This is a genomic window from Streptomyces sp. NPDC006450 (assembly GCF_040612195.1).
Lineage (GTDB): Bacteria > Actinomycetota > Actinomycetes > Streptomycetales > Streptomycetaceae > Streptomyces.
Genome location: NZ_JBEXPT010000050.1, coordinates 1 through 42,310, shown reverse-complemented (window position 1 = coordinate 42,310; position 42,310 = coordinate 1). Strand labels below are relative to the sequence as shown.

Genomic DNA, 42,310 nt, shown 5'->3' with positions numbered 1-42,310 from the left:
CCGGCCAGCGCCCAGGCGGCCGCTCCGGCGCACAGCACCCCGGCGAACACCGGCAGCGGCGCCACCGCCCCGGCGCTCACCGGGCACCCGCGAGCAGCGGGCGCAGCCGCTCCCAGCCCCGGTCCCGTACGAACCCGCGGGCTCCCCAGCGCAGCGCCGGCACGGTGACCACGAGCCCGGCCGGGTCCCGCTCCAGGACGTGCACCTCGGCGACCCGGCGCCGGCCGGCCCGGTCCCGTACGAGGTGGACCACCAGGGTCAGGGCGGCCGCCAACTGGCTGTGCAGAGCGGCCCGGTCCAGCCCGGCGGCCGTCCCGAGGGCCTCCAGCCGGGCGGGCACATGGGCGGCGGCATTCGCGTGGACCGTGCCACACCCGCCTTCGTGACCCGTATTGAGGGCGGCCAGCAGGTCCGCGACCTCGGCGCCCCGGACCTCGCCGACGACGAGGCGGTCCGGCCTCATCCGCAGCGCCTGGCGGACCAGGTCGGCGAGGGTGACCTGGCCCGCGCCCTCCTGGTTGGCCGGCCGGGTCTCCAGCCGCACCACGTGCGGATGGTCGGGCCGCAGCTCGGCCGAGTCCTCGGCGAGCACGATCCGCTCCCCGGGGCCGACCAGCCCGAGCAGGGCGCTGAGCAGGGTGGTCTTGCCGGTGCCCGTCCCGCCCGAGACCAGGAACGACAGCCGGGCCCGCACCATGTCCCGCAGCAGGCGCTGTCCGCCGGGCGGCAGTGTCCCCGCCGCGACCAGTTCCTCCAAGGTGAAGGCGCGGGGTCGCACCACCCGCAGGGACAGGCACGCCGAGCCGACGGCCACCGGGGGCAGTACGGCGTGCAACCGGGTGCCGTCGGGCATCCGGGCGTCCACCCAGGGCCGGGCGTCGTCGAGCCGGCGCCCGGCGACGGCGGCGAGCCGCTGGGCGAGCCTGCGCACGGCGGCTGCGTCGGCGAAGGTCACCCCGGTCAGCTCCAGCCCGCCGCCTCGGTCCACCCAGACCCGGTCGGGGGCCGCCACCAGGACGTCGGTGACCTCGGGGTCGGCGAGGAGCGCCTCCAGCGGGCCCGCGCCGACCAGTTCGGACCTCAGTTCCGCGGCGACACCGAGCACTTCCGCGTCGCCCAGCAGCCGGCCCTGGGCCCGCAGGGCCGCCGCCACCCGCGCCGGGGTGGGCTCCGCCCCGCTCTCGGCGAGGCGCTGGCGCACCGCGTCGAGGAGTACGGCGCTCATGCCGACACCCCTTGGGCGGAGCCGAGCGCGCGCTGCCAGAAGCCGTCGCAGAAACGGGCGAGGGCGCCCCGCCCGTGCGCTCCCGGGGGCTCGCCCTCGGCCACCCTGCCCGGGAGCCCCACCTCGACGGGCACTTCGCCGGCCAGCGGCACCCCCAGTAGTCCGGCGACGGCCTCCGCGTCGAGTCCGCCGGGCGCGGGGCCCCGTACGACCACGCGGACGTCGCGGGCCACCATCCGGACTCCGGCGGACACCCGGCCGGCGGCGGCCACCGCCCGCAGCTCGCCCCGTACCACCATCAGCACCAGGTCCAGCTGCGCCAGCACCTCGGCCACGGCTTCGTCGATCCGGCGCGGCAGGTCGACCACGACGACCCCGCCCCGGCGGCGCGCGGCGGCCACCACCGAGCGCATCGCTGCGGGCGGCACCACCACCCGGTCCCCGCGGTCCCAGCTGAGCACCCGCAGGGCGTGCAGTTCGGGCAGGGATTCGGCCAGGGCTCCGGCGCCGACCCGGCCGCGCGAGGCGGCGAAGTCGGGCCAGCGCAGTCCTTCGGCGGCTTCGCCTCCGAGGAGGACGTCCATACCGCCGCCGAGGGGGTCGCCGTCGATGAGGATGGTCCGCTCGCCGGCCCGGGCGGCCCGCAGGGCCAGGGCGCAGGCGAGGGTGGAGGCTCCGGCTCCGCCGCTGCCCCCGATCACCCCGACCGTGAGGGCGGGCCGCCCGGCCCCTTCCACGACATCGGCGATCCGGTCGACGAGCCGGCTCTCGGCGTCGGGGAGGGTCAGCACCTCCTCGGCACCGATCTCGACCGCACGCTGCCATACGTGGGGGTCGTCCAGATCCCTGCCGACGAGGAAGACTCCGTCCCGCCGGGGTGCGCCGCGCACCCGCCGGGCGGCGTCGTCGCCGACCAGGACGAGCGGCGCCGATTCCCAGCCGACCCCCGCGATCCCCGCACCCCCCGTGCCACCCGGGCCGCCCCCGCCACTCCCGTCGCTGCTCTCACGGTCGGCTCCGCTTTGCTCGGGCACCGCGTGGTGCACATGCGGCTCGGCGCCCGCGGCGGCGCACAGCCGCAGCAGGTCGTCGAGCAGCAGGGGGTCCTCGGTGATGATCAGCGGCCGTCCACCGGCGGCCACAGGCCCGCCGGCCCCGGGATTCAGCCTGTCCCCGCCCGCCACCACGAGATCCCGGACTTCACACGACTTCGATCCAGCCACGATCTCCGCCTCCTTCTCACCGCAAATCCAGCGCCGCGGACTTCGCGGCCGGAATCACCGTGACGGGATCGGGAAAAAGAAGTGGATCTTGCTGTAAAACCGTGGACAGCCGCCTCATTGTGAATAACCCACTCACCCCAACAGGTGAGTTCCGGAGCGCGCCGGAACGACTACGCACCGCGATGACTTCGAGGGGGTGAGGGCCTTCGACGCGCAGGCCCCGCGAGGACGAGGAGGCCTGAGGAATGATCACTTGGGGTCGAAAGCAGGGACGCGAACCGCGTCCGGACATGCGACGACCCCCGCCGGGGGGGAGAGCGGGGGTCGTCCCCACGGTCCGACTCGGGGGGGGAGGAGCCAGACCGGGTTAGCACGGTCGCGAACGATCCGTGACTTCCATGGTGTACCCGAGAGGCTTCTCAGGCAAACCCACGCGCCGCACTTTACGCCGAATGGTGGGCGCATATGCTCGGGTCGTGGAAAATCAGCCCTTGCCGCACTCCTTGCCTCGCACCGCAGCCTTCTTCGACCTGGACAAGACGGTCATTGCGAAGTCGAGCACTCTGACGTTCAGCAAGTCCTTCTACCAGGGCGGCCTGATCAACCGAAGGGCCGTGCTGCGCACCGCCTACACGCAGTTCATCTATCTGGCCGGCGGAGCCGACCACGATCAGATGGAACGGATGCGGGAGTACCTGTCCGCCCTCTGCAAGGGGTGGAACGTGCAGCAGGTCCGGGAGATCGTCGCCGAGACCCTGCACGACCTCATCGACCCGCTGATCTACGACGAGGCCGCCTCCCTCATCGAGGCCCACCACACCGCGGGCCGGGACGTGGTGATCGTGTCCACCTCCGGAGCCGAGGTCGTCGAGCCCATCGGCGAGATGCTCGGCGCCGACCGGGTCGTCGCCACGCGGATGGTCGTGGGCGAGGACGGCTGCTTCACCGGCGAGATCGAGTACTACGCCTACGGCCCCACCAAGGCGGAGGCCGTACGGGAGCTCGCGGAGTCCGAGGGGTACGACCTCGCGCGCTGCTACGCGTACAGCGACTCGGCCACCGACATCCCGATGCTGGAGGCGGTCGGGCACCCGCACGCGGTCAATCCCGACCGGGCACTGCGGCGGGAGGCGCTGGCGCGCGAGTGGCCGGTGCTGGTGTTCAACCGGCCGGTACGGCTGAAGCAGCGGCTGCCGGGGCTGTCGATGCCCGCACGGCCGGCGCTCGTCGCGGCCGCCGCGGTGGGCGCGGCCGCGGCCACCGCCGGGCTGGTCTGGTACGCGAGCCGACGGCGCGCCCTGGCTGCCTCGGCCTCCCGCTGACCTGCGAGAACCCCGGGTGTCCGATACGCCCGGAATCGCACCGGAAAGCAAAGAAATGTGGACAGGGGTTTCGCTCCACCGCGAAGCGGAGTACAAATGAAGCAACGGCCCGCGAGACCAAAGAACATCCGAGAGGATCATCTTTAAAACGCAGTAAGGCCCACGGACCGAAGCATGAACGCCGAGCACCCACGCGACGTCGACCCGTCGATTACGGGCCAGCCGCACCAGGTGACGGGCAAAGCTCCCGACCTGATGGGCAATCATTCGAGGACGCTTGGTAACTGGGCGTGAATGCCAGCGGCGACACCAGAGCAGTACGGTGTCGCCGCAACCCATGTCCGGGCCCGTCAGGCCGCGCCGCGCTGGAGCGCCTCGCAGACCGCCGTCGACTCGCGGACGCCGAGCTCGATCGCACGGCCGCAGTGCGCGATCCAGGCAGACATCCCCTCCGCCGTCCCCGAGACATAGCCCTTGAAGGCCTCTACGTAGGCCTCCCGGCCCTGTTCCGCGTGGCCGACCTCCGCCGGACAGATCGCCTTCGGGTCCAGGCCGCTGTTGATCAGCACGATCCGTTCCGCCGTCCGCGCCACCAGGCCGTTGTACGAGCCGAACGGACGCAGCGCGAGCAGTTCGCCGTGCACCACCGCCGCCGTGATCAGGGCCGGAGCGGAGCCGCCCGCGATGATCAGGCGGGAGAGCCCGTCCAGCCGGCCCGCCACCTCCTGCGCGTCGGGCAGGGGCAGGTCGATCAGCGGCTCGTCCACCGGCTCGCCGGCCAGGCGGGGTCGGCCGACCACGTCGCCGTCGGCCGTGGAGCCCGAGGCCACCAGGTGGAGCCGCGCCAGGACCCGCAGCGGCGACTGGCGCCAGATGCTCAGCAGCTGGCCCGCCTCCGCCGTCAGGCGCAGGGCGGCGCCCACGGTGCGCGCCTGGGGCTCCGAGCCGAAGTCGGTCCGGCGGCGGACCTCCTCCAGCGCCCAGTCGGCCCCGGACAGCGCCGCGCTCCCGCGGGCCCCGCGCAGCGCGGCCTCCGAGGTGATCTCCCCGGCGCGGCGGCGCATGACGCGGTGGCCGTAGACCCGGTCCACGGCCTTGCGTACGGAATCCACGGACTCGGCGACGCCCGGCAGACCGGCCAGCGGGGCGAGCGGGTCGGCGGCGGCGGCTCCGGACGAGGCCGAAGAAGCGGAAGAGGCGGCGGAAGCAGAGGCGCTACTCATAAGTAAGGAGCCTACGCACTGCTCCCCCATAGCACCGACCCCTCCTTGGAGTGGTCTTCTTCACTCAGGCACGCAACGCAAAGCCACCGAGCCACTACCCTTGGTGAACATGAAGATCGCTTTCGTGGGGAAGGGCGGCAGCGGCAAGACCACGCTGTCCTCCCTTTTCATCCGCCACCTCGCCTCCAATGAAGCCCGTGTCGTCGCGGTGGACGCCGACATCAACCAGCACCTGGGCACCGCGCTCGGACTCAGTGAGGACGACGCGGCCTCGCTGCCGGCGCTGGGCGCGCACCTTCCGCTCATCAAGGACTACTTGCGGGGCTCCAACCCGCGCATCGCCTCCGCCGACACCATGATCAAGACGACGCCGCCGGGCACCGGCTCCCGGCTGCTGCGGGTCGACGAGGACAACCCCGTCTACGACGCGTGCGCGCGCACCCTCACCCTCGACGGCGAGCCCGTACGGCTGATGGCGACCGGGCCGTTCACCGAGTCCGACCTGGGCGTGGCCTGCTACCACTCCAAGGTCGGCGCGGTCGAGCTCTGCCTCAACCACCTCGCCGACGGCCCGGACGAGTACGTCGTCGTCGACATGACGGCCGGTTCGGACTCCTTCGCCTCCGGCATGTTCACCCGCTTCGACGTGACCTTCCTGGTCGCCGAGCCGACCCGCAAGGGCATCTCCGTCTACCGTCAGTACAAGGAGTACGCGCGGGACTTCGGGATCACGCTCAAGGTCGTCGGCAACAAGGTGCAGGGGCCGGAGGACATCGAGTTCCTGCAGGACGAGGCCGGTGAGGACCTGCTGGTCACCGTCGGGCAGTCGGACTGGGTGCGGGCGATGGAGAAGGGCCGCCCGGCCGCCTTCGAGCTGCTGGAGGCCACCAACCGGCTGGCCCTGCAGGCGCTCCAGGACGCCGCGGACGACTCCTACGCGCACCGCGACTGGGAGCGGTACACGGAGCAGATGGTCCACTTCCACCTGCGCAACGCGGAGAGCTGGGGCAACGCGAAGACCGGGGTGGACCTGGCGGAGCAGGTCGACCCCGGTTTCGTCCTACGGGAGCTGCTCACTCCTCGTTCTGACTCGCTTCTGCCGGCTCCTCAGCCGGCTTGACCGCCGCGGGGGCGGCCGGCTTGGCCGGCGGCCCCGCCGTCAGGAAGGTGTTCCAGCCCGCCTTCGGCGCCTCGCCGACGTCGAGGGTGCGCATCCACTCCACGATCTTCGGGTCCTGGGCGTCCAGCCAGTCCACCAGCTCGCGGAAGGGCACGCAGCGGACCTCCTTCTGCGTGCACATGGTCTTGATGGAGTCCTCGACGGCACGCATGTAGGTGCCGCCGTTCCAGGACTCGAAGTGGTTGCCGATGATCAGCGGCGCGCGGTTGCCCCGGTAGGTCCGCTCGAACGCCTGGACCAGGCCGTCGCGCATCTGCTGGCCCCAGTAGGCGTGCTGGGAGGGGTCGCCCTGCGTGGTCGTGCCGGACTGGTTGACCAGGTAGTTGTAGTCCATGCTGAGCGTTTCGAAGGCGCGGCCCGGCATCGGGACCAGCTGGAGCGGGATGTCCCAGAGGCCGTCCGTCTTCTTCGGCCAGATCTGCTTGCTGATGCCGCTGGAGTCGTAGCGGAAGCCGCCCATCTCCTTCGCCGCCAGCATGAAGTTCTTCTGGCCTTCGAGGCAGGGGGTGCGGGCCCCGATCATCTCCTTGTCGTAGTCGAACGGGAGCGCCTCCATGCCCTTGAGGGCCGGAGAGTTCGTCTTCCAGTTCTTGACGAACGACTTCGCCTGGTTGATCTCGCTCTTCCACTCCTCCACGGACCAGGTCCCGACGCCGCCCTCGGGTCCGCAGAAGTGGCCGTTGAAGTGGGTGCCGATCTCATTGCCCTCCAGCCAGGCCTCGCGCACCTGGAGAGCGGTGTCCTTGATGCCCTGGGGGTCGCCGAAGCCGATGTCCGAGCGACCCGGGGAGTGCTGGGGCGCCGTGTAGAGGGAACGCTTCTCCTCCGGGAGCATGTACACGCCGCTGAGGAAGTACGTCATGCGGGCGTTGTACTTCTTGCCCACCTCGCGGAAATGCGAGAACAGCTTCTGGCTGTCCTCTCCCGCCCCGTCCCACGAATAGACGACGAACTGCGGCGGCTTCTCGCCGGGCTTCAGCTTCTCCGCCCTCTGTACGTTCGGCTGCAGGCCCGTGTACGAGGTCGAGCCGTCCCCGATCAGCCGCTTGACGCTGCCCGGCGCCGGGCCTTCCGGCGCGGGGGCGCCCTTCTTGGCCGCCTGGGCTCCGGGGGCCGGACGGCCGGCGGGCTCCGAGGTGCTGCACCCGGCCACCGCCAGCACCAGCGCCGTGACGACCAGACCGCCGCCGATCCTCTTCGACGCGGCCCTCTTCGTGGCGCCCCTCTTCGTGGTGGCAGTCATCCGCCGCACCTCTTCCCTCGCAGTTCCGTCGCAGGACTTCCGCGCCGCAACGTCCCATGCGGTCCGTTTTAAGGAAGGTGTGACAAGCCGGACAAAATGCCTATTCACTCGTGCGCGCTAATTCCTAGGCCATTTGCCCGTATTACTCACCACGGAGCTTTACTCTCCATTACCGTTCGTTTACCGAGTGTTGAGAATCCCGCCGCTTCACCCCTCCCCCCGAGGAGACGGGACCTATGACCGCCACCCCCTCCCCCACTTCCCCTCCCCCCACCAAAGGCCTCCCGGCCGGCCTCCAGGCCGACCTCTCCGCCTCCGTCGCCGTCTTCCTGATCGCCCTGCCGCTCTCCCTCGGCATCGCCCTGGCCACCGGCGCCCCGCTTCAGGCGGGGCTCGTCGCCGCGGCGGCCGGCGGGATCGTGGCCGCACGGCTCGGCGGAACACCGCTCCAGGTGAGCGGTCCCGCGACCGGACTCACCGTCGTCACCGCCGAGTTGATCCAGCACTACGGCTGGCGCACCACCTGTGCCATCACGGTGCTCGCCGGGCTGTGCCAGCTCGGGCTGGCCGCCCTGCGGACCGCCCGGTCCGCGCTGATGGTGAGCCCGGCGATCGTCCACGGGATGCTGGCCGGTGTCGGCGTGACGATCGCGCTGGCACAGCTGCACATCGTGCTCGGCGGCACCCCGCAGAGCTCCGCCCTGGCCAATGTCCGGGGACTTCCCGACCAGTTGGCCGATCTGCATCCCGCCGCGCTCGGCGTCAGCCTGCTCACCCTGGCCGTCCTGCTCTGCTGGCCGCGACTGCCCGGGCGCACCGGGCGGAACCTGCGCAAGGTGCCCGCCGCGCTGGCCGCCGTCGCCGTCGCCACGGCCTGCGCCGCCCTCGCCGGGCTCACCCTGCCGCGCGTGGACCTGCCGTCCTGGCGCAGCCACGCGCTGCCCGAACTGCCCGAGGGCCCGGTCCTCGGCATCATCGCCGCCGTCCTGACCATCACTCTGGTCGGCAGTGTGGAATCCCTGCTCTCGGCGGTGGCCACCGACAAGCTGATCGCCGCCCGGCGGGGCACGCAAGGGCGTCCCGCACGGGCCGATCTGAACCGCGAACTGCGCGGCCAGGGCGCGGCGAACATCGTCTCCGGGGCGCTGGGCGGACTGCCCGTCGCGGGGGGCGCCGTCCGCAGCATGGCGAACGTCAAGGCCGGTGCCGTCAGCCGCCGTTCGGTCATGCTGCACGGGCTGTGGATCCTGCTCGCCGCCGGACTGCTCGTCCCCGCCCTCGACCTGATCCCGCTCGCCTCGCTCGCCGCGCTGGTGATGGCGGTGGGCGTGCAGATGGTGAGCGCCACGCACCTGCGCACCGTCACCCGGCACGGCGAGATCCTCGTCTACGCCACGACCATCGTGGCCGTGGTGCTCGGCGGAGTCCTGGAGGGCGTCGCCGTCGGCATCGCGATGGCGGTGGCCCTGGCCCTGCACCGCCTGGCCCGGACCCGGATCACCGTCGAGCGGCTCGACAGCGGGGTCCACCGGGTCTGGGCGCGCGGGCAGTTGACCTTCCTCGCGGTGCCGCGGCTGAGCCGGGTGCTGAACCAGATCCCGGGGAACGCCCACGCCGTCATCGAACTGGACGGCTCCTTCATGGACCACGCCGCCTACGAGACCCTCAAGGACTGGCGGGACTCCCATGTGGCACACGGGGGCTCACTGGAGGTCACCGGCAGGTCGGGGGCCAGAATCTCCGGATCCGAGCAGCCGGAGCAGGATGAGCAGCCGGGGCGGGCCGAGTGGGCCCCGCTCGCGGAGCGGGCCCACCGGGGTGCGCAGCGCGGGGGCCACCAGTGCTGCCGGCCCTGGACGCCGTGGCAGAACCACTGCGACCACCGCGCCACGGATTCCCGTACCGCCCCGGAGGCCGCCGCGGGCGCGGCCCCGCCCTCCTTGCCGCTCGCGCCCGCCGCACCGGTGGCGGCCCGCGGCCGCGGCGCCGGTCAACTGGCCAACGGGATCAGCGCCTTCCAGCGGGACACGGCTCCGCACGTCCGCGAGGAGCTGGCCCGGCTGGCCCGGGAGGGGCAGCGGCCCTCGCAGCTCTTCCTCACCTGCGCGGACTCCCGCCTGGTGACCAGCATGATCACGGCCAGTGGCCCCGGGGACCTGTTCACGGTGCGCAACGTCGGCAATCTCGTCCCGCTCCCGGGGGCCGAGTCCACGGACGATTCGGTGGCGGCGGCCATCGAGTACGCCGTGGACGTCCTGAAGGTCGACAGCATCACCGTGTGCGGGCATTCGGGGTGCGGGGCCATGCAGGCGCTGCTCAGCTCCGCTCCCGGGGTGCCGATGACCCCGCTGCGGCGGTGGCTGAGGCACGGGCTGCCGAGCCTGGAGCGGATGGCCAGCCGCCACCACGCCTGGGCGCGGATCTCCGGGAGGCTGCCGGCGGACGCCGTGGAGCAGCTGTGCCTGACCAATGTGGTGCAGCAGCTGGAGCACCTGAGGGCGCACGAATCGGTGGCCCGGCGGCTCGCCGAGGGCACGCTGGAGCTGCACGGGATGTACTTCCACGTCGGCGAGGCTCAGGCGTATCTGCTGTCGGAGGGGGAGGACTTCTTCGACTGCCGGGTCTTCGACACTGTCGGCGCGGGCGCGCTGCGCGGCTGAACGACCGAACGGCCGAACGGCTGAACGGGTCACACCCGTCCGAGCGGGAGCTTTGAACCGATACCCTCCCGTATCCGTGCCACTCAGTGGCCCCTTCCCGCACCCTGCAGCGGGAAGGGGCCACTCGCGCGTGGGCACGGCCGGGTAATAGGTCTACACCAATTCCCGGCAACCTCTTGTCACCCGCGCCATTGACTGATGAGCTATGCCCGGGGACACAACCGGGGACACAACGGACACCCTGGGAAAGGGAGATGCGTCGTGAGCAATGAAAGCCTGGCCAATCTGCTCAAGGAGGAGCGGCGGTTCGCACCGCCTGCCGATCTGGCCGCCGCCGCCAATGTGACTCGGGCTGCGTACGCACAGGCCGACGCGGACCGGCTGGGCTTCTGGGCCGAGCAGGCGCGGCGGCTGAGCTGGGACACCGAGCCGACGGAGACGCTCGACTGGAGCAACCCACCCTTCGCGAAGTGGTTCGCGGACGGCAAGCTGAACGTCGCGTACAACTGCGTGGACCGCCACGTCGAGGCCGGCAACGGCGACCGCGTGGCCATCCACTTCGAGGGCGAGCCCGGCGACAGCCGTTCGATCACCTACGCCGAGCTCAAGGACGAGGTCTCCAAGGCCGCGAACGCCCTGACCGAGCTGGGCGTGGAGGCCGGCGACCGGGTCGCCGTCTACCTGCCGATGATCCCCGAGGCCGTCGTCGCGATGCTCGCGTGCGCCCGCGTCGGCGCCGCGCACTCCGTGGTCTTCGGCGGTTTCTCCGCCGACGCCGTCGCCTCCCGCATCCAGGACGCCGACGCGAAGCTGGTCATCACCTCCGACGGCGGCTACCGCCGGGGCAAGCCCTCCGCCCTGAAGCCCGCCATCGACGAGGCCGTCGCCAAGTGCCCGCAGGTCCGCAACGTCCTCGTGGTGCGCCGGACCGGCCAGGACACCGCCTTCACCGAGGGCCGCGACGTCTGGTGGCACGAGATCGTCGAGCGGCAGAGCACCGAGCACGCGCCGCAGGCCTTCGACGCCGAGCACCCGCTCTTCATCCTCTACACCTCGGGGACCACGGGTAAGCCCAAGGGCATCCTGCACACCTCCGGCGGCTACCTCACCCAGGCCTCGTACACCCACCACGCGGTGTTCGACCTGAAGCCGGAGAGCGACGTCTACTGGTGCACCGCCGACATCGGCTGGGTGACCGGGCACTCCTACATCGTCTACGGGCCGCTCGCCAACGGCGCCACCCAGGTGATGTACGAGGGCACGCCCGACACCCCGCACCAGGGCCGGTTCTGGGAGGTCGTGCAGAAGTACGGCGTCACCATCCTCTACACCGCGCCGACCGCGATCCGTACGTTCATGAAGTGGGGCGACGACATCCCCGCGAAGTTCGACCTGTCGAGCCTGCGCGTCCTGGGCTCGGTCGGCGAGCCGATCAACCCCGAGGCCTGGATCTGGTACCGCAAGCACATCGGCGGCGACCGCTGCCCGATCGTGGACACGTGGTGGCAGACCGAGACCGGCGCGATGATGATCTCCCCGCTGCCCGGCGTCACCGAGACCAAGCCCGGTTCGGCGCAGCGCGCGCTGCCCGGAATCGCCGCCACCGTCGTGGACGACGAGGCGAACGAGGTCCCGAACGGCGGGGGCGGCTACCTGGTCCTCACCGAGCCGTGGCCGTCGATGCTGCGCACCATCTGGGGCGACGACCAGCGGTACATCGACACCTACTGGTCGCGTTTCGAGGGCAAGTACTTCGCGGGCGACGGCGCCAAGAAGGACGAGGACGGCGACATCTGGCTGCTCGGCCGGGTGGACGACGTGATGCTGGTCTCCGGCCACAACATCTCGACCACCGAGGTGGAGTCGGCGCTCGTCTCGCACCCCTCGGTCGCCGAGGCGGCGGTCGTCGGTGCGAACGACGAGACGACCGGCCAGGCCATCGTGGCCTTCGTCATCCTGCGCGGCAGCGCTTCCGAGACGGACACGCTGGTCGCCGAGTTGCGCAACCACGTGGGTGCCACGCTCGGCCCGATCGCCAAGCCGAAGCGGATCCTGCCGGTGCAGGAGCTGCCGAAGACCCGCTCGGGCAAGATCATGCGCCGCCTGCTGCGCGACGTGGCCGAGAACCGCGCGGTCGGTGACGTCACCACCCTGGCGGACTCCTCGGTCATGGACCTGATCCAGAGCAAGCTGCCGGCGTCCGGCAGCGAGGACTGAGGCGGGCCCGGCCGTACCCGTACGACACGGTGAGAGGGGCATCCGGCGCGCCGCGCCGGATGCCCCTTTCGCACATAAAGTGACGATCACCGGATACGCCCACGCGTACACCCTGTAAAGTATTAGATGGTTAAAGAATTGCTCCACAGGGTGCGCCGGGAAGTCTGGTCGGCAACGTGCTTCGCCATGCCGTCCAACCCACCCCGGAGGTGCCTCCCGTGGCCGCGCCCCACCCCACCGACCACCACAGCCGCAAGCTCCTCGGCCGCCTCTCGCTGCCCGAGCGCCGCTTCGTGGCCGACGCCCTGCGCGCCGAGACGGTCGGTGGCGTCCTCCTCCTCGTGGCCGCGATCGCCGCCCTCATCTGGGCGAACGTGCCCGCCATCTCGGCGAGCTACGACAGCGTCCGCTCCTTCCACATCGGGCCCGCCTCCCTCGGCCTGGACCTCTCGCTCCAGCACTGGGCGGCCGACGGCCTGCTCGCCATCTTCTTCTTCGTCGCGGGCATCGAGCTCAAGCGCGAGCTCGTCGCGGGTGACCTGCGCGACGCGAAGGCGGCCGCGCTCCCGGTGATCGCCGCGCTCTGCGGCATGGCCGTGCCCGCGCTGGTCTACGTACTGACCAACGTCCTCGGCAACGGCTCCACGGACGGCTGGGCGGTTCCGACCGCCACCGACATCGCCTTCGCCCTGGCCGTCCTCGCCGTCATCGGCACCTCGCTGCCGTCCGCCCTGCGCGCCTTCCTGCTGACCCTGGCCGTCGTCGACGACCTGTTCGCCATCCTGATCATCGCGGTGTTCTTCACCAGCGAGATCAACTTCCTGGCGCTCGGCGGAGCGGTCGCGGGCCTGGTCCTCTTCTGGTTCCTGCTCCGCGTGAACGTGCGCGGCTGGTACGTCTACATCCCGCTCGCCCTGGTCATCTGGGGTCTGATGTACAACAGCGGCGTCCACGCCACGATCGCCGGTGTCGCCATGGGCCTGATGCTGCGCTGCCACCGTAAGGAGGGCGAGCAGCACTCCCCCGGCGAGCACATCGAGCACCTGGTCAGGCCCGTCTCGGCCGGTCTGGCCGTCCCGCTCTTCGCCCTGTTCTCGGCCGGCGTCTCCCTCTCCGACGAGTCCATCGGCCAGGTCTTCACCCGGCCCGAGCCCCTCGGCGTGGTGCTCGGCCTCGTCATCGGCAAGACGCTCGGCATCTTCGGCGGCACCTGGCTCGCGGCACGCTTCACCAAGGCGGAGCTCAATGACGACCTCGCCTGGCCGGACGTCCTCGCCGTCGCCTCGCTCGCCGGCATCGGCTTCACCGTCTCGCTCCTGATCGGCGAGCTCGCCTTCACCGACGACCCCGTCCTCACCGACGAGATCAAGGCCTCCGTCCTGATCGGCTCGCTCATCGCCGCGATCTTCGCGTGCATCCTGCTGAAGCTGCGCGACCGGAAGTACAGGGCGCTCACCGAGGAAGAGGAGCGCGACGAGGACCTCGACGGCATCCCCGACATCTACGAGCAGGACAAGCCGGACTACCACCTGCGGATGGCGAAGATCTACGAGGCCAAGGCCGCGGAGCACCTGCGCAGGGCCGTAGAGACCGCGGGCGGCGCCCAGGACGCCGCGGCCGAAGCCGCGGGCGGGTCCAGCACGGGCGGCGACCGTCCGGCATGATCTGACCTGACGACAGGACAGCCGTCGCCATCGGACGACAGAGGGAGAGAGCGATGAGCGCAGTGGACCAAGGGGCCCCAGGAGCCGAGCGCACACTCGGCCAGCTGGTCGCCTCGGCCACCGCCGAGATGTCCGCCCTGGTGCACGACGAGATCGCCCTCGCCAAGGTGGAGATCAAGCAGGACGTCAAGCGCGCGGGCATCGGCAGCGGCGCCGCCATCGTCGCGGGCGTGCTCCTCCTCTTCTCGCTGCCGGTGCTGAGCTTCGCCGCGGCGTACGGGATCCACAACCTCGGGCTCGGGCTGGCCTGGTCCTTCCTGATCGTCGGCGTGGTGTTCTGGCTGCTCGCGGGCGTGATCGGTCTGATCGCCATGGCGAAGTTCAAGAAGATCAAGCCGCCGGTGAAGACCATCGCCTCGGTCAAGGAGACGGCGGCTCTGGTCGGCACCGTCAAGCCCCACGCCCGGTCGGTCAGTGACAGCGCCGTGGGTGTGGCACGCTCGTCCTCATGACAGCCCCCTCGTCCGGTTCCGGCACGTTCGGTACGCCCCCCACCGCCGCCACGGCGGTCCGGATCGCCATCCCCGGCGGGCGGGAAGTGACGCACCGGGACGTCGCGGCCAATGGGGCGCGGTTCCACGTCGCCGAGCTGGGTGACGGACCACTGGTGCTACTCCTGCACGGGTTCCCGCAGTTCTGGTGGACGTGGCGGCACCAGATGACCGCGCTGGCCGACGCGGGCTACCGGGCGGTCGCGATGGACCTGCGCGGCGTGGGCGGCAGCGACCGCACCCCGCGCGGCTACGACCCCGCCAACCTGGCGCTCGACATCACCGGGGTCGTACGGTCCCTCGGCGAGCCCGACGCCGCGCTCGTCGGGCACGACCTGGGCGGCTACCTCGCCTGGACGGCGGCGGTGATGCGGCCGAAGCTGGTGCGCCGGCTGGTGGTGTCCTCGATGCCGCACCCGCGCCGGTGGCGCTCCGCCATGCTGTCCGACTTCGGCCAGACCCGTGCCAGTTCGCACATCTGGGGCTTCCAGCGGCCGTTCGTGCCCGAGCGTCAGCTCGTCGCCGACGACGGGGCGCTCGTCGGCGAACTGATCCGGGACTGGTCGGGCCCCCGGCTCCCCGAGGAGGAGGACGTCGCGGTCTACCAGCGCGCGATGTGCATCCCCTCCACCGCGCACTGTTCGGTCGAGCCGTACCGCTGGATGATGCGGTCCATGGCCCGGCCCGACGGCCTGCAGTTCAACCGGCGCATGAAGCGGCCGGTGCGGGTGCCGACGCTGCACCTGCACGGTTCGCTCGACCCGGTGATGCGCACGCGGAGTGCGGCGGGGTCCGGGCAGTACGTCGAAGCCCCGTACCGCTGGCGGCTCTTCGACGGGCTCGGGCACTTCCCGCACGAGGAGGACCCGGCGGCGTTCTCGACCGAGCTGGTCAACTGGCTGAAGGATCCCGAGCCTGACCGCTGAGCGGGCAGTCACTTATATGACAAGCATTCAATTGCCTGGCGCATAGACCAATTGGCCGCCCCGAACGCGATTACCGACCTTGGGGCCCGGGCACAGCTCGGAGTATGGGCTGGACGCACGACTACGGTGACACCGCACACGAACGCCGCTCGACGGTCACGCCGGGCACGCACAGGGGGCAGGGCCGCGAGGGCCACGACGACCCCCGACTCGGGATTCCGCGCATCCTGCGCCGGCGGGCCCGCTGGGTATCCGCCCGGCTCAGGCACCAGCGCACGTAGGCAAGGGCCCGGCAGGGGTTCCGGGACCCGAGAGGGCCCCGGGGCCCCTCAGGGCTCCCGTAGGGCTCAGAGGGCGCATCCCTGGCTGCCGACCCGCCGGTCCGCCGTCTCCCCGATCCGGATGTCGTCGCGGATCTCGTCCGTGGTCAGGGCGTAACCGGTGTTGGGGTCATCGAGGGACTTCGCGAAGACGACCCCGTACACCTTGCCCTCGGGCGTCAGCAGCGGACCGCCGGAGTTGCCCTGGCGGACCGTCGCGTACAGGGAGTAGACGTCCCGTCGCACGGTTCCGCGGTGGTAGATGTCCGGGCCGTTGGCGTTGATCCGGCCGCGGACGCGCGCCGAGCGGACGTCGTACGCGCCGTTCTCCGGGAAGCCCGCGACGATGGCGTCGCTGCCGCTCGCAGCGGCCTTGTCGGTGAACTCCAGCGCCGGCGCCTTCAGCTTGGGCACGTCCAGGACGGCGATGTCGCGCTCCCAGTCGTAGAGCACGACCTTGCCGTCGTAGAGCTTGCCCTCGCCGCCGACCTGCACGGTCGGTTCGCCGACTCCGCCGACCACGTGCGCGTTGGTCATCACCTTGCCCGGCGCGAAGACGAAGCCGGTGCCCTCCAGCACCTTGCTGCACGCGGGCGCAGTGCCGACGACCTTCACGATCGACTGCTTGGCCCGCTCGGCCACGGGGCTGCGCGCCAGGAGCGGGTCCGGCGGCTGGACCTCGGTGATCGGCTCGTTGGAGAAGGGGCTGAAGACCTGGGGGAAGCCGCTGCGGGCCAGGGTGGAGCTGAAGTCCGAGAACCAGGTGTTCGCCTGCTCCGGGAGCACCCGGGCGACACCGAGGAGCACCTTGGAGTTGCGGACTTCCTTGCCGAGCGTGGGAAGGGACGTACCGGCGAGCGCGGACCCGATCAGCCAGGCCACCAGCAGCATCGCGACGACGTTCACCAGGGCGCCGCCCGTCGCGTCGAGCACCCGGGCCGGGGACCACGTGATGTGGCGCCGGAGCTTGTTGCCCAGATGGGTGGTCAGCGCCTGGCCGATCGAGGCACAGATGATGATCACGACCACGGCGATGACGACGACCGTGGTGGACACCTGGGTGCCGTTGTCGGTGACCCGGTCCCAGATCAGGGGCAGCAGGGACACGGCGACGAGACCACCGCCGAGGAAGCCGATCACCGACAGGATGCCGACGACGAACCCCTGGCGGTAGCCGACGATCGCGAACCACACGGCGGCGAGCAGCAACAGGATGTCCAGCACGTTCACAGGGGCCACCGTCTCATGCGCGCCAGTCGAGCGGGACTTCCCGGGACCGGTCCCAGGGACGCTCCCAGCCGGCGAAGTGCAGGATCCGGTCGATCACGCCGGCGGTGAAACCCCAGACCAGAGCCGATTCCACGGTGAAGGCCGGGCCGTGGAAGCCGCTGGGGTGGACGACGGTCACCCGGTGCTCGGGGTCCGTGAGATCGGCCACGGGCACCGTGAAGACACGGGCGGTCTCGGCCGGGTCCACCACGCCGACCGGGCTGGGGGCGCGCCACCAGCCGAGCACCGGGGTCACGACGAACCCGCTGACCGGGATGTAGAGCCGGGGCAGCACCCCGAAGAGCTGCACGCCGGCCGGGTCCAGCCCCGTCTCCTCCTCGGCCTCGCGCAGCGCGGCGCGCAGCGGGCCGCCGGTCTGCGGGTCGCCGTCCTCGGGGTCGAGGGCGCCGCCGGGGAAGGAGGGCTGGCCGGGGTGCGAGCGCAGGGTCCCGGCACGCTCCATCAGCAGCAGCTCGGGGCCGCGGGGGCCCTCGCCGAACAGGATCAGTACGGCGGACTGGCGGCCGCGGCCGTCCTCCGGGGGCAGGAAGCGGCTGAGCTGGGTGGGCCGGACCGTCCGGGCCGCCTCGACGACGGGGTCCAGCCAGTCGGGCAGGCCGCGGGTGTGCAGCTCGGTGCTCCCGCGCCGGCCGTCGTACGAGGTCGCGTGCGCGGTGGCTGCCTCCGCCCGGCGGTTCTGCGTGGCCTCACTCATAGGCACCCCTGTCCGTGTTCCCCACACGGCCAAACGCGGTGCGGGTAGCGATTCGTTCCTTGCGGGTGCGGCTCCGCTGCGGGGGCTGCGCTGCCGGGGCTCCGCCCCGGCCCCGCGCCTCACACGCCGGCGGGGCCGGACTTCGCCGGCGCCGGCAGGCCCGGGTAGTCCGGGGGCGGGCTCAGGCGCTGGCCGGGCTGGCCGCCCTTCTCGTACTTCAGGAGCTTCGCCGCCTTCTCCGGGTCGGTCTCGCCCTCCCCGTAGGCCGGGCAGAGCGGTGCGATCGGGCAGGCCCCGCAGGCGGGCTTGCGGGAATGGCAGATCCGGCGGCCGTGGAAGACGACGCGGTGCGAGAGCATCGTCCACTCGCTCTTCGGGAAGATCGCGCAGATCTCCGCCTCGACCTTCTCCGGATCCTCCTGCTCGGTCCACTTCCAGCGCCGCACCAGCCGGCCGAAGTGGGTGTCGACCGTGATGCCGGGGACGCCGAAGGCGTTGCCGAGGACCACGTTCGCCGTTTTGCGGCCCACCCCGGGGAGCGTCACCAGGTCCTCGATCCGGCCCGGCACCTCACCGCCGAAGTTGTCGCGCAGCGCCTGCGAGAGCCCGAGGAGGGACTTGGCCTTCGCCCGGAAGAACCCGGTCGGCCGGATGAGCTCCTCCAGCGCCTGCGGATCGGCTCCGGCCATGTCCTCGGGGGTCGGGTACGCGGCGAAGAGGGCCGGGGTGGTCTGGTTCACGCGCAGATCGGTGGTCTGCGCGGACAGGACGGTGGCGACCAGCAGTTCGAAGGGGTTGCGGAAGTCGAGCTCCGGGTGCGCGTACGGGTAGACCTCCGCCAGCTCGCGGTTGATCCTGCGTGCCCGCCGCACCATCGCCAGACGGCTCTCCGGCTTCGCCCCGGCCTTCTTGACCTTGCTCTCTGCCATCCCCGAAGGCTACGCCGCACAGCCCCGCGCCCGTGGCCGGACGTGACCTCCGCCCGGCCGGGGTTTCTTGGCCGAAGTTTTGCCCTGAAGCGGGGGTGACTGCTCCGGGAGGCCCCCACCAGGCCGTGTTCGCCCACGGCTGAATTCATCGTGCCCGTCACTCCCCCCGACCCCTTGGCCTGTGCTCTCACCGGCCTGTTGGACACCCTGCGGGTCCGGGACACGGCGGCGACGACCACCCCGGACCTCAGGTAACACCACCCCGATCGGCCTCTCGCCGCACAGCACACCCGTACGTCCGGCATCCTTGTGATGAACGTGATTGATCGCACTGTTTGAGCCGTCCGGCAAAATGGGGGAGCGATCCCCTGGCTGGTCGACATAGGAGAGAGACTCGTGGACGACGTACTGCGGCGTGCCCCGCTCTTCGCGGCGCTCGATGACGAGCAGGCCGCGGAGCTCCGCGCCTCCATGGGCGAGGTGACCCTCGCACGTGGTGACGCCCTGTTCCACGAGGGCGACCCCGGTGACCGGCTCTACGTCGTCACCGAGGGCAAGGTGAAGCTTCACCGCACCTCCCCCGACGGCCGCGAGAACATGCTGGCCGTCCTCGGCCCCGGAGAGCTGATCGGCGAGCTGTCGCTGTTCGACCCGGGCCCGCGCACCGCCACCGCCACCGCGCTGACCGAGGTCAAGCTGCTCGGTCTGGGTCACGGAGACCTCCAGCCCTGGCTGAACGCCCGGCCCGAGGTGGCGACCGCGCTGCTGCGCGCCGTCGCGCGGCGCCTGCGCAAGACCAACGACCAGATGTCCGACCTGGTCTTCTCCGACGTTCCGGGCCGTGTGGCCCGTGCGCTCCTCGACCTGTCGCGCCGCTTCGGCGTGCAGTCGGAGGAGGGCATCCACGTCGTGCACGACCTCACGCAGGAGGAGCTGGCCCAGCTCGTCGGCGCGTCGCGCGAGACCGTGAACAAGGCGCTGGCCGACTTCGCGGGACGTGGGTGGCTCCGCCTGGAGGCGCGTGCGGTGATCCTTCTGGACGTGGAGCGGCTCGCGAAGCGCTCCCGCTGACTTTCACAGCTCCGTCGAGGGGTCCTGCCCAGCCGGGCGGGGCCCCTTTTCGTGTGCCTGCGGCGCCGTTGCGAGAGCGCGGCCCCCGCTCCCCCGCGCCTCGAACGCCGGCGGGGCCGGATTGTGCACAGTGGACCCATGGAGCACAGAGGCCTCGACGCGTACGGGTACTTCGAGCGCGAAGGCTCGCTCGGGCAGGTGCAGGCCGAATTCCGGGGGCTCGTCGCCGCGGTGCGGGAGCGGATCGCGGAGGCGTACGGGCGGCGGCTGCACAGCGCCTACCTGTACGGGTCCGTGCCGCGCGGGACCGCCCGGCCCGGGCGGTCCGACCTCGACCTGCTGGTCGCCCTGCACCACGCGCCCGGCGAGGAGGACCGCGACACCACCGAGGCACTGGCGCGCGGCATCGACGAGGAGTTCGCGGAGATCGAGGGCGTCGGGATCCTGCTGTACGGCAAGGACCGGCTGCTGAGCGAGCAGGAACGTTACGACCTGGGCTGGTTCCTCGCCTGCCTGTGCACCCCGCTGCTCGGCGCGGACCTGGCCGAGCACCTGCCCCGCTACCGGCCCGACGGCCTGCTCGCCCGCGAGACCAACGGCGACCTCGCCGAGCTGCTGCCCAGGGTCCGCGAGCGGATCCGGGAGGCGGCCACGCCGGAGGAGTACCGCAAGCTGTGCCGGGGCGTCTCGCGGCACCTCGTACGGACCGGATTCACCCTCGTCATGCCGCGGTGGGGCGGCTGGACCAGCGACCTCACCGAGTCGGCGGAGGTGTTCGGGCAGTACTACCCCGAGCGCGCCGAGCAGATGCGCGCCGCGGCGGCCGCCGCCCTGGACCCGGTCGCGGACCCGGCCGTGCTGCGCGCCTACGTCGAGGACCTCGGGCCGTGGCTCGCGGACGAGTACACGACCCGGTACGGGGCGAAGTCGCCCCGTACCGGGAGCTAGGGCGCCGCCGGCCCGCTCACTCGGGGGCCCCGGGGATCAGCCCGTGCTCCGTCAGGTACTCCAGCTGCGCCCGTACGGACCACTCCGCGGCCGGCCACAGCGACCGGTCCACGTCCGCGTAGACGTGGGCGACCACCGCCTCGGGGGTGGTCAGGCCGTTCTCCACCGCCGTCTCGATCTGCGCGAGGCGGTGGGCGCGGTGGGCGAGGTAGAACTCCACCGCGCCCTGCGCGTCGTCCAGGACCGGCCCGTGCCCCGGGAGGACCGTGTGGACCCCGTCGTCGACCGTCAGCGAGCGCAGCCGGCGCAGGGAGTCCAGGTAGTCCCCGAGCCGCCCGTCGGGGTGCGCGACGACGGTGGTGCCCCGCCCCAGGATCGTGTCACCGGTCAGGACCGCCCGGTCGGCCGGCAGGTGGAAGCAGAGCGAGTCCGCGGTGTGGCCGGGCGTCGGAACCACGCGCAGCTCCAGACCGCCCGTGCGGATGACGTCCCCGGCCCCCAGGCCCTCGTCGCCCAGCCGCAGGGCCGGGTCCAGGGCCCGGACCTTCGTCCGGGTCAGCTCGGCGAAGCGGGCCGCGCCCTCCGCGTGGTCGGGGTGTCCGTGGGTGAGGAGGGTGAGCGCGACCCGCTTGCCCGCCTCCTCGGCGGCGTCGACGACCGCGCGCAGGTGTACGTCGTCCAGCGGACCGGGGTCGATCACCACGGCCAGGTCGGAGCCGGGCTCGGATACGAGCCAGGTGTTGGTGCCGTCGAGGGTCATCGGGGAGGCGTTCGGGGCCAGGACGTTCACCGCGCGGGCGGTGGCGGGTCCGGAGACGACCATTCCGCGGGGCTGGCCGGGCAGGGCGGCGGCATCGGTCATGCGGGGGCTCCTCCGGGGTGCTCGGGGCCGGGACGCTCGGTGCCCCGGCTCGCGGCGCCACGGTCCGCGAGGCGGACGCGCTTGGTGAACTCGTCGTGGCCCGGCCAGCTGAGCACGAGCTCCCCGTCCACGAGGGTGGCCTGGGCGAGGACCGGGGTCAGGTCCTGGGCACCGGCCGCGGCGAGGGCCTCGGCGGGGCTCCCGTACGGCTCCAGGGAGCGCAGGGTGGTGATGGTGGGCGGCATCATCAGCAGCTCGCCCTTGTCGTAGCCGGCGGCGGCGTCGGCGGGGCGGATCCAGACCGTGCGGTCGGCCTCGGTGGAGGCGTTGCGGGTGCGCTGGCCCTCGGGGAGGGCCGCGACGAAGAACCACGTGTCGTACCGGCGCGGCTCGAACTCCGGGGTGATCCAGCGGGCCCACGCGCCGAGCAGGTCGGAGCGCAGGACGAGGCCCCGGCGGTCGAGGAACTCGGCGAAGGACAGCTCACGGGCGACCAGGGCCGCGCGGGCGGCCTCCCAGTCCTCGCCGGTGGTGTCTCCGACGACCGTGTCCGCCGACTCGCCCGCGAGCAGGACCCCGGCCTCCTCGAACGTCTCGCGGACGGCTCCGCAGACGATCGCCTGCGCGCTGGCGGGGTCGGTGCCCATCCGCTGCGCCCACTCGGCGCGGCTCGGGCCGGCCCAGCCGATGAGGTGGTCCTCGTCGCGCGGGTCCACACCGCCGCCGGGGTACGCGTAGGCGCCTCCGGCGAAGGCCATCTCGGCGCGGCGGCGCAGCATGTGCACGGCGGGGCCGTCGGGGGTGTCGCGCAGCAGCATCACCGTGGCGGCGCGCCTCGGTTCCACCGGGGTGAGGGCGCCGTCCGCGAGGGCGCGGATCCGGTCGGGCCACTCCGGCGGGTACCACTGACCTCCGGCGGAGGTCTCTTGCTGACCGTACTGACCATTCGGCATGGCGGGATGCTACGGGCATCCGGGCCGATGTTCGAGGGTTGACCTCGGAGCACCGCTGCACGAGGGCCGGGTCCGGCTGCGGATGTGCCGCTGCGCGGGGCACGTCCCCGACCGTCCTTCGCCCGGTTCCCGGGACTCCGTCCCGGACCCCGTGCCTCAAGACGCCGGAGGGGCCGAACCTGCCCTGCGGGCGGGAATCAGCCCCTCCGGGCGGGAGCCGGGATCAGGCTCCCGGAACGAGCTCGACCTGGATCTCGATCTCGACCGGGGCGTCCAGCGGGAGGACCGCCACGCCGACCGCGCTGCGGGCGTGGACGCCCTTGTCGCCGAGGACGGCGCCCAGCAGCTCGCTCGCGCCGTTCAACACGCCCGGCTGGGCCGTGAAGTCGGGGGCGGAGGCGATGAAGCCCACCACCTTCACGACACGCGCGATCTTGTCGAGGTCGCCGACGACGGACTTCACCGCGGCCAGCGCGTTCAGCGCGCAGGTCGCGGCCAGCTCCTTGGCCTGCTCCGCCGAGACCTCGGCGCCGACCTTGCCGGTGACCGGCAGGTTGCCCTTGACCATCGGGAGCTGGCCCGCGGTGTACACGTAGGCACCCGACCGCACGGCCGGCTGGTAGGTGGCCAGCGGCGGGACGACCTCGGGGAGGGTCAGGCCGAGTTCGGCCAGCTTCGCCTCGACGACTCCGCTCATGCCGCCTTCTCCCGCTTCAGGTAGGCCACGAGCTGCTCGGGGTTGTTCGGGCCGGGGACGACCTGGACGAGCTCCCAGCCGTCCTCGCCCCAGGTGTCCAGGATCTGCTTGGTGGCGTGGACCAGCAGCGGGACGGTCGCGTATTCGAACTTCTTGGTCATGGGAGCGAGCGTAGTGCCTGCGGTGCGGGGCCCCGGCACCACCGCCGCCGCCCGGGAGGAATTAGGCTCGGGCCCTGTGAGCAGGCTCCAGGTGGTCAGCGGCAAGGGCGGCACCGGCAAGACCACGGTCGCCGCAGCACTCGCGCTCGCCCTCGCACGCGAGGGCAGGCGGACACTTCTGGTGGAGGTCGAGGGCAGGCAGGGCCTCGCCCAGGTCTTCGGGGCGGAGGCACTTCCCTACGAGGACCGGAAGATCGCCGTCGCCTCGGGCGGTGGGGAGGTCTACGCGCTCGCCATCGACGCGGAGCGGGCGCTCCTCGACTACCTCCAGATGTTCTACAAGCTCGGCTCGGCCGGCCGCGCCCTCAAGAAGCTCGGCGCCATCGACTTCGCGACGACCATCGCGCCGGGCCTGCGGGACGTGCTCCTGACGGGCAAGGCGTGCGAGGCGGTCCGGCGCAAGGACAGGTCCGGCCGGTTCGTCTACGACCACGTGATCATGGACGCTCCGCCGACCGGGCGGATCACCCGCTTCCTGAACGTCAACGACGAGGTGGCGGGCCTGGCCCGGTTCGGGCCGATCCACAACCAGGCGCAGGCCGTCATGAAGGTGCTCAAGTCCCCCGAGACGGCCGTGCACCTGGTCACCCTGCTGGAGGAGATGCCCGTGCAGGAGACGGCCGACGGGATCGCGGAGCTCCAGCGGGCGGGCCTGCCGGTGGGGCGGGTCGTCGTCAACATGGTCCGGCCGCACCACCTCGACGAGGACGCCCTGCGCGCCGCCGGCGAGAGCCGCTCCGACGTCTCCAGAGCGCTGTCCCGGGCCGGCCTCGGCAGCGCCCGGCGCGGCGGGCTGGCCGAACGGCTGGTGGACCCGCTGCTCGCGCAGGCCTCCGAGCACGCGAGCCGGGTGGAGCTGGAGCGCGCCCAGCGCACCGTACTGGCGGGGCTGGGCGTGCCGATGTACGAACTCCCCATGCTCGGCGCGGGGATGGACCTGGCCGGGCTCTACGGGCTCGCCGCGGAGCTGCGGAAGCAGGTGGGCGAGGAATGATCGGGACCGGGACCACGGAGGCGACGATGGACGCTCCCCCGCGGCTGGATGTCGACCGGCTGCTGGACGATCCGCAGACGCGGATCATCGTGTGCTGCGGTGCGGGCGGGGTCGGCAAGACCACGACCGCGGCGGCGCTCGGGGTACGGGCGGCCGAGCGCGGGCGCAAGGTGGTCGTCCTGACCATCGACCCGGCGCGCAGGCTGGCCCAGTCGATGGGGATCGACTCGCTCGACAACACCCCGCGCAGGGTGACGGGGGTGCAGGGCGCGCCCGGCGTGCAGGGCGCCGAGGGCGGCGAGCTGCACGCCATGATGCTCGACATGAAGCGGACCTTCGACGAGATCGTCGAGGGCCACTCCGACCCCGAGCGCGCCCAGGCCATCCTCGCCAACCCCTTCTACCAGTCCCTGTCGGCCGGCTTCGCCGGCACGCAGGAGTACATGGCGATGGAGAAGCTGGGGCAGCTGCGGGCCCGGGACGACTGGGACCTGATCGTGGTGGACACCCCGCCGAGCCGCTCCGCGCTGGACTTCCTGGACGCGCCGGGCCGACTGGGATCCTTCCTGGACGGGAAGTTCATCCGGGTGCTGATGGCTCCGGCGAAGGTGGGCGGCCGGGCGGGGATGAAGTTCCTCAATGTCGGCATGTCGATGATGACGGGCACGCTGAGCAAGCTGATGGGTGCCTCGCTGCTGAAGGACGTACAGACCTTCGTGGCAGCCATGGACACCATGTTCGGCGGCTTCCGCACCCGCGCGGACGCGACCTTCCAGCTCCTGCAGGCTCCCGGCACAGCGTTCCTCGTGGTCTCCGCGCCCGAACCGGACGCGCTGCGCGAGGCCGCGTACTTCGTGGAGCGGCTGGCCGCGGAGCGGATGCCGCTGGCCGGGCTCGTACTGAACCGGGTGCACGGCAGCGACGCCGAACAGCTCTCCGCGGAGCGGGCGTTGGCCGCCGCGGAGAATCTTGAAGAGGGCGGCATTGTGGATCAGGAGTCCGGGAAAGCTGGACTTCGTGACTCCAGGGACACGGACACGGACACCGGCACGGAGGGCGTCTCCGAAACCGGCACCGACGGCGACAGCCGCGGGCAGGAGACCGGCGCCGACGCCGTAGACGCCGACGTGATCACGGCAGGGCTGCTCCGCCTGCACGCGGAGCGCATGCAGGTCATCGCGCGCGAACAGCGCACGCGTGACCGCTTCACCTCGCTGCACCCCGAGGTGGCGGTGGCCGAAGTGGCCGCCCTGCCCGGCGACGTACACGACCTCGCCGGGCTGCGGGCTATCGGAGAGCGACTCGCGGCCGGGGTTCCGGCCGGAGCGTAGGCGTTCCTACGACGTGGCGCCCGGGTGGTCTACCCGGCTGCCGCGTACGTCTCGTACGGAACGTCGATCTCCTCATCGGCATCCATGGTGAGGATGCCCGTACTGCGCTCGTACTCCGTGCGTGCGGTTTCGAGCAGTCGCCGCCACGAGGTGACGGTGGGACGCCGGCGCAACAGCGCACGTCGTTCCCGCTCGGTCATTCCGCCCCACACTCCGAACTCGACACGATTGTCGAGCGCGTCGGCCAGGCACTCGGTCCGCACCGGACATCCGGTGCACACCGCCTTGGCCCTGTTCTGTGCCGCTCCTTGAACGAACAGTTCATCCGGATCGGTAGTGCGGCAGGCTGCCTGCGCACTCCAGTCGGTAACCCAGCCCATCCCGGCGCCGTCCTCTCCCGAATCGAGGCTCCCCCACGGCGGTAGCGGCATATTCACCGCTGCCAGTTGAGGACGTTACGGAAGGCGGGCACAGTGCAACACCCCCGACGGGCCCAATCTTGAATGGTCCGAACGGACTATGGGTAAGCGGCAGATCACCCGACGGAGTGATCGTGCGACATGCCCGACCATTCCGGCGATTTGGGTGAAATCGACGGGCATGCTGATCACAGGAGGCGAGATTCGGACATGCGTCCACCCCATTCGGGAAGGGTGAAAAACAAGCCGAGGGGTTGATGTCCCACCGCACTGCTGTGACAGTTGAGGACAGCTTAGGCCAAGGCATTCGCGCGTGTCCGGCGAATGAGAACGTAGGCTGCCCTCCATGGGAAAGAAGCGCTCGGGCGGCGGGCTCACGGGGCCACAGCAGGCCGCCAAGTTCCTCGGTGTGTCCGTTCTCTCCGGAGTTGTACTCGCGGGGATCGCGATCCCGGGCGCAGGCGCCCTGGGGCTCGCGGCCAAGGGCACGGTCGAAGGGTTCGATGAGATCCCGGCCAATCTCAAGACACCACCGTTGAGCCAGCGCACCACGATTCTGGACTCCGAGGGTGGCTTGATCGCCACGGTCTATTCGCGTGACCGGCAGGTGGTTCCGATCACGGCCATCTCCCCGTACATGCAGAAGGCCATCGTCGCGATCGAGGACTCCCGTTTCTACGAGCACGGCGCGGTCGACCTCAAGGGCATCCTGCGTGCGGTCAACCGCAATGCCCAGGAGGGCGGCGCGGCGCAGGGCGCGTCGACGCTGACGCAGCAGTACGTGAAGAACGTCTTCGTCGAAGAGGCCGGCGACGACGAGACGAAGGTGCGCGAGGCGCAGGAGAAGAGCCTCGGGCGCAAGATCCGCGAGCTGAAGTACTCGATCCAGGTCGAGGAGGAGCTCGGGAAGAAGAAGATCCTCGAGAACTACCTCAACATCACGTACTTCGGCCAGCAGGCGTACGGAATCGAATCCGCCGCCCACCGCTACTTCAGCAAGGCCGCCAAGGACCTGACCCTGGAGGAGTCGGCGCTGCTGGCGGGCGTGGTCCAGTCGCCGAGCCGGTACGACCCGCTGAACGACTCGCAGGAAGCGATGAAGCGCCGCAACATCGTCCTCCAGCGGATGGCCGACATAAGGGACATCTCCCAGGCCGAGGCGGACGCGGCGAAGGCCAAGCCGGTCCAGCTGAAGGTGACCAAGCCGAAGAACGGCTGCATCACCGCCGTCAAGGGCGCGGGCTTCTTCTGCGACTTCGTGCGCAACACCTTCCTCGACAACACCGCCTTCGGCAAGACCCGCGAGGAGCGTGCGAAGGTCTGGAACCAGGGCGGCCTGACGGTCCGCACGACCCTGGACCCGCAGTCGCAGGACTCCGTCAACGAGTCCATCAAGGACCACGTGGACCAGGACGACAAGGTCGCCACGGCCGTCACCCTCGTCCAGCCCGGCACCGGGCGGGTCCTCGCCATGGGGCAGTCCAAGCCGTACGGCTTCGGCAAGAACGAGACCCAGATCAACTTCTCGGTGGACAAGAAGATGGGCGGCTCGAACTTCGGCTTCCCGACGGGCTCCACCTTCAAGGCGTTCGTCGCGGCCGCGGCCCTGGAGGGCGGACTGCCGCCGACGAAGATGTACCAGTCCCCGTACGACATGGACTACCCGAGCCCGGTGAAGACCTGCAGCGACAAGCCGTGGGTCAACACCGACCGGGCGAAGGTGGAGAACGAGACCGAGTCCGAGGTCGGCCCGTACGGGATGAAGGAGGCGATGGCCAAGTCGGTCAACACCTACTTCGTGGAAATGATCTCCGAGGTGGGCCTGTGCCCCGTCACCGAGATGACCACCAAGCTCGGTGTGATCCCGGCCAACGGCGCCAAGCTCCCCGAGGTCCCGGCCATCGCGCTCGGCAGTGAGGGCATGTCGCCGCTGACCATGGCCAACGCCTACGCCACCTTCGCCAACCGTGGCGTGTACTGCACCCCGGTCACCATCGAGTCGATCACCGACTCGCACGGCAAGGCGCTGACGGTCCCGAAGTCCAAGTGCGGCCGTGCGATGACCGAGACGACCGCCGACACCATCAACACCCTGCTGCTCGGCGTGGTCGACTCCGGCACGGGCCAGCGATCGGGTCTGACGGACCGGCAGAGCGCGGGCAAGACGGGTACCACCGACAGCCGCTACAACGCCTGGTTCGTCGGCTACACCCCGAACATGTCCGGCGCGACCTGGGTCGGCTCCGGCGGCGCCAAGCAGGTGTCGATGGAGAACATCACCATCGGCGGCCAGTACTACGACAAGGTCTTCGGTGGTGGCCTGCCCGGCCCGATCTGGAAGCAGGCCGTCTCCGGCGCGCTCTCCGGCCGCGAGGCCCCGAGCTTCGTCACGGTGAACATCCCCGACACCCCGAGCCCCTCCCCCGGCGGCAAGCCCAACAAGCCCGGTAAGCCCGGCAAGCCGGGCCGCGGGGACGGCAAGCCCGGTGACGGGCGTCCCGGCGGGCAGACGGCCGGCGGAACCACCGGCGGGAACGACGGCGGCACGGGCGGGACCGACCCGCTCGGCGGGATCAGCTTCCCGCCGGGCTTCATCGGCGGCCGCGACTAGGACCCGTCGATCAGGGGCCGCAGGACCGTAGGTCCCGCAGGCCCCGTCAGGTCCCACGGCGAAGAACGAGGGAGGGCCCCCACCAGATCCGCATCCGGATCGGTGGGGGCCCTCCCCGTTTCCCTTACGGGAACCGCGTGCGTACTAGGACAGGTGCTTCTTGACGGCGGCGGCGACGCGCCCGCCCTCCGCCAGACCCGCGACCTTCGGGTTCACGATCTTCATGACGGCGCCCATGGCCCGCGGCCCCTCGGCGCCCGCCGCCTTGGCCTCCTCGACGGCCTGCGCCACGATCGCGTCGAGCTCGGCCTCACCGAGCTGCTTGGGGAGGTAGGTGTCGAGGAACTCGCCCTCGGCGGTCTCCCGCGCGGCCTGCTCGGGACGGCCACCCTGCGCGAAGGCCTCCGCGGCCTCGCGGCGCTTCTTCGCCTCCTTGGCGATCACCTTGAGGACTTCCTCGTCGGAGAGCACCCGGGCTTCCTTGCCCGCGACTTCCTGGTTGGTGATGGCGGACAGGGTCAGGCGCAGCGTGGACGAGGCGAGCTCGTTGCGCGCGCGGATGGCAGTGGTGAGGTCTTCCTGGAGCTTGGCCTTGAGCGTGGTCATGCCCCGAGTCTGCCAGGTGCGGGGGCTCGGGCGCCCGCCGGTTTCCCGGCGTGCTTGCCGGGTCTGCGAACATGAGGACATGCGTGCGCGTTACGGAGTACCCCTGAAGGTCACCGCCGGGATCGCCGCGGCGGGGGCCGCCGGTCTGGCCTATGCCGCCGGTTTCGAAGCCCGGTCCTTCCGCCTGCGCCGGGTCACGGTCCCCGTGCTCCCGCCGGGGATGCGTCCGTTGCGCGTCCTGCAGGTCTCGGACATCCACATGGTCGGCGGTCAGCGCAAGAAGCGCGCGTGGCTGCAGTCGCTCGCCGGGCTGCGCCCCGACTTCGTGGTGAACACGGGCGACAACCTCTCCGACACGGAGGGCGTGCCGGAAGTGCTCGACGCGCTCGGCCCGCTGATGGACTTCCCCGGCGTGTACGTCTTCGGATCGAACGACTACTACGGCCCCCGGATGCGCAATCCCGGGCGCTACCTGATCGAGAAGACCCAGGGCCGGCACGGGCTGAACGGCAACGCGCCGGTCGTCGGGGCCGTCCACAACCCGTGGGAGGGAATGCGGGACGCCTTCGACGCGGCCGGCTGGATGAACCTCACCAACACCCGGGGCCGGCTCAAGCTCGACGGCCTGGAGCTGGCCTTCACCGGCCTGGACGACCCGCACATCAAGCGCGACCGGTACGCGAAGGTCGCGGGCGGCCCGGAGGCGGACGCGGACTTCTCGATGGCCGTCGTCCACGCCCCGTACCTGCGGGTCCTCGACGCCTTCACCGCCGACCGCTACCCGCTGATCCTGGCGGGCCACACGCACGGCGGGCAGCTGTGCATCCCCTTCTACGGGGCCCTCGTCACCAACTGCGACCTGGACACGAAGCGGGTGAAGGGGCTCTCGACGCACGAGACGCAGGGACAGCGCGCGTACCTCCACGTATCGGCGGGCTGCGGGACCAACCGCTTCACCCCGGTGCGCTTCGCGTGCCCGCCCGAGGCGACACTGCTGACACTGACCCCGAAGGCCTAACGCCGGCCGTCCGGCCGAGTACGTTGACCGGATGATCACACCTGCCGCTCCCCGCCTCCCGACCGTCGCCTTCCGTGCGCTGATCGCGGCCGCGGCCGTCGTCGGCCTGGTCATCGAGTGCGCGTACGGCAGCGTGCCCGTGGTCCTGAGCTTCTTCACGATCTGGACGAACATCCTGGTCGCGGTCGTCTACGGGCTCTCCGCCGTCCGGGTCCACCGGCGCGAGCCGGACGTGGCCCCCTTCTGGCGGGGCGGGGTCCTCCTCTTCATCCTGATCACCGGGCTGGTCTTCCACCTGGTCCTGGCCAACCCGTCGAGCCCCTTCAACGTGCTCGAGGACCTGGACAAGCTGTCCGGCGCCAAGTCCGTCTCCAACCAGCTCCTCCACACGGTCACCCCCATCGGCGCCGCCCTGGACTTCCTCCTCCTGACCGCCCCCCGCACCCTGCGCCCGCGCTACGCCGCGCAGTGGCTGGCGTACCCCCTGCTCTACGTGGTCTTCGCGCTGATCCGCGGCGCCCTCCTCTCCCCCGACGTCCCGACCCGGTACACGTACCCCTTCATCGACGCAGCCCAGTACGGCTACGCGAAGGTCGCGCTGAACGCGGTGGTCCTGGGCCTCGTCTTCTACGCCCTCGGCCTCGCCCTGGTCCTGGCGGACCGCTACCGCCCGGCGCGCGAAAACCGGATTTCGTCTCCGGCCGAGGGTCCGCTAAAGTAATCGATGTCGCCAGGGCAGCAAGCGCTGCAAGGGTGGACATCGGGGTGTAGCGCAGCTTGGCAGCGCGCTTCGTTCGGGACGAAGAGGTCGTGGGTTCAAATCCCGCCACCCCGACTTCGTAAGACCAGGTCAAGGGCTTGATCCGCATTGCGGGTCAGGCCCTTTCTGCGTTTCTGGAGGCTGTTCTCCGTGCAGGCGGCCTCAGTTCGGGGGCCGGTGCGTCCAGGGGTCCGGGCCGGGGTCGGTGCCTTCGGCGCGGAGGGCGAGGCGGTCGACGTAGTGCTGCCAGCTCTCCGCGTGCGCTTCGCACGCCTCCGCCGTGGGCAGGCCGCTGTGGATCAGGTGGAGCAGGGTGCCTCCGGTGGTGGGTTCCAGGGTGATGTCCACCGTGGTGGAGCCGGCCGCCGGCGTGCCGGCCTCCTGCCAGTCCCAGGTGAAGACGAGCCGCTCGGGCGGGTCGACCGTCACGAAGCGGCCGGATGCCACGCTTTCGCCGGTGAGCCGGGTGCGGTACGGGCCGCCGGGCTCGAAGGAGAACGCCCCGTCGGCGCCCATCCAGGACAGCCACTTCTCCCGGTCGCTGAACAGGCCGAAGACGGTTTCGGGGCGGGCCGCGATGCGGCGCTCCAGCGTGACGGTGTCCATCGGGGTCGCGGGGGTCGTCATGGGGGTCATTGTCCCGCGACGAGGCGGCTGCGGCACGGTCGGACGCGGCCGCAGGCGTGGGGCCCGCTGCTCGGCAGCGGGCCCCACGGTCGTTTCACCAGGGGTCAGCCGGTGATCTCGATCTTCCCGTTGACGGCGGGCGCGCCCGGTGTGGCGGGGGCCTTCGGGGCGCTCCCGGTGAGGCCCTTCAGGAGCTGGGCCAGGTCCACGCCGGTGGTGGAGCTCAGGAGCTCCATGCCCTGGGCGACGTTGTCGGTGACCGTGCGGGAGAGCTTGCTCGCGCCGTCGGTGGAGATGACGGTCATCTTGTCGATGGCGGAGAGGGGTTCCGCGGCCTTGGCCACGACCTGCGGGAGTGCCTCGACCATCATCTGGATCACGGCCGCGTCCCCGTACGTCTCGAAGGCCTCGGCCTTCTTCCGCATGGCCTCGGCCTCGGCCGTGCCCTTGGCCAGGATGGCCGCGGCCTCCGCGTCGCCTTCCAGGCGCACGGCCTCGGCGAGGGCGGAGCGGCGCTGCTTCTCGCCCTCACCGGTGAGGCGGGCGCGCTCGGCCTCGCCCTGGGCGGCGGCGATCGCCGCGAGGCGTTCGGCCTCGGCCTGCTTGACGCGGGCCACCCGCTTGGCCTCGGCCTCCTGCTCGGCCTCGTAGCGGCGGGCGTCGGCCGGCTTGCGGACCTGGGTGTCGAGCTGGCGGTCGGTCAGGGCGGCCTGGCGCTCGGCGACCTTCTCCTGCTCGGCGAGGATCTGCTGCTGCCGGTCGGCCTCGGCCAGCGGGCCGGCGGCGTTGGCCTGGGCGGCTGCCGCGTCGGTCTCGGCCTTGATCTCCGCCTGGCGCAGGTACAGGGTGCGTTCGGCGACCGCGATCTCCTCCTCGGCCTTCAGACGGGCCTGTTCGGCGGCGCGGCGGGAGTTGGCCTCGGCGATGTCGGCCTCCTGCTTGGCGCGGGCGGCCTCGGGACGGCCGAGGTCTTCCAGGTAGGACCCCTCGGTGGTGATGTCCTGGATCTGGAAGGCGTCCAGGACCAGGCCCTGCCCGGACAGGCTGGCCTCCGCCTCCTCGGCGACCTGCCCCGCGAAGGCGGCTCGGTCACGGATGATGTCCTCCACCGACATGCGGCCGACGATGGCGCGCAGGGCGCCCGAGAGGACTTCCTGGGTGAAGCCGACGATGCCGTCCTGCTGCTGCAGGAAACGCTGGGCGGCGGCCCGGATGGCGTCCTCGTTGCCGCCGACCTTGACGATCGCGACGCCTTCGAGGTTGGCCTTGATCCCGCGCAGGGTGACCGCGCCGCGTACGGCGACGGGGATGTGGCGGCTCGAGAGGTCCAGGGTGTAGCGCTGTTGCACGAAGGGGACGACGAAGACTCCGCCGCCGACCACGACCTTCTGGCCGCTGTTGTCGGTGGAAATCCGCCCGGTCTCCGGGTCGGTGGAGCTCTTGCCGCGCCGGCCGGTGATCAGGAACGCCTCACTGGGCCCGGCGACCTTGTAGCGCGTGACGACGACCAGGGCGAGCAGGACGAGGAGTACGAAGACTCCGACGACCGCGGTGATGACGACTGGGCTCATGGCGGATCCCCCCTGCCTCCCCCGTGGGGGCAGATCGGTGTGGGTGGGTGGTTAGGTCGGGTGGGTGGGTGGACGGGCGGGTGTCTCAGTGCTCGACGGCGCGGACGGTGACCGAGGTGGACGACGGAGCCGCCGTCACCCACACCTCCGCGCCGCGGGCCAGCGGGCCCTCGGCCGTGGCCGCGTACTTCACGGGCTGGCCGGCCAGGCGCAGGAGGACCTCGCCGTAGCCGGAGGCCGGGATCGAGGTGACCACGGTCCCGGTCGAGCCGATGAGGGAGTCCTGGTGCGGGGCGGCCCCGCTGCGGTCCCGCATCAGGGCGCGGCTCAGGCGGTACGTCGCCCAGGCCGCGCAGGCTCCCGCGAGGACGCCCGCGACGGTTGCCGGGCCCGGCCCGAACCCCGTGGTCCCGAGCACGATCGCCCCGGTGAACCCGAGCATCGACACGAAGCCCGCGAGCACCGGGAGGGACAGCCAGCCGTCGAACAGTGCGCTGAGCGCACCGTCGAAGACGCCTTCCAGCACGCCGTCCAGGAGCAGGGACAGGGCCAGCAGCACGATCCCCGCAATGCCGAGACCAAGAAACAAACCCATGAACGCGCCTCCCCACCCGGTGGCGTTCCCGCCGGACACCCGCATCGTGTCACTTGGGAGGCGCTCCGCGCATTGCCTGCTGTCGGCAATCTTTACGTCGCTTTGACGCACGGGGCTCAGGTCACGCGTCGCTGCCCGGCCAGCCGAGCAGGCGGGCGCCGATCACCGCCGTCTGGAGCGTGTAGCGGTTCAGCGTATCGGCCGGGTCGGCCCGGGTGAGGCTGTGGATGCGTTCCAGCCGGTACGTCAGCGCGCGCACGCTGAGGGAGAGGCGCCGGGCCGCTTCGGTGGACACGCAGCCGCTGTCGAAGTACGCGGTGAGCGTGTCCAGGAGCGGCTGGGCACCGCCGCGGGACGTGCGCAGGGGGCCGAGGGTGCTCTCGACCAGATCGGCCATGGCCTGCCGGTCCCGGGTCAGCACCGGGAAGACGAGCAGGTCGACGGCGTGGAGCACCGGTCCGTCCAGGTCCATCCGGTGGGCGAGGTCGAGTGCGCCCAGGGCCTCCTCGTAGGAGTGGGCGACCCCGCCCGCGCCCGGGTGCGAGCGGCCGATCCCGACCCGGCCGCCGTCGGTGGCCGCGTGGGCCCGCTTCGCGAAGTACTCCAGGACCTCGGGCTGGTCCCCCGGTGCCACACAGATCAGCCGGCCGTCCTTGGTGGTCAGCAGGATCTGCCGGCCCGGGAACCGGGCGAGGACCGCCGACTCGATCCCGCGTGCCATGGGGTAGCCGTCACCGTAGGTCTCGGGGCCGGTGGCCACGGCGACGCCGTGCGACGGGGAGAGGCGCAGCCCGAAGCGCCCGGCCCGCTCCGCCAGCCGGCCCAGGTCGCTGCCGCCGTAGAGGAGGTCGTCGATGAACTCGCGGCGCGCCGCCTCCTCCTGGCGGACGGCCTGGTGCTGGGCGCGTTCGTAGCCCTCGACGAAGGCGTCCACCGCCTGTTCGACGGCCGCCAGGAGCGGACCGGATGCGGGGAGGGGCCGTACGAGCTGCGCCGCGGCCAGGTGATCGCGTATCAGCGCGCGGAGCGGCAGCCCGGCCTCCGCCGCCCGCTCCCCTTGCGCACGACGCGACTCCAGCTCCGCGCGGGTCAGCCGGCGGCCCGTGGCGCAGGCGTCGACGAGCAACTCGGCGTAGCCGGAGAGATGACTCGCCGGTGCTTGTGGTCCCGCCACCGTGTCTCCCCCGATCCCGGCGCGCCCGTGACGCGTCCTTGGTGCGGGGACAAGGGTGACATGGCGGCGTCCGGGCGGCCGCCGCTCACACGGCCGCGGCTCACACGGTCGTGAGGGCCGCCGCGCCGAAGGAGACGTCGAAGCGGTCGCACCAGATGGTGACGCTGCCGTAGTCGGACGGGTTCACGCCGGCCGGGATCGCGTAGTTCTGGTCGCCCTTGTTGCCCTTGAGCTTGCCCAGGCTGACGTATGCGCCGTCGTCGAACACCCGCCAGCCCGCCGTCCCCTCCTTCACCGGGGCGTCCGTCAACCAGACGCGCAGGTCCGGGCCGTTGCTGGTGTCGAGGTTCTCCAGGCGCAGGGTGTGGGAGCCGTCCGGGAGCCGGATGAGCTTGGCGGTGCCCGTGGTGGTGTGCTCGTGGCTGATCAGCGTGCCCTGGGCGAGGGTCTGCGGAGTGGCGGGCGCGGTGCCGGGAGCCCCCTCGGCGGGCGAGCGGGTGGTCGGGGGCGCGGCCGCGGAGGGGGACGCCGCCGGGAGCGACTCGTGGACGGTGGCGTCCTGCCAGAGCTTCCACGGCTGGAACCAGTACAGGCCGAGGCCCAGCAGGAGGGCCGCCGGGAGGGCGAGTACGGCCAGGAGCCGACGTCCGCCCCGCCTCTTCACCGGGTTACGCGACTCGGTGTGCGCCGGGTTCGGCATCGGATTCTGCGGCTGGTTCGGCGTCGGGTTCTGCGTCACTCGTCGTGCCCTTCCTCGCGTTCGGCCGGACGGCCGGCCGTCATGGGAATTCAACGCCCGGGCGCGGGCGGGGGCCAGACCCGGCCGGATGACGAAAGGCTTACGTCCTCCGGCCGGGGTGACCGGGCCCGTCAGACCGGGCCCGTCAGACCGGGCCTGCCAGAGCCCTGCCAGATCGGGCCCACCAGGCCGGGACCGCGGTCCGGGCCCGCAGGTCGGGTCAGAGCGTACGGAGCTTCGTGGTGAAGACCTGGTTCGCGATCTTGTCTCCCATGGCGAGGCCGTCCGTGGCGTCCCACGGGTAGTGGACGCCGAGCCAGACGCGGCTGTCGGCGTCCTCCTTGCCGGCCGCGCTGAAGCTGGTGAAGTGGCGGGTTCTGACCGGGGACTGCGGTTCGTCGGTGGTGAGGTCGAAGGAGATGTCGTCGCTGCCGAAGTAGCGCTTCATGACCCCGGCCCAGGCTCCGCCGAAGGACGCGTGGCCGGAGACGTACGCGGGGAAGCACGGGCTGACGTTGACGCCCGTCGGGCTCTTCAGCAGCGGCTTCCACTGGGGGTCGAGGCCGCCCTCGCGGACCGCCGAGACGGGCCGCCACAGGTCGATGGGGGTCGCGAACTTGGCGTCGCGGACGGCGATTCCGGTGTCGGCCATGGCGATGGAGACGAGGGCGAAGAGCCGGGCGTTCGCGTAGACCCCGAGGCCTCGGGCCTTGGCCACCTCACGGGTGGCCTGGAGCATGTGGCCCGGCGGCTTGTAGGTGCCGTTGTTGTCGTTGGCCCAGAACCAGGCCGCGGCGAGCTGGTCCGGGGTCCGGTTGATCACCGGGGTGGCCGCCGTCGGTGTGTCGGCGCCGGCCGTCCGGACCGCCTCCACCTGCCGCTTGTACTCGTCGCTCGCCACCAGGGCCTCGTACGAGCCGTACCGGGTCAGGGTGGTGGGGCGGAACTGCGAGCCGGAGGCCAGCGAGAACGGCTTGACCTGGCCGTAGAAGGGGCTGATCGCGTCGCTGTCCTCGTCGCAGGAGGCGTCGGGCATGTCCGGGTAGCTCGTCGGCCGCCACGCGCCCGGTTTGTGGTCCGCCACGTAGACCTGGGGGTTGTCGGAGCCGTCGCCGGTGCGGGCGTCCGTCATCTGCTTGACCATCGTGCCGACCACGGAGAGGTCGAGGAAGTCGCCCGAGGTGGGCTCGGTGCCGAATCGCTCGCGGAAACGCGAGTCGAGGTACTGGGTCTGGTCCGCGTAGCGGCTCTGCTTGTTGCCGTAGAGGCCGAGGAGGATGTTGTAGGCGGTACGGCCGATGACGCGCTCCTCCTCGTCCGGGCCCTCGGCCCAGCCGACGTAGCTCACCGCTTGGATGTACGGCTCCGAGGTGATCTTGCCCTTCCACTTCAGCTGGTACGAGGACTCCGCGTCGTAGATCGCGGCGTTCATCATCGCGGCGGCGCGAGCCATCGGAACGGGCCCGCCGCCGACCCGGCGGAAGACGTTCTGCAGCACGTCGTTCCAGTAGTGCACGGGGTCGGCTATCGACTGCGCCGGCAGCGCGGCGCGGGCGGGCTGCGGGGTGGCGGCAAGGACGGTTCCGGTCGCGGCCAGGACGACGGCGCTCGCCAGGGCGCGGCGCCAGAGCGCGGTCCGGCGGGTGGCGCGGCACAGGGTGGGGCGAGGGGCGCGACGAGGGGCGCGGACGTGCTCGGACATGGCTCGACTCCCTTTGGTCAGAGGCGTGTTGATCACCACGGGAGGTGGCGGCGCGATCATGGCCCGGGGTGGAACGGAACGCTTGTAGGAAACGGAACGCCCCCGCGGAATGGCCGGTCCCGCGCGGCTCGACGGCGCGAACCCGCCAGTGCCCCGGCCCCCGTGCCGGGCCGCCGCCGGCAGAACGCGGATCGCTGGAACCGCGGGACCCCGCCGGCCGACCAACTCCACGCAGAGACGGGGCCGGTGACAGCGGAGGGGCGTGGGATGGGCGGGCTGGACGTGCGGATGGAGGGGGTGGGCTGCCGGCACGGGCGGGTCGAGGCCGTGACCGGCGTCGACCTGGAGATCGCCGCCGGCGAGCGCGTCGCGCTGACCGGCACCAACGGATCGGGCAAGACCACCCTGCTGCGCGCCGTACTCGGACTGCACGCGCAGGTCAGCGGGAAGATCCTGGTCGGCGGCCGTGCGGGCGACCCGGCCTGGCGGCGGCGGGCGTGCGCGTGGATCCCGCAGAAGCCCGCCGCCGGACGCTTCCCGCTCCTGGGCGGCGAGCTCCTCGCCAGCGGCGGTGACCCCCGCGCGGCCGCCGAGGCCGCCGACCGGCTGGGGGTGGGGCCGCTGACCGGGCGGCCGCTGCACACCCTGTCCGGCGGGCAGTTGCAGCGGATGTACCTGGCCCGGGCGATCGGCTGCGTGGCCGCGGGGGCCGGCGTACTGCTCGCCGACGAGCCGACCGCCGCCCTGGACTTCGCAGGGCAGGACGAGGCCGCCGACGTACTGGCGGCCCTGCCCGTGACGCTCGTCGTCGTCACGCACGACCGGGCGCTCGCGGAACGCTGCGACCGGGTCCTGGAGATGGCCGCCGGCCGGCTGCGGGAGGTCCGGTGAGCGCCACCCTCGCGGCCGCCGACCTCGGCACCCTCCTGCAACTGGCCCCCGTGCAGCGGGCGGGCTTCGCCCTGCTGCTGGCCGCCGTCGGACTGCCCGTGATCGGGGTGGTCATCGTCGGGCTGGACATCATGCCGGTGCGCTTCGCGATGATGCACGTCGCCCTGCTGGGCATCGCCGTCGGGCTGCTCACCGGACTGGACCCCATGCTGTGCGCGCTGGTGGCCTGCGCCCTCGCCGGAGCCGGGGTCGCCCCGCTGGCCCGGACCCCGGACGGGCTGTCCGGGGCGATGGGGCTGCTGATGAGCCTGGCGATCGCCGCCGCGCTGCTGCTCCTCGCGGTCTCGGGGGTCAACGCCTCGGGCGCGTTCGCGCTGCTGTGGGGCTCGATCCTGTCCGTCGGCGGCGCCGATCTCGTGGTGCTCGGCGTCCTGGCCGTCCTCGTACCCGGCCTGTTCTGGTGGCGGCGCCGCGAGGTGGCTCTGCTGCTGTACGACCGTGAGCTCGCGCAGTGTTCGGGCGTGCCCGTGCGGGCGCTGACCACCGTGCTGCTGGTGCTCGTCGCGGTCGCGGTCGCCGGAGCCATCAAGCTCACCGGCGCCCTGCTGGTCGACGCCCTGACCCTGCTGCCCGCCCTGGCCGCGCGCCGGCTGGGGACCTCGCTGAAATCGATCACCGGGTGGGCGGTGGCCATCGGCGTCTTCGTGAACCTGACCGGCTTCCTCGTCGCCCTCCTGCTGGACTGGCCCCCCGGGCCCGTCCTCGTCCTGACCGCGGGGGCGCTCGTCCTCGCGGTGCACCTCGTACCCGAACGGAGAATCCGCTCATGGCGCCCCGAACCCGCGTCCGCAGCAGCAGCACGGCCCGCATCGCCCTCTTCCTCGCACTGACCTCGGCACTGGCACTGACGGCCGGCTGCGGCACCGACGGCGGGAGCAGTGGTGGCGGGAGCGGTGGGGGGAGCGGTGGGGGGAGCGCCCCCGCGGGCGGCAAGCCCGTCGTCGTCGTGACGACCACCTGGGAGGGTGCCTTCGCCAAGGCCGCGGGCGCGCAGGACGTGAAGGTGATCGTGCCGCAGTCCGTGCACCACGCGCCGGACTACGACCCCAAGCCCTCCGACCTCGCCGCCGTCGCCGGGGCCGACTTCGTGCTGTACGCGCCGTTCGAGCCGTACGCCGCGAAGATCAAGGAGGCCGCGGGGTCGAAGGCGGAGCTGGTGGAGGTGAACCTCGACAACGACGCCGACAAGGTCAAGGCCGAAGTCACGCGGCTGGGCGCGCTGTTCGGGACCCAGGCCGCCGCGGCGAAGTGGACCGCGGACTTCGACGCCGAGTACGGGCGGGTCGCGAAGGACGTCCAGGCCGCCTGGCCCGGCGGCAAGAGCCCGGCCGTCGTGAGCCAGGTGTTCACCGCCTGGTCCGCGAAGCTGGCGGGCGCCACCCCGGTGGGCACCTACGGCCCCGAGGCGGTGACCCCGGCGCAGCTGGCCGAGCTGTCGGCGAAGAAGCCCGCGCTGGTACTGGACAACGCGCACATGTCGACCGGAGCCGTCCTGCCCGACTCCGGCGCGCGACAGGTGCAGATCATCAACTACCCCGGGAACGACCTGGACTTGCTGCCGGTCTACCGCAACGCGGGGGCCGAGCTGAAGAAGGCCATGGGCAAGACGGGCGCCGCCGCTCAGTAGGGTCCGGCGGCGCCGGGCGGGGCGGTACCGGGCGGGGCGGTCCGCTCGGGGCCGCCCCGCCCTCGTCTACGCGCCCACGCCGGCGGGCGTCTCGGCGGGCGTCTCGGCGGGCGTCTCGGCGGGCGTCTCGGCCGCAGCGGTCGCGGTGGGCACGGCGGAGGCCACGGTCGCGGTGGCCGCGGCGGCTCCGCGGGCCCGGGCGCGCAGCGCCGCGCGGTCGGGTTTGCCGGCCGGGGTGAGCGGGAGCTCCGCCAGCAGGAGCAGGTGCTCGGGGTGCTTGCGGCGCTCCAGGCCGCGGAGCGTGAGGTGTCCGGCCAGGGAGTCGAGGGTGGGGAGCCGCGTGCCGCGGGGGACGACACAGGCGGCGAGGCGCTCGCCCATCACCTCGTCCGGGACCCCGACACAGACGACATCGCGGACGAGGGGGTCCGAGGAGAGCTCCCGTTCCACCTCGGCGGGGCTGATGTTGGCGCCGCCGCGGATGACGATGTCCTTGAGGCGGCCGACGACGTGGAGGATCCCGTCGTCGTCGATGAAGCCGAGGTCGCCGGTACGGACCCAGCCCTCGGGCGTGCGGTACCGGGCGTCCAGGTCGGGGGAGGCGACGTAGCACATGGGCGTCATGGGGCCGCACGCGATGATCTCCCCGATCGCGCCGTCGGGGAGCCGCTCGTGCGTCTCGGTGTCCGCGATGCGGATCTCGGCGACCCGGGGGTCGGGGCGGCCCGCGGAGATGCCCGTGCCCTCGGACTCCGGGACCGTCGCGCCCAGTCCGGTGTGGCAGTTGACCCCGTCGGCCGAGCCGTAGAGGTTGACGACCGGGCAGCCGAAGGCGCGGCTCGCGCTCTCGGCCGTGGTCTCGTCGAGGGGGGCGCCGCCGAGGACGAGGGCGGTGGGGGCGGGCAGCGGGGCGACGCTGCCCTCGGCCCCGGCACCGGCCCGGGACGCCTCCGCCTCCAGGCGGTCGAGCATCATGCGGATCATCGTGGGCACCCCGAGGACGTGCGTGGGCCGGTGCTCGCGCACCGCCGCGAGGGCCGCCTCCGGTGTGAAGTGGTCGAGGACGATCAGGGTTCCGCCGTGCCGGGCGAGAGTGACCGCGGTGCCGCTGGAGCCGAAGGCGGACGCGAGCGGTACGAGGAACAGGCAGCGCGGCGGCGTCCCGTCGGGCATCAGCGACGCGAGGAAGTTGCCCCGGCCGCCGGCGAGGGCGTTGTGGGAGTACGCGATCATCTTCGGCTCCGCCTCCGAGCCCGAGGACACCAGGATGCGGGCGGCGCTGTCGGGGTGGGGCCGGGCGGGCACGAAGGCGGCCGGGTCGGAGCGCAGCAGCTCCGCGAGCCGAATCGTTCCTTCAGGCTCCGTCCCCGCGGGTCCGCCGACGGCGATCACATGGCGCAGCGCGGGCAGTTCGGGGGCCAGGTCCCGCAGGTCGGCGGCGTGCCGGTGGCCCCGGTGCTCCACGGCGGCGATCACCGCCACGGCCTCGGCGCGGCGCAGCAGACAGCGGGCCTCCTGGCCGCCCCGGCCCACGGGGAAGGGCAGGGCCACCGCTCCGAGGGCGGCCAGGGCCAGGTCGGCGATGACCGCGTTGCGGCCGTTGGGGAGCTGGACGCCGACCACGTCGCCGGGCCGTACGCCGAGCTCCGCGAGGCCGGTGGCCAGACATCGCACCTTGCGGTCGAGCGCGGTGTAGCAGAGCGTGCCCTTGGCGTCGATGACCGCGGTGTGGTGCAGATCGGCGATCTGGCGGGCCCGGAAGAGGCTGTAGAGGTCGAGGTCGGGACAGGTTCCGTCGACCGCCCACGAGCGGCGCAGGCCCACGGGCAGCAGATCGTTCAGTGCGACGGTCATACGAAGCTCCAGGGGTCGGGAACGGCGGGGGCACCGTGCGCGTCGCGGCTGATCGAACCGGCGAAGCGCGGGTCGTGGTGCAGCTCGGCAAGGTCGGTGGTGACGGCGGTCGCGGCGAGGCCGCGCGCCCGCAGCGCGCGCAGGGCGCCCTCGGTGGAGAGCGCGGAGAGCGGGGACAGGCCGGACAGGTCCAACGGCTCGGACGGCGGGGATGGTGCGGACCGTGTCGACGGCGCGGGCTGCGGGGACCGCGCGGACGGCTCCGTGAGGCCGTGGGCACCCGTCGCCGCCGCGCAGGCGCCGGCGTCCGCG

At 71.9% G+C, this 42,310-nt stretch carries 37 protein-coding genes, 1 tRNA gene and 1 pseudogene; 18 read left to right on the top strand and 21 right to left on the bottom strand.

Going from position 1 to position 42,310, the window contains the following annotated elements; all coding sequences use genetic code 11:
* Nucleotides 1-76: 76 nt before the first annotated feature.
* Both ABZY57_RS17425 and ssd read right to left on the bottom strand, forming a co-directional pair.
* On the bottom strand, nucleotides 77-1,225 hold the full coding sequence (locus ABZY57_RS17425; RefSeq protein WP_254385547.1) for a TadA family conjugal transfer-associated ATPase: 1,149 nt from the start codon (nucleotides 1,223-1,225) through the stop codon (nucleotides 77-79).
* Entirely contained in the window at nucleotides 1,222-2,391 is a 1,170-nt protein-coding gene (ssd, locus tag ABZY57_RS17420; RefSeq protein ID WP_356512749.1) for a septum site-determining protein Ssd, read from the bottom strand. The genes ABZY57_RS17425 and ssd overlap by 4 nt, the downstream gene beginning before the upstream one ends.
* A 509-nt stretch (nucleotides 2,392-2,900) precedes the next feature.
* Here ssd and ABZY57_RS17415 point away from each other — a divergent pair.
* Entirely contained in the window at nucleotides 2,901-3,770 is an 870-nt protein-coding gene (locus ABZY57_RS17415; protein WP_356512745.1) for an HAD-IB family hydrolase, read from the top strand.
* 350 nt (nucleotides 3,771-4,120) lie between these two features.
* Here the strand turns inward: ABZY57_RS17415 and ABZY57_RS17410 are convergent, their stop codons facing one another.
* Nucleotides 4,121-4,993: an oxidoreductase gene (locus tag ABZY57_RS17410; RefSeq protein ID WP_356512743.1), complete on the bottom strand. Its 873-nt coding sequence runs from the start codon at nucleotides 4,991-4,993 to the stop codon at nucleotides 4,121-4,123.
* A gap of 109 nt (nucleotides 4,994-5,102) precedes the next feature.
* Here ABZY57_RS17410 and ABZY57_RS17405 point away from each other — a divergent pair, with 109 nt between their 5' ends.
* Nucleotides 5,103-6,113, top strand: coding sequence for an ATP-binding protein (locus ABZY57_RS17405; protein WP_356512741.1), 1,011 nt, complete (start codon nucleotides 5,103-5,105; stop codon nucleotides 6,111-6,113).
* Here the strand turns inward: ABZY57_RS17405 and ABZY57_RS17400 are convergent.
* Complete coding sequence (locus ABZY57_RS17400; RefSeq protein WP_356512739.1) at nucleotides 6,067-7,416, bottom strand: hypothetical protein; 1,350 nt, start codon at nucleotides 7,414-7,416, stop codon at nucleotides 6,067-6,069. The genes ABZY57_RS17405 and ABZY57_RS17400 overlap by 47 nt on opposite strands.
* A 236-nt stretch (nucleotides 7,417-7,652) precedes the next feature.
* Here ABZY57_RS17400 and ABZY57_RS17395 point away from each other — a divergent pair, with 236 nt between their 5' ends.
* The 5 genes from ABZY57_RS17395 to ABZY57_RS17375 all read left to right on the top strand — a co-directional run bounded on the left by ABZY57_RS17395 (nucleotide 7,653) and on the right by ABZY57_RS17375 (nucleotide 15,434).
* Nucleotides 7,653-10,076: a SulP family inorganic anion transporter gene (locus ABZY57_RS17395; RefSeq protein ID WP_356512737.1), complete on the top strand. Its 2,424-nt coding sequence runs from the start codon at nucleotides 7,653-7,655 to the stop codon at nucleotides 10,074-10,076.
* Between the two features lie 261 nt (nucleotides 10,077-10,337).
* Nucleotides 10,338-12,293, top strand: a complete 1,956-nt coding sequence (acs, locus tag ABZY57_RS17390) for an acetate--CoA ligase (protein WP_356512735.1) — start codon at nucleotides 10,338-10,340, stop codon at nucleotides 12,291-12,293.
* Between the two features lie 218 nt (nucleotides 12,294-12,511).
* Complete coding sequence (nhaA, locus tag ABZY57_RS17385) at nucleotides 12,512-13,957, top strand: Na+/H+ antiporter NhaA (RefSeq protein WP_356512733.1); 1,446 nt, start codon at nucleotides 12,512-12,514, stop codon at nucleotides 13,955-13,957.
* A 53-nt stretch (nucleotides 13,958-14,010) separates the two neighbouring features.
* Nucleotides 14,011-14,469: a phage holin family protein gene (locus ABZY57_RS17380; RefSeq protein WP_356512731.1), complete on the top strand. Its 459-nt coding sequence runs from the start codon at nucleotides 14,011-14,013 to the stop codon at nucleotides 14,467-14,469.
* On the top strand, nucleotides 14,466-15,434 hold the full coding sequence (locus tag ABZY57_RS17375; protein WP_356512729.1) for an alpha/beta hydrolase: 969 nt from the start codon (nucleotides 14,466-14,468) through the stop codon (nucleotides 15,432-15,434). Before ABZY57_RS17380 ends, ABZY57_RS17375 begins: the two co-directional genes overlap by 4 nt.
* A 347-nt stretch (nucleotides 15,435-15,781) precedes the next feature.
* Here ABZY57_RS17375 and ABZY57_RS17370 read toward each other — a convergent pair whose 3' ends face one another.
* The 3 genes from ABZY57_RS17370 to nth all read right to left on the bottom strand — a co-directional run bounded on the left by ABZY57_RS17370 (nucleotide 15,782) and on the right by nth (nucleotide 18,667).
* Complete coding sequence (locus ABZY57_RS17370) at nucleotides 15,782-16,984, bottom strand: MarP family serine protease (protein ID WP_356512727.1); 1,203 nt, start codon at nucleotides 16,982-16,984, stop codon at nucleotides 15,782-15,784.
* Nucleotides 16,985-16,997: 13 nt separating this feature from the next.
* Nucleotides 16,998-17,738 (bottom strand): CoA pyrophosphatase, encoded by a 741-nt coding sequence (locus tag ABZY57_RS17365; RefSeq protein WP_356512725.1) that lies wholly within the window; start codon nucleotides 17,736-17,738, stop codon nucleotides 16,998-17,000.
* 119 nt (nucleotides 17,739-17,857) lie between these two features.
* Complete coding sequence (gene nth, locus ABZY57_RS17360) at nucleotides 17,858-18,667, bottom strand: endonuclease III (protein WP_356512723.1); 810 nt, start codon at nucleotides 18,665-18,667, stop codon at nucleotides 17,858-17,860.
* A 396-nt stretch (nucleotides 18,668-19,063) separates the two neighbouring features.
* Between nth and ABZY57_RS17355 the strand changes: the two genes are divergently transcribed.
* Both ABZY57_RS17355 and ABZY57_RS17350 read left to right on the top strand, forming a co-directional pair.
* Nucleotides 19,064-19,738 carry a Crp/Fnr family transcriptional regulator gene (locus ABZY57_RS17355; protein WP_003981529.1) on the top strand — a complete coding sequence of 225 codons (675 nt, stop codon included), beginning with the start codon at nucleotides 19,064-19,066 and terminating at the stop codon, nucleotides 19,736-19,738.
* A 138-nt stretch (nucleotides 19,739-19,876) separates the two neighbouring features.
* Nucleotides 19,877-20,686, top strand: a complete 810-nt coding sequence (locus ABZY57_RS17350; RefSeq protein ID WP_356512721.1) for a nucleotidyltransferase domain-containing protein — start codon at nucleotides 19,877-19,879, stop codon at nucleotides 20,684-20,686.
* A gap of 16 nt (nucleotides 20,687-20,702) precedes the next feature.
* Here the strand turns inward: ABZY57_RS17350 and ABZY57_RS17345 are convergent, their stop codons facing one another.
* From ABZY57_RS17345 to ABZY57_RS17330, 4 genes are all read right to left on the bottom strand, one after another.
* Nucleotides 20,703-21,548 (bottom strand): MBL fold metallo-hydrolase, encoded by an 846-nt coding sequence (locus ABZY57_RS17345; RefSeq protein WP_356512719.1) that lies wholly within the window; start codon nucleotides 21,546-21,548, stop codon nucleotides 20,703-20,705.
* Nucleotides 21,545-22,501: an NUDIX hydrolase gene (locus ABZY57_RS17340; RefSeq protein WP_356512717.1), complete on the bottom strand. Its 957-nt coding sequence runs from the start codon at nucleotides 22,499-22,501 to the stop codon at nucleotides 21,545-21,547. Before ABZY57_RS17340 ends, ABZY57_RS17345 begins: the two co-directional genes overlap by 4 nt.
* 223 nt (nucleotides 22,502-22,724) lie before the next feature.
* Entirely contained in the window at nucleotides 22,725-23,198 is a 474-nt protein-coding gene (locus ABZY57_RS17335; RefSeq protein ID WP_243330527.1) for a RidA family protein, read from the bottom strand.
* Nucleotides 23,195-23,359, bottom strand: coding sequence for a DUF4177 domain-containing protein (locus ABZY57_RS17330; RefSeq protein ID WP_112447450.1), 165 nt, complete (start codon nucleotides 23,357-23,359; stop codon nucleotides 23,195-23,197). The genes ABZY57_RS17335 and ABZY57_RS17330 overlap by 4 nt, the downstream gene beginning before the upstream one ends.
* A gap of 76 nt (nucleotides 23,360-23,435) precedes the next feature.
* Here ABZY57_RS17330 and ABZY57_RS17325 point away from each other — a divergent pair, with 76 nt between their 5' ends.
* Both ABZY57_RS17325 and ABZY57_RS17320 read left to right on the top strand, forming a co-directional pair.
* The gene (locus ABZY57_RS17325) at nucleotides 23,436-24,413 is read left to right on the top strand and encodes an ArsA-related P-loop ATPase (RefSeq protein ID WP_356512714.1); all 978 of its coding nucleotides are present in this window, start codon (nucleotides 23,436-23,438) and stop codon (nucleotides 24,411-24,413) included.
* 26 nt (nucleotides 24,414-24,439) lie between these two features.
* Nucleotides 24,440-25,744 (top strand): ArsA family ATPase, encoded by a 1,305-nt coding sequence (locus ABZY57_RS17320; protein WP_356512712.1) that lies wholly within the window; start codon nucleotides 24,440-24,442, stop codon nucleotides 25,742-25,744.
* Nucleotides 25,745-25,773: 29 nt separating this feature from the next.
* Here ABZY57_RS17320 and ABZY57_RS17315 read toward each other — a convergent pair whose 3' ends face one another.
* Nucleotides 25,774-26,124, bottom strand: coding sequence for a WhiB family transcriptional regulator (locus tag ABZY57_RS17315; protein ID WP_257559391.1), 351 nt, complete (start codon nucleotides 26,122-26,124; stop codon nucleotides 25,774-25,776).
* Nucleotides 26,125-26,509: 385 nt separating this feature from the next.
* On the opposite strand from ABZY57_RS17315, the gene ABZY57_RS17310 reads away from it, so the two are divergent.
* Complete coding sequence (locus ABZY57_RS17310) at nucleotides 26,510-28,774, top strand: transglycosylase domain-containing protein (protein WP_356512710.1); 2,265 nt, start codon at nucleotides 26,510-26,512, stop codon at nucleotides 28,772-28,774.
* Nucleotides 28,775-28,918: 144 nt separating this feature from the next.
* On the opposite strand, the gene ABZY57_RS17305 is transcribed toward ABZY57_RS17310, so the two are convergent.
* A complete protein-coding gene (locus tag ABZY57_RS17305) occupies nucleotides 28,919-29,380 on the bottom strand; it encodes a GatB/YqeY domain-containing protein (RefSeq protein ID WP_266879961.1) in 462 nt (153 codons plus the stop codon).
* 79 nt (nucleotides 29,381-29,459) lie between these two features.
* Here ABZY57_RS17305 and ABZY57_RS17300 point away from each other — a divergent pair, with 79 nt between their 5' ends.
* From ABZY57_RS17300 to ABZY57_RS17290, 3 genes are all read left to right on the top strand, one after another.
* A complete protein-coding gene (locus tag ABZY57_RS17300; protein ID WP_356512708.1) occupies nucleotides 29,460-30,398 on the top strand; it encodes a metallophosphoesterase in 939 nt (312 codons plus the stop codon).
* Nucleotides 30,399-30,429: 31 nt separating this feature from the next.
* The gene (locus ABZY57_RS17295; RefSeq protein ID WP_356512706.1) at nucleotides 30,430-31,119 is read left to right on the top strand and encodes a Pr6Pr family membrane protein; all 690 of its coding nucleotides are present in this window, start codon (nucleotides 30,430-30,432) and stop codon (nucleotides 31,117-31,119) included.
* Between the two features lie 40 nt (nucleotides 31,120-31,159).
* Nucleotides 31,160-31,233, top strand: a tRNA-Pro gene (locus ABZY57_RS17290).
* 87 nt (nucleotides 31,234-31,320) lie between these two features.
* Here ABZY57_RS17290 and ABZY57_RS17285 read toward each other — a convergent pair.
* The 6 genes from ABZY57_RS17285 to ABZY57_RS17260 form a co-directional block, all read right to left on the bottom strand.
* Complete coding sequence (locus tag ABZY57_RS17285) at nucleotides 31,321-31,785, bottom strand: SRPBCC domain-containing protein (protein WP_356512704.1); 465 nt, start codon at nucleotides 31,783-31,785, stop codon at nucleotides 31,321-31,323.
* Nucleotides 31,786-31,889: 104 nt separating this feature from the next.
* Entirely contained in the window at nucleotides 31,890-33,356 is a 1,467-nt protein-coding gene (locus ABZY57_RS17280; RefSeq protein WP_356512702.1) for an SPFH domain-containing protein, read from the bottom strand.
* Nucleotides 33,357-33,441: 85 nt separating this feature from the next.
* Nucleotides 33,442-33,951: a hypothetical protein gene (locus ABZY57_RS17275; protein WP_356512700.1), complete on the bottom strand. Its 510-nt coding sequence runs from the start codon at nucleotides 33,949-33,951 to the stop codon at nucleotides 33,442-33,444.
* A gap of 121 nt (nucleotides 33,952-34,072) precedes the next feature.
* A complete protein-coding gene (locus tag ABZY57_RS17270; RefSeq protein WP_356512698.1) occupies nucleotides 34,073-35,125 on the bottom strand; it encodes a helix-turn-helix domain-containing protein in 1,053 nt (350 codons plus the stop codon).
* Nucleotides 35,126-35,225: 100 nt separating this feature from the next.
* Nucleotides 35,226-35,825, bottom strand: coding sequence for a DM13 domain-containing protein (locus ABZY57_RS17265; RefSeq protein WP_356512747.1), 600 nt, complete (start codon nucleotides 35,823-35,825; stop codon nucleotides 35,226-35,228).
* Nucleotides 35,826-36,084: 259 nt separating this feature from the next.
* A complete protein-coding gene (locus tag ABZY57_RS17260; protein WP_356512696.1) occupies nucleotides 36,085-37,566 on the bottom strand; it encodes a vanadium-dependent haloperoxidase in 1,482 nt (493 codons plus the stop codon).
* A gap of 267 nt (nucleotides 37,567-37,833) precedes the next feature.
* Here ABZY57_RS17260 and ABZY57_RS17255 point away from each other — a divergent pair, with 267 nt between their 5' ends.
* The 3 genes from ABZY57_RS17255 to ABZY57_RS17245 are packed head-to-tail and all read left to right on the top strand — an operon-like array spanning nucleotide 37,834 to nucleotide 40,144.
* Complete coding sequence (locus tag ABZY57_RS17255) at nucleotides 37,834-38,457, top strand: ABC transporter ATP-binding protein (RefSeq protein WP_356512694.1); 624 nt, start codon at nucleotides 37,834-37,836, stop codon at nucleotides 38,455-38,457.
* Nucleotides 38,454-39,347 carry a metal ABC transporter permease gene (locus ABZY57_RS17250; RefSeq protein WP_356512692.1) on the top strand — a complete coding sequence of 298 codons (894 nt, stop codon included), beginning with the start codon at nucleotides 38,454-38,456 and terminating at the stop codon, nucleotides 39,345-39,347. Before ABZY57_RS17255 ends, ABZY57_RS17250 begins: the two co-directional genes overlap by 4 nt.
* Nucleotides 39,284-40,144 (top strand): ABC transporter substrate-binding protein, encoded by an 861-nt coding sequence (locus tag ABZY57_RS17245; protein ID WP_356512690.1) that lies wholly within the window; start codon nucleotides 39,284-39,286, stop codon nucleotides 40,142-40,144. The genes ABZY57_RS17250 and ABZY57_RS17245 overlap by 64 nt, the downstream gene beginning before the upstream one ends.
* 66 nt (nucleotides 40,145-40,210) lie before the next feature.
* On the opposite strand, the gene ABZY57_RS17240 is transcribed toward ABZY57_RS17245, so the two are convergent.
* Both ABZY57_RS17240 and ABZY57_RS17235 read right to left on the bottom strand, forming a co-directional pair.
* Nucleotides 40,211-41,998, bottom strand: coding sequence for a class I adenylate-forming enzyme family protein (locus ABZY57_RS17240; protein WP_356512688.1), 1,788 nt, complete (start codon nucleotides 41,996-41,998; stop codon nucleotides 40,211-40,213).
* Nucleotides 41,995-42,310 (bottom strand): annotated as a pseudogene (locus tag ABZY57_RS17235) (CoA transferase); the annotation flags it as partial. The pseudogene ABZY57_RS17235 and the gene ABZY57_RS17240, both read right to left, overlap by 4 nt.

Excerpts from the sequence above, each read along its gene's own strand:
- ABZY57_RS17425 (WP_254385547.1), bottom strand. The coding sequence starts at position 1,225 with ATGAGCGCCGTACTCCTCGACGCGGTGCGCCAGCGCCTCGCCGAGAGC.
- ABZY57_RS17415 (WP_356512745.1), top strand. The coding sequence starts at position 2,901 with ATGGTGGGCGCATATGCTCGGGTCGTGGAAAATCAGCCCTTGCCGCAC.
- ABZY57_RS17410 (WP_356512743.1), bottom strand. The coding sequence starts at position 4,993 with ATGAGTAGCGCCTCTGCTTCCGCCGCCTCTTCCGCTTCTTCGGCCTCG.
- ABZY57_RS17405 (WP_356512741.1), top strand. The coding sequence starts at position 5,103 with ATGAAGATCGCTTTCGTGGGGAAGGGCGGCAGCGGCAAGACCACGCTG.
- ABZY57_RS17400 (WP_356512739.1), bottom strand. The coding sequence starts at position 7,416 with ATGACTGCCACCACGAAGAGGGGCGCCACGAAGAGGGCCGCGTCGAAG.
- ABZY57_RS17395 (WP_356512737.1), top strand. The coding sequence starts at position 7,653 with ATGACCGCCACCCCCTCCCCCACTTCCCCTCCCCCCACCAAAGGCCTC.
- ABZY57_RS17380 (WP_356512731.1), top strand. The coding sequence starts at position 14,011 with ATGAGCGCAGTGGACCAAGGGGCCCCAGGAGCCGAGCGCACACTCGGC.
- ABZY57_RS17375 (WP_356512729.1), top strand. The coding sequence starts at position 14,466 with ATGACAGCCCCCTCGTCCGGTTCCGGCACGTTCGGTACGCCCCCCACC.
- ABZY57_RS17365 (WP_356512725.1), bottom strand. The coding sequence starts at position 17,738 with ATGAGTGAGGCCACGCAGAACCGCCGGGCGGAGGCAGCCACCGCGCAC.
- nth (WP_356512723.1), bottom strand. The coding sequence starts at position 18,667 with ATGGCAGAGAGCAAGGTCAAGAAGGCCGGGGCGAAGCCGGAGAGCCGT.
- ABZY57_RS17350 (WP_356512721.1), top strand. The coding sequence starts at position 19,877 with ATGGAGCACAGAGGCCTCGACGCGTACGGGTACTTCGAGCGCGAAGGC.
- ABZY57_RS17345 (WP_356512719.1), bottom strand. The coding sequence starts at position 21,548 with ATGACCGATGCCGCCGCCCTGCCCGGCCAGCCCCGCGGAATGGTCGTC.
- ABZY57_RS17340 (WP_356512717.1), bottom strand. The coding sequence starts at position 22,501 with ATGCCGAATGGTCAGTACGGTCAGCAAGAGACCTCCGCCGGAGGTCAG.
- ABZY57_RS17335 (WP_243330527.1), bottom strand. The coding sequence starts at position 23,198 with ATGAGCGGAGTCGTCGAGGCGAAGCTGGCCGAACTCGGCCTGACCCTC.
- ABZY57_RS17330 (WP_112447450.1), bottom strand. The coding sequence starts at position 23,359 with ATGACCAAGAAGTTCGAATACGCGACCGTCCCGCTGCTGGTCCACGCC.
- ABZY57_RS17320 (WP_356512712.1), top strand. The coding sequence starts at position 24,440 with ATGGACGCTCCCCCGCGGCTGGATGTCGACCGGCTGCTGGACGATCCG.
- ABZY57_RS17315 (WP_257559391.1), bottom strand. The coding sequence starts at position 26,124 with ATGGGCTGGGTTACCGACTGGAGTGCGCAGGCAGCCTGCCGCACTACC.
- ABZY57_RS17310 (WP_356512710.1), top strand. The coding sequence starts at position 26,510 with ATGGGAAAGAAGCGCTCGGGCGGCGGGCTCACGGGGCCACAGCAGGCC.
- ABZY57_RS17305 (WP_266879961.1), bottom strand. The coding sequence starts at position 29,380 with ATGACCACGCTCAAGGCCAAGCTCCAGGAAGACCTCACCACTGCCATC.
- ABZY57_RS17300 (WP_356512708.1), top strand. The coding sequence starts at position 29,460 with ATGCGTGCGCGTTACGGAGTACCCCTGAAGGTCACCGCCGGGATCGCC.
- ABZY57_RS17295 (WP_356512706.1), top strand. The coding sequence starts at position 30,430 with ATGATCACACCTGCCGCTCCCCGCCTCCCGACCGTCGCCTTCCGTGCG.
- ABZY57_RS17285 (WP_356512704.1), bottom strand. The coding sequence starts at position 31,785 with ATGACGACCCCCGCGACCCCGATGGACACCGTCACGCTGGAGCGCCGC.
- ABZY57_RS17280 (WP_356512702.1), bottom strand. The coding sequence starts at position 33,356 with ATGAGCCCAGTCGTCATCACCGCGGTCGTCGGAGTCTTCGTACTCCTC.
- ABZY57_RS17275 (WP_356512700.1), bottom strand. The coding sequence starts at position 33,951 with ATGGGTTTGTTTCTTGGTCTCGGCATTGCGGGGATCGTGCTGCTGGCC.
- ABZY57_RS17265 (WP_356512747.1), bottom strand. The coding sequence starts at position 35,825 with ATGCCGAACCCGGCGCACACCGAGTCGCGTAACCCGGTGAAGAGGCGG.
- ABZY57_RS17260 (WP_356512696.1), bottom strand. The coding sequence starts at position 37,566 with ATGTCCGAGCACGTCCGCGCCCCTCGTCGCGCCCCTCGCCCCACCCTG.
- ABZY57_RS17255 (WP_356512694.1), top strand. The coding sequence starts at position 37,834 with ATGGGCGGGCTGGACGTGCGGATGGAGGGGGTGGGCTGCCGGCACGGG.
- ABZY57_RS17245 (WP_356512690.1), top strand. The coding sequence starts at position 39,284 with ATGGCGCCCCGAACCCGCGTCCGCAGCAGCAGCACGGCCCGCATCGCC.
- ABZY57_RS17240 (WP_356512688.1), bottom strand. The coding sequence starts at position 41,998 with ATGACCGTCGCACTGAACGATCTGCTGCCCGTGGGCCTGCGCCGCTCG.